The following is a 57,671-nucleotide window of genomic DNA, read 5'->3' as shown; positions in this document are numbered from 1 at the left end:
AACCCGTCGGCAATCGTCGTCACCGACCCGTCCCCGACGTCGACTCTGCCCAAAGTTCCGTCCGCGATTCCGAACAGTCCTGAGACTGCAGTGTTTCCGGTGGTGAAGTACACGGCGCTGTCTTGGGCAACCAGCCCACCCGGCCCGTTCACGTTGCTCACCAGAGTCTTTCGGCTTCCGTCCGGCGCCACGGTGAGCAGCGCTCCCGGGCCGACGGGAGCCGACTGCGACAACACCATCGACCCGGCCCTGTCGAATTCCAGGTTTTCGAGCATTCCCGCACCGGAGGTCACGAGCGTCGACCTCCACTCACCACAACCGTCGCCGGCCCCAGTGGACTCCGCTGCCGCCGGAGTGGACACTGCTACAGCACAACCCAGTACCAGCGCTGCGACAACACTGCCGGCGCGCAGCATCAGGCGTCCGTGTCGATGGTCAACGTGACCTTGGTGCCGGCTTTGAGGGTGCGCCCCACAGTGCAGACCTTGTCGACGGATCGTTCGATCAGCGTGATCAACCGCTGTTGGGCGTCGGCGTCGAGTTCACTGAGGTCGAGTTCGAGAACCTCGTCCAGTTGCGGGTACACCTCGTTCTCACGATCCGCGGTTCCCGACACTCGAATGGTCGCGTCGTAGTTGTCACCGAGACGGCGCGAAATCGGGAAGTCCGAACTCATTCCCGAGCAGGCTGCCAAAGCGATCTTGAGAAGTTCCCCCGGTGTGAAAACACCCGGTACCGATTCCGATCCGATGAGGACTTCGGCGCCCCGCGAACTCTTGCCGGTGTAGAGGCGGGTGCCGGTACGTTCGACCCAGAGTTCGGTGTGTGCCGGTGCGTTGTCAGCGATCTGTTCAGCCATGCCGCAATCTTGCCACCCTTCTGCAGTGGCGAGTGCGACGACCTACGCTACGTTTCGCCGCGACCTGGGTGCCGGTTGGCAGCGCGGGCAACTGAACGACGATCGATTCATGAACTTCTCACGCCGAATGGGCGCACCACACCGCGGGCACGGCAAATTTTCCTGCCCGTACGCCGAGAGTGAGCGATCGAAGTAGCCGGATTCGCCGTTCACGTTGACGTACAACGCGTCGAAGGACGTGCCGCCCTGCTCGAGCGCCTCACCCATGACACTGCGGGCCGCCGTCACGAGCTCACGCAGCTTGGGCTTTGTCAGGGTTTCGGCGATTCTGTTGCCGTGAACCTTTGCCCGCCACAATGATTCGTCGGCATAGATGTTTCCGATACCGGAGACGACGGTTTGATCGAGGAGTGCTCGTTTGATTTCGGTGTGCTTGCCGCGCAGAACGCTCACCACCGATTCGAGATCGAAAGCCTCGTCCATCGGGTCACGTGCGATGTGTGCGACCGACTCCGGCAACAGCGTCCCGTCCACCTCGACCAACGGCGAAATCGACCAGCCACCGAAGGTGCGCTGATCGACAAACCGAAGATCGGCTCCGGAATCGAGAGCCAGTCGGATACGAAGGTGCTTTTCCCAGTCCACAGTGGGCGGCTGAACGAGCATCTGACCGCTCATCCCGAGGTGAACCACTACACCGACACCGGCAGGTTCCAGAACCAGCCACAGGTATTTGCCGCGGCGCTCGGCCGAGGCGATGGTCTGTCCGGTCAACTGCCCGATCAGGTCGTCGGACCCGAGAACGTGGCGGCGAATAGCGCGGGGATGGAGAACTTCGACAGCCTCGATCGCCGCACCTACAGCGTGAGACTGTAGGCCGCGGCGAACGACTTCGACTTCGGGAAGTTCAGGCAAGAGAAGAACTCAGCCGGCAAGATCGACAGGAGCATCGGCTACAGCAGCGCCCTCGGAAGCCTTCTCCGACATCGCTTTCCATGCCGTACTTGCTGCCTTCTGCTCGGCTTCCTTCTTGGACCGACCGACACCGACACCCAAGGGATTGCCGCTGATAAGCACAGTGGCGGTGAATTCCTTGTCGTGATCGGGGCCGGTAGCCGTGATCTCGTACACGGGAACACCGGCACTGTGTTCTGCGGTCAACTCCTGCAGACTCGTCTTCCAGTCCAAACCGGCACCCAGAAGCGGAGCACGGGTCAGAAGGTCGTCGAACAGGTCGAGGACCACACGGCGCGCGGTATCGATTCCGTGCTGCAAGTGGATGGCACCAAGAATGGATTCCATACCGTCGGCGAGGATGGACGGCTTGTCACGGCCACCCGTCATTTCCTCGCCCTTGCCCAGAAGCAGATGCGCTCCGAGTCCACCTTCACCCAAAGTCCGCGCAACCTCGGCCAGAGCGTGCATGTTGACTACGCTCGCACGAATCTTGGCGAGGTCACCTTCGGACTTGGCCGGGTGTGACAGGTAAAGATTTTCGGTAACAGTGAGACCGAGAACGGAATCCCCGAGGAACTCGAGGCGCTCGTTTGTCGGCAGTCCACCGTTCTCGTATGCATACGAGCGGTGGGTGAGAGCCAGCGTCAAGAGGCCAGGCTCTATATCGACGCCGATAGCGGCGAGGAGCGTGTCGTGATTGCCCTCGCCGCCAACGGCTGAAACTGTATTGTCGCTCGTCATAGTCTTTCTCCGTGGAGAACTAGACAGCAGCGGTTACCTGGCGGCCCTTGTACGTACCGCAGGACGGGCACGCGATGTGGGGCAAGGTCTGCTCGCCACAGCCACGGTTGGGGCAGGTAACGAGGGTGGGCACAGTGGTCTTCCACTGGCTACGACGCGACCGCGTGTTGGATCGCGACATTTTGCGCTTGGGGACAGCCACTTCTACTTCTCCTCGGCTTCGGTGATCACAAGATTTTCACTGGTGTTTGATTCCACGCCAAATTTGGCCGCGAGACCAGCCCAGCGAGGATCAAGTATGTCATGCCCATGCCCAGATTCCGCAATCGCCAGGCGAATGCCACATTCTGAGCACAATCCCAGGCAATCGTCACTGCACAAAGGCTGGAGCGGAAGCGCCAGTCCGACTGCATCGACGATGACCGGTTCCAGATCGATTTCTTCGTCTTCGACCTGGTAGACCTCGCCCTCTTCGGTTGTCTCCTCGGTGACGCTGTCCGGGTAAGCGAACAACTCCGTGAGATAGACGTCCACAACGCTCGTGAACGGCTCGAGACACCGCGAGCACTCACCCGTAGTGGGTGCGTGCACGGTACCGGTGACGAGAACGCCCTCGGATACCGCTTCCATACGAAGATCGAGATCTATGTCCGAACCTGCTTCGATCGCGATGAGATCGAGACCGATGCGATTCGGCGACTGGATCGTTCTCTCGACAGTGCGCATCGACCCTGGACGCCGACCTAACTTGACGGTGTCCAGCAAGAATCCCGCATCAGTTGACTGATGCGATGAATGACGACGATGCGTTGACAAAGAGAACTCACCTAACTGTTGAAACTGGATGGGCAACCACCCCACAATACCCGACAGTGCACAGCAGGCCCAATCCGGTGAAGGACCCTATCGGCGACGCTCCTGGCGGCGATCGTCGTCGAGGTAGTCGGGCACACCCGAACCCGTCCGCAATTGCTGACGACCGCGCCCGACGGATCGAACAGTCCCGTTGAGGAACTCCTCGAACTCGGCAAGTTTGGTGTCGACGTACAGATCGCACTCCGAGCGCATTCGATCAGATTCCGCGTGCGCGGCGTCGATCACCCGAGCCGACTCGGCGCGCGCGGTCTGGACGACCTCGGTCTGGGAAACCAGACGTGCCTGCTCCTCGGCTCCGTCGGAAACCGAGCGGTCGTACGACGCCTTTCCTGCTTCGATCATGCGATCGGACTCGTCGCGCGCGCGAGCAGTGACGGCGTCGTACTCGCGTCGACCGTCGGTGACCGTGCGCTCGGCTTCCGCCTCGGCATCGGCGACCAACTGATCGGCGTGAGCGCTGGCCTCGGCGACCATGCGGTCCGCCTGAGCCTTGGCGTCGGACAGGATGCGATCGGCGTCGTCGCGGGCATTCTCGACCGTCGACGTTGCTTCCGCGTTGGCACTGCTGACGGTTTTGTCCGCCGTGGAACGCGCGTCCGAGACCAACTTGTCACGATGGTCGAGGACGTCCTGGGCGTCGTCCAGCTCACTCGGAATAGCGTCACGGACGTCGTCGAGCAGTTCGAGCACGTCGCCGCGTGGGACGACGCACCCGGCAGTCATCGGAACGCCTCGTGCCTCTTCGACAATCGCGACCAGTTCGTCAAGCGCCTCGAATACCCGGTACACAAGCAACCCCAATCTTCACCGGCCAACTATCGGCCCACATCGTCACCGATCCACCTGGATCTGCGCCCGTTCCTTGTCGACAAGTTTGCCGGAAGATCGGCCCACCAGGTGCGTCTGGGGGCGGTGTGTCGGGTATCAGCTGTTTTCGGCTGCCCGTTCAGCGATGCGGTCGAGCAATCGGGCATGCACTTTTGCGGGCAACATGTCAGCGACATCACCACCGAAGGTGGCAACTTCCTTGACCAGTGAGCTGGACAGGTAGCTGTAGGTGGGGTTGGTTGCGACGAACAACGTGTCGACACCGCTGAGCTTCTTGTTCATCTGCGCCATCTGCAGTTCGTAGTCGAAGTCGTTGGCGCCGCGCAGACCCTTGACGATCGCGGTGATCCCCTCTTGCTTCGCGTAGTCGACCAGAAGCCCGTGCCATGACGTCACTCGAACGTTGGGCAGGTGGCTCGTCGCGTCTTCGAGCATCTCGATACGCTCGTCGACGGTGAACATTCCGCGCTTGTTCTTGTTGATCATCACGGTGACCACGACCTCGTCGAATTGCGCAGCAACTCTTCCGATTACGTCGAGGTGACCATTGGTCACAGGGTCGAAGGATCCGGGGCAAACGGCGCCAGTCATGAGTCCAGACCGTAGCAGGTTGCGAGTTCGATCCTGGCCTCGCCGTACTTCTTCGCCTTGACGGGTTCGAACCCGTGCGGCCAGACGGTCTCCGGTGATCGGGACGACCGCTCGAGAACGACGATCGTGCCCTCCCCCACCCACTTGTTTGTCTGAAGGTGTTGGAGGATGGACACCACCGCGTCGTCGGTCACCGCGTACGGCGGGTCTGCGATGACGATGTCGTATTCACGAGCACTCGGACCGGAGACGACCGCAGCGACCGGCGCTGCCCGTAGGACCGCGCCAGGCAGCCCGACAACACCGATGTTGTCCTTGATCACTGCTGCTGCCTTTGCGTCGGACTCGACGAGCATCACGTGCTCCGCACCGCGGGAGAGTGCTTCGAGGCCAAGGGCTCCGGAACCGGCAAACAGGTCGAGGACAGCACAGCCGTCGAGGTCGATACGCGCTTCGAGCGCACTGAAAAGCGCCTCGCGGACACGGTCCGAGGTGGGCCGGGTTCCGCTCGGCGGGACTCGCAGGCGGCGACCGCCTGCGAGTCCCGAGATAATGCGTGTCACTCTGCGGCGCTCTCCCCGGTGGAGACGACAACGAGGAGGTCGCCGCCTTCGACTTGCTGGACTGCGCTGATCGCGATGCGGGAGACGATGCCGCCGCGCGGTGAGGTGATCGCCGCTTCCATCTTCATTGCTTCGATGGTGGCGACGGTGTCACCGGCCTCGATCTTCTGGCCTTCCTTCACCGCGAGCGTCACGACGCCCGCGAACGGTGCGGCCACGTGACCTGGGTTGTTCTTGTCGGCCTTCTCCGCCACGGGCACATCGCTGGCGATGGACCGGTCCCGGATGGAGACCGGACGCAACTGTCCGTTGAGAATGCACATCACGGTGCGGTAGCCGCGCTCGTCGGGTTCGGAGATCGCTTCGAGTCCGATGATCAACTGCACACCAGGTGTGAGTTCGACGCGATGTTCTTCACCGCGGCGCAGGCCGTAGAAGAACTGGTTCGCCGAGAGCCGCGAGGTGTCTCCGTACTTGTCGCGGTGCTCGAGGAATTCCTTGGTCGGGCCGGGGAACAGCAGACGGTTCAGCGCGCCCTGACGGTCCTTCGACGAGCCTTCGAGCAGCGCCTCGTCGGCGGCGGAGAGCGGCGTCTCCGGCTTCGCGGGGCCGCGGCCCTCGAGTGCCTTGCTGCGGAACGGTTCCGGCCAGCCGCCGGGCGGGGTGCCCAGTTCGCCGCGCAGGAAGCCGACAACCGAGTCGGGGATGTCGAACTTGGCCGGGTCGGCGGCAAATTCCTCCGACGGAACACCGGCACCGACGAGGTGCAGGGCGAGGTCGCCGACAACCTTCGACGACGGCGTCACCTTCACCAGATGCCCGAGCATGCGGTCGGCGTCGGCGTACTTGGCTTCGACTTCTTCGAAGCGGTCACCGAGGCCCAGTGCCACAGCCTGAGTGCGCAGGTTCGAGAGCTGACCGCCGGGGATCTCGTGCGTGTAGACGCGCCCGGTCGGAGACGGAAGCCCGGACTCGAACGGCGCGTACACCTTTCGCAGTGCCTCCCAGTACGGCTCGAGGTCGCACACGTTCTGCAGATTCAGTCCGGTGTCGAACTCCGAGTGCGCAGCAGCAGCCACGATGGCCGACAGCGCGGGCTGGCTGGTGGTGCCGGCCAGAGCCGCCGAAGCACCGTCGACGGCGTCTGCGCCCGCCTGCCAGGCGGCGAAGTACGTTGCCAACTGTCCACCGGGGGTGTCATGCGTGTGAACGTGCACCGGCAGATCGAAGTTGGAGCGCAACGCGGTCACGAGCTTGGTCGCGGCCGGGGCGCGGAGCAGTCCGGCCATGTCCTTGATCGCCAGGACGTGTGCGCCGGCATTGACGATTTCCTCGGCCAGCTTCAGGTAGTAGTCGAGGGTGTAGAGCGTTTCGTTCGGATCCGACAGGTCGCCGGTGTAGCTCAGCGCAACCTCGGCGAGGGCCGTACCGGTCTCGCGGACCGCGTCGATGGCCGGCCGCATCTGGTCGACATTGTTGAGCGCGTCGAAGATTCGGAAAATGTCGATACCGGTGTCGGTGGCTTCCTGCACGAAGGCGCGGGTGACCTTTTCCGGATACGGCGTGTAGCCCACCGTGTTTCGGCCACGCAGCAGCATCTGCAGGTTGATGTTCGGGATCGCTTCGCGCAGTGCGGCGAGCCGATACCACGGGTCCTCGTGCAGGAAGCGAAGTCCCACATCGTATGTCGCGCCGCCCCACGCTTCGATGGAGAGCAGCTCCGGCGTCAACCGGGCAACGTGACCGGCGACGTCGAGCAGACCGCTGGTGCGGACGCGGGTCGCCAACAGCGACTGGTGTGCGTCACGGAACGTGGTGTCGGTGACCGCAACAGCCTTCTGCTCACGCAGCGCCTTCGCGAATCCTTCCGGACCGAGTTCGAGCAACCGCTGGCGGCTACCGGCCGGCGGCGGAGTCGAGAGATCGATCTTGGGGAGCTTGTCCTGCGGGTACACCGCGGAAGGACGTTCGCCGTGCGGCTTGTTGACCGTGACGTCGGCGAGGTACGTGAGGATCTTGGTACCGCGGTCCGCCGAGGAGCGCTGCGTCAACAGATGGGGACGTTCCTCGATGAACGAGGTCGTGACCCGTCCGGCCTTGAAGTCCGGATCGTCGAGAACTGCTTGCAGGAACGGGATGTTCGTCGAGACGCCGCGGATACGGAACTCCGTGACCGCGCGACGCGCACGCGCCACGGCAGCCTCGAGGTCGCGTCCACGGCAGGTGAGCTTGACCAGCATCGAGTCGAAGTACGCGCCGACCTCGGCACCGAGAGTTGCGCCGCCGTCGAGGCGGATACCGGCACCACCCGGCGTGCGGTAGGCGGTGATCCGGCCCGTGTCGGGGCGGAACCCGTTGGCGGGGTCCTCGGTGGTGATGCGGCACTGCAGCGCCGCGCCGCGCAGCTTGATCGAGTCCTGCGTCAGACCCAAGTCGTCGAGGGTGGAACCGGACGCGATCAGGAGCTGCGACTGAACGAGGTCGACATCGGTGACCTCTTCGGTGACCGTGTGCTCCACCTGGATTCGCGGATTCATCTCGATGAAGACGTGATTGCCACGGGTGTCGAGAAGGAACTCCACCGTGCCGGCGCACGTGTAACCGATCTGCTTCGCGAAAGCCACGGCATCGGCGCAGATCTTGGCCCGCAACTCCTCCGACAGATTCGGGGCCGGGGCGAGTTCGATCACCTTCTGGTGGCGACGCTGCAACGAGCAGTCGCGCTCGAACAGGTGAATAACATTGCCGTGCTCGTCGGCGAGGATCTGGACTTCGATGTGGCGGGGATCGATGACAGCCTGCTCGAGGAACACCGTCGGATCACCGAAGGCGGATTCCGCTTCACGCGCCGCGGCTTCGATGGATTCCTTGAGCAGTGATCGCTCGGCTACGCGGCGCATACCGCGGCCACCACCACCGGCGACGGCTTTCACGAAGATCGGGAAGGTCATGTCCTCGGCCGCCGCGAGCAACTCGTCGATATCCGACGACGGCTCCGACGACGCCAGCACCGGCAGACCCGCAGCCTTCGCTGCGGCAATCGCCCGCGCCTTGTTACCGGTCAGCTCGAGGATCTCCGCGGACGGGCCGACGAACTTGATGCCCGCCTCCGCACACGCAGCCGACAGATCCGGATTCTCGGACAGGAACCCGTAACCGGGATAGATCGCGTCAGCGCCGGCATTTTGGGCCGCGGCCACGATCTCCTCCACCGACAGGTACGCCCGAACCGGGTGCCCCTTCTCCCCGATCTGATAACTCTCGTCAGACTTCAGGCGGTGGATCGAGTTCCGATCCTCGTACGGGAACACCGCGACAGTTCCAGCACCTAGTTCGTAGGCGGCGCGGAAGGCGCGGATCGCAATTTCGCCGCGGTTGGCGACGAGCACTTTGGAGAACATGGGGAAAAACTACCGCGAATTCCGTGTGTGCAGGCACGCGGCGTCCCACATCGTAGACTGAATCGAGAAACAAACCCGATGGTCCTGCCGCTATTCGTATTCAGTTTGCCGTCATACTTCTCACGATTTCTCGAGGTATTCGATCCGATCGGAGTCCAGGGCGGCGCTCACCATCGACGCAAGTGCGGGATGCTGGGCGAGCGTCGGGTCGCGTTCGACAACTCCGGTCGCGAAGTCTCGCGCGGATTCGAGAATGTCGCCGTGCGCGATGAGCGAGAGCAGCCGCAGATTGGACGTGGTGCCGGATTGGGCCGCTCCGAGGATGTCTCCCTCACGTCGTGTCGCGAGATCGAGTTGTGCCAGTTCGAAACCGTCATTGGTGGCGGCAACGGCAGAGAGCCGCTCGTACGCCGGTCCACCTGGGTTGCTGCCCGTCACCAGAATGCACAGCCCTTGGTGCTTTCCTCTGCCGACACGGCCACGCAGCTGATGGAGCTGACTGACGCCGAACCGCTCCGCGTCGACGATCACCATGACCGTCGCGTTCGGCACGTCCACACCGACCTCCACGACGGTGGTGCAGACGAGCACATCGATGTCGCCGACGTTGAACGCGCTCATGACCACGTCTTTCTCATCTGACGGCAGGCGACCGTGCAGGAGGCCGACGCGCAGCTCGGAAAGCGGACCGCTCGACAACTCCTCGAAGACGTCGACTGCCGACTTCGTTTCGGGTTGCTTCTCCTCGGTGAACTGGTCCTCGCCAGCAGCAGGCTCGCCGTCACCGATCCGGGAGCACACGACGTAGGCCTGACGCCCGTCTGCGACGTCCTCGCGAATTCGTGCCCACGCCCGATCCACCCAGGCGGGCTTCTGCTTTGCCGGCACAACGCTGCTCTTGATCGGGCTACGCCCACGAGGCAATTCGCGCAGGGTGGATACTTCCAGATCGCCGAGCACCGTCATGGCAATGGTGCGCGGAATGGGAGTAGCAGTCATGACCAGCAGGTGGGGGCTCAGGCCGTCGCGAGCACGCGAGCGGAGGTGATCTCGTTGCTCCACACCGAACCTGTGCTGCTCGTCGACCACAACCATGCCGAGCTTGAAGAACTCGACACTGTCCTGGATGAGCGCGTGGGTACCGATGACAATTCCCGCATCACCGGTCACCGCGTCGAGAAGCGCGGCACGTTTTGCGGCAACCGGAAGTGAACCGGTGAGCAAGGCGATACGAGTGGAGTGCTCGGCCGAGCCCAGCTCTCCCCCGGTTGCGAGCGGCCCCATCATCGCGCGCAGGGAGCGGGCATGCTGATTGGCCAGCACCTCGGTAGGCGCGAGCAGTGCACATTGATATCCCGCGTCAACCGCTTGCAGCATCGCCCGAAGCGCCACGATGGTCTTACCCGAGCCCACCTCACCTTGAAGGAGCCGGCTCATGGGGTGAGTCTGCGAGAGATCGGCCGCGATTTCCGCGGCGACGGCTTGCTGCCCTTCCGTCAGTGTGAACGGCAACATCTCCTCGAACTGCTCGGCGATACCGCCTGCGACAGGCACGCACGCCGGTGCCACCCGCTCGGAATTGTCGTGACGTCGCATCGCCAGAACCAACTGCAGAGACAGCGCCTCGTCGAACCGCAATCGCTCGCGGGAACGTTCGATGTCGTCCTTGGTATCGGGCAGGTGCACCGTCCTCAGTGCCTCGTCCAGCCCGACAAAATGATGTTCGGCGAGAGTCTCGGCCGGAAGTGGTTCGGGAACCGGATCAAGCTGGTCGAGAACTTGTCGGACGCACCGCATGATCGTCCAGCTCTCCACCTCGCGCGTCGCCGGATACAGCGGGATGAACTCACGCTCGAAAATCGAGTAGTCGAGTTCGGCCCCCGGCCCCGAACTGGCACGGGCCAGCCCCGCGAGATCGCCGGCCCCTTTGACGGCTTTCAAAGGAACCACCGAATCTTCTTCCCCGGCACGGGGTTCCGGAAGGATCAGATAACTGGGGTGCGTCAAACTCCACTTGTTCCGGAAGTACTTGACTGTGCCCGAGAACATCGCCCGTACGCCGGGCTTGATGGCGTGCTTCACCTTGTACGGGTTGAAGAAGGTGACGTCGACGGTCTGTGTGTCCGTCGTGAGCGAGACCTTGAGCATCTGCCCCGTCCGGGACTTCATATTCACCACGCTCGCGGACGCCACCCGCGCAATGATCGTGATGTGCTCGCCCTCCGGGGGCTCTTTGTCGGCAAGTTCCTTACCGGCCGACGCGTACCGGTGAGGATAGTGGCGCAGGAGATCCTCGACCGTGCGTATCTCGAAGGCCTCGGCCAACGCGTCCGCGGTCTTCTTTCCCAGAAGCCGATCCAAGTTGTCGGCGAGCGTTGCCATGTCAGATTCCTCGCAGATCGAAAAGCAGCAGATCGAAAAGCACAGCTATTCGTATATCAGTAGCCGCCGACACAAAAACTCCCGACACGATCACCCCGGAGACCGCTCACTCAACGCCCAGCTGAAACAGATCCCCCGGCTGACCGCCCTGATAGATCAGCACGTCGACGCCTGGGTAGGTGCTGATGACATGTGCTTCCATCCGCTCGGCCAAGCCGTCGGCGGCGTCGGCGCCCATGAGAAGTGTGACCAATTCGCCACCAGATCCCAGCGCAAGATCGATCAACCGCGCTGCCGACGCCTCGACGTCCGGTCCGATGACCACCACCTCGTGGCCCATCAATCCGATGGCGTCGCCCGGGTCGCAGGTTCCGACAAACGTCAGCGACCGTTCCACCGCGATCCGCAGAGACCCCCACCGAGTTGCCGCAGCCGACTCGGACATGGTGAACCCGTCGTCGGCGACGTTGCGACTTCCGTCGTGGACCGCGAGTGCCGCCAACCCCTGAACCATCGAGGACGTCGAGAGCAGAAGCACCTGATGCAGGGGATCTCGGGCCGCGGCACTGACCGCAACCAATTCCTGAGCGCTCAGCGCGCCGTTCGGCAGCACCAGCACCTCGGTGCGATCCATGGTGCGGATATGGCCGAGCAACTGTGCGCGGGTCACCGGCGCGTCGTCGCACCGCAGTACCGAGGCACCTTCACTCTCGAACAGTGCCGCGGCGCCGTCCCCCGCCACAACGGCGAGTACACCACGCGCATCGTGGCCCTGAAACTGCATCTCCTGACGGGCGACCAACTGATCACGTTCGTCGACGAGGAAACTGCTGATCCGAATCCCGTGCACGCGGCCGGCTTCGAGGCCGGCCTCGACTGCGGCGCCCGCATCACAGCAATGCACGTGAACCGACCAGCCACCGAATCCGTCACTGACGATCACTATCGAGTCGCCGAGCACCGCCAACCGGGTGCGGAGCGCCGCCATCAGATCCTCATCCGATTCGTCGACGAGGTACATCACCTCGAAGTCCTGCGCCGAATCGTCGCCACATTCGAGCGGACCCGATTTCCGGTCCCAGTCATGGTCGCGTCTGCTGACCTCCGCAATGAGACCGCGGCTTCGTCCGGCACCCAGTTCCGCCCGATCCGGTGAGTGCCCGGACACGGACTCGACCAGAGCGTCCAAAATCACCAGCAAGCCCAGTCCGCCCGCATCCACGACGCCCGCCGAGGCCAGCACGTCGAGTTGCTGCGGTGTCTTGACCAGGGCGCTCGCGGCCGCATCTGCCGCGGCGAGCGCAACAGACTGGAGGTCCACGCCGACGCACTGCGCCGCCGCTTCACCGGACGCTCGGAGAACGGTCACGATGGTGCCCTCGACCAAGTCCGTCACCGCGCGCGACGCAAGCTCGGTACCCGTCTGCAGCGCTTCCGCAAGATCGAGTCCGTTGATCCGCTCACCGCGCACCGTCTCGGCAATCCCACGAATCACCTGGGACAGGATGACGCCGGAATTGCCGCGGGCTCCTGCCACGGCGCCCCGCGCCAGCGCATTGGCGGTGCGGGTAGCGCTGGTGACGTCGCCGCCGAGCGCCTCGGCCGAATCGAGCGCGGCACGCATCGTGAACAGCAGATTTGTGCCGGTGTCGGAATCAGGGATGGGAAAGACGTTGAGGCTGTTGATCTCTCCGCGCCGCTCCTCGAGGCAATCGACCGAGCGTCGCGCCCACCGGCGCAGCAGGAGACCGTCGGCCGTCCCGTCCGTTCTCTGGTGGTGCGCGTCCCCCACTGGCAATTCCCCTCTGCGGAAACGTCCCCTCCTCGGGGACGGAAACGAATGCTGTCGAGGGTAGTCGGGCACACTCCGTAATCACCGGTTTGCAGGCCGGTTTGGTCAATCCACCGGTCAACAGTTACTGTTACACGGTTGCCTCGAACGGGCTACACCAAATATTGCTGCAAACAGTGCACTCCGGTGCATCGTCTACAACAGTGTTCTGTGTTGTCACGCTCGACTGCACCGTAAGCGGTCGGAGACCGATTCGGTATCGCAAGATCCACAGCGTATATTCGAATTGTCATTCTGGCCGTCCTACTGTGTAGGGTAACCACTTCAATATTCATTTCTAACAAGGAGTTCGCGACTATGGCTGCCGTCTGCGACGTATGCGCCAAGGGGCCCGGCTTCGGTAAGTCGGTCTCGCACTCGCACCGGCGTACCAATCGTCGCTGGAACCCGAACATTCAGTCTGTTCGTACCGAGGTTGCCCCGGGTAACACCCGTAAGGTCAACGTGTGCACCTCCTGCCTGAAGGCAGGCAAGGTCGCTCGGGGCTGATTGCCCGAGCACAACGATTGCAAGCCCTGCCCCCGTCACTTCGGTGTCGGGGGCAGAGCTGTTTTTGTCGTGCCTTTTGTTGTGCCTGTGCCGGGGTCCCTCCTGTGACGACCCGGACACCTGACCCGTAATGTGCGTGAGGTGACTTCCATCGATGACCTCAGCAAAGTAACGCTCGAAGAAGGCGTACTCCGCATCACCATTTCCACCGCCGCCAACGGCACCTCCCTCGACGACGAAGGGATGATCCAGGGTGCAGTAGCCCTGGAATCGTTCGGCGACGACATCGGCAGCATTCTCCTGGTCGGTGAAGGCCCCAACTTCTGTGCGGGCGGTAACGTCCGGGCCTTCGCGTCAGCGCCGGATCGCGGCGAGTACGTCGAAGGAGTTGCCCAGAATCTCCACACCTTCGTGCGTGCTCTGGATGCGGCATCGGTTCCCGTGGTCGCGGGAATTCACGGTTGGGCAGCGGGGGCCGGCATGAGCCTGGTCTGCCTTGCCGACATCGCCATCGGCGGCACCAGCACCAAACTTCGCCCTGCATACCCTTCCATCGGATTCACGCCGGACGGCGGGATGTCCTGGTCACTCCCCCGCATCGTCGGCGCCGGACGGGCTCGCGAAATCCTCCTGAGCGATTCCATTATCGGCGGCGACGAAGCTGTTCGCCTCGGCATCCTCACCCGCCTCGTCGGTGACGACGAGGTTCAGGAAGAGGCAGCCCGGCTCGCCCGCACGCTTGCACACGGACCGAGTTCGTCGTACGCCGGCATCAAGGCACTGTTGCGCTCGTCACGAACCAACACGCTCTCCGAGCAACTCGACGCCGAAGCTACGTCCATCAAGACTGCCGCCAACAGTCCCATCGGCCGGGAGGGCGTCGACGCGTTCGTCGAGAAGCGTCGTCCCGATTTTGTAGCTGCCAAGCAGCCTTGATTCAGCTCGCGTGACCGAACTGCTCGTCACCAGAGTGGTTCGGTCACGCTCGCGGTTGATCCCAGATCCCAGTCGACCGGCGTGGCCCCCATGTCCGTCAGAAGTTGGTTTGCCCGACTGAACGGACGTGAACCGAAGAACCCACGCGACGCCGAAAGTGGTGACGGGTGCGCAGATTCGATGATGGGGGTATCCCCTAGTAGCGGGGTCAGCGTCGCGGCGTCGCGACCCCACAGAATGGCAACCATCGGGGCAGATCGAGCCACCAGAGCGCGAATTGCCTGTTCGGTCACAGGTTCCCAACCCTTTTTCCGATGTGACGCCGCTGCCCCTGGCGCTACGGTCAGTACCCGATTGAGTAGCAACACACCTTGATTCGACCACGGTGTCAGGTCACCGTCATCGGGAATCGGCAAACCGAGATCTTGGTGATATTCCTTGTAGATGTTGACCAGACTGCGGGGAACGGGTCGAACATCAGGGGCAACCGAAAAGCTCAGACCCACCGCATGACCGGGGGTCGGATACGGATCCTGTCCGACGATAAGCACTTTGACGTCCTCGAACGGATTCGTGAACGCGCGCAGCACATTCTCGCGCGCAGGCAGAAACTCGCGGCCTGCTGCGATCTCGTTGTCGAGAAACTGCTGCATCAGAGCCATCTGCTCCGAAACCGGTTCCAGCGCTGTGGCCCAGCCGGATTCGATGTGGGCGTCCATCAGTCGAGCCTGCGTAGGGCGCCGCGGTAATGTGCAGCGTTGGCAGAGTAGTTCGCGACATTCGCTTCGAGATGACCGAGCGGAACTTCGTAGCCTTCGCGAATCTTGGCGGGCACCCCCAAAGCCATGCTGCGCGGTGGCACTACGAATCCGCGCGCGATCACGGCGCCGGCTCCGACTATCGACCCCGCCCCGATCACCGAACCGTTGAGCACGATCGACCCGGATGCGATCAAGCACCCGTCCTCGATCGTGGACCCCTCGATGTGAGCATTGTGTCCCACAACACATCCCGCGCCGATAATCGTGGGCTCGGTAACCGTGCAATGAATCACGGTGCCGTCCTGAATGTTCGATCCAACTCCCACCGAGATGGTTCCGTAGTCACCACGCAGTACGGCCTGTGGCCAGATCGACGTTCCCGCAGCGAGGCTCACGTTGCCGATCACCACGGCGTCCGGGTGTACATACGCGTCCGGATGAATATCCGGAACCTTGTCTCCTAGTGCATAAACAGCCATGAGGAGAACCTATACCGCGGTGGTGCCCGTGGCCGAAAAGCTGTGCCAGCCGCCGCCGGATTCACGCAGTTCTCCATCCACAACAACTCCGGCGCCGGCAACGACCTCCCCAATGACCGTCCACCCCGACGGCAGGTCTTCACCGGCTGCAAAGGTCGCGGCAAAACCGTGATCTTCGCCACCGGAGAGAATCCACTCCAGCGGATCGAGTTTCAGAGCGGCTGCGGCTTTCGGTACGTCGGCCGACGTCGGTACAGCACCCGAATCGATGCGGACCTGGACTCCTGACGCAGACGCGAGGTGGCGAAGATCAGCGACAACCCCGTCCGAGATGTCGGTCATGGAGTGAGCAGTATCGGCCGCTGCCCATGCGGACTCGTACGGCGGGACCGGAACACGATGGAGGGCGAGAAGATCCGGGAACGATCGATCGCCGGCGAGCAGCAGCGCCAAACCTGCTGCCGAACAACCGAACAATCCGGCGACGGCAACACGGTCACCCACCTGGGCGCCGGCCCGCGTGACTGCCCGCCGTCCACCCAAATCTCCGAGTACCGTCACCGAGACAACAATGTCCTGCGACTGCACCAGATCCCCGCCGACAATGCCCGCACCCAGATCCGTTGCGGCATCCCAGATTCCGGCGGAGATTTCGTCCATGACGTCGATCGGAGTCGACGGTGGGCAGCCCAATGACACGGTGAAGGCGCTCGGCCGCGCACCCATCGACACGATGTCGGCAGCATTCTGTGCCACCGCTTTACGTCCCACGTCGCGCGGCGGCGACCAGTCCAGCCGAAAATGCCTTCCCTCGACCAGCATGTCCGTGGAAATGACAACCCGGCCGTCGGGTGCGGTCACGATCGCCGCGTCGTCGCCGGGACCCAACTCCGTCGTCAGCGGTTGAATTCGACCGACAAGGGAGCGGGCAATCACGTCGAACTCCCCCACCTGCGCAACCGTGCGGGGCGATGAAGATGCCTGTTCGTTCGAGGTCGATCCTGATGACGAGATGAGCACTCCCTTTTTCTCAGCGCAGATCGGACCAAAAGCGTCCTGCGGTACCGTCAAAGCAGTGGCAATTCTACCGATGCGCACGCGAGCTCCCCAGCAACAACCGAACCCGGAACCGAACGAAGAACTGAGCATGTCTGAGAACACGTCCCCCGAGACGAACGACCATGGCGATAACGACCTCGACGAGGTCGAGCGTCGTAGCCCGGCATTGATTGCCACCGCCATCGCACTGCCAGTGGCCCTGATCGTCGGGTTGGTGATCGCCGCCGTGGTCGCCGGAAAGAACCCGACGCTCGAACCGGTGGCACTCGGCCCGGTTCCGGCACCCAACGCGGAGTCCGAGACGTGCGTTTCGCTGCTTGATGCTCTCCCCGAGGACATCGGCGACTTCACCAAGGCCGAACTTGTCGAACCCGCACCCGCCGGCGCCGCTGCGTGGCAGCGCAGCGAGGGTGAACCGATCGTCCTGCGCTGCGGACTCGACCGCCCCGCCGAATTCGATCAGGCCGCGGCACTTCAGGTAGTCAACGGCGTCCAGTGGTTCCAGATCTCGGGTACCGACATCGGCCTGGCGGCCAGCACCTGGTTTGCCGTCGACCGCGGCGAGTACATCGGGATCACCGTTCCCGACGGCACCGGCCCCACTCCGATTCAGGAAATCTCGGACACCATCTCTGCGACAATCCCGCAGCAGCCACTCGACCCGGCGCCGATCCCGGTTCCCTGATGTGACACGAGGGGCCGGTAATCCCGGCCCCTGTCCGTCAGCGCAACACGTCCGTCAGCGCAATCCGGTCCCGCGGGCGAGCGCAGTGTCGACCAACGTCGAAAGCAAAGTGCCGTAATCGATTCCGGTTGCTTTCCACATCTTCGGATACATCGAGATGGACGTGAATCCTGGCATCGTGTTGATCTCGTTGATCACCGGCCCGTCCTCGGTGACAAAGAAGTCCACGCGTGAGAGCCCCTGGCAATCGAGTGCGGTGAACGCGCGCACGGCCAACTCGCGAATCTGATCGCTGACAGCCGCGTCGACATGTGCGGGGACGTCGAATTCGCAGACGTCGTCGAGATACTTGGTGTCGAAGTCGTAGAACGCGTCCGAGTCGCCGTCGTCGGCGGGCATCCGGATCTCTGCGACCACACTCGCCTTGACGTCACCACTGGGGAATTCGAGCACACCGCATTCGACTTCCCGCCCGATGATCGCGCCCTCGATGATCACCTTCGGATCGTGCAGGCGAGCATGAGCGATCGCGCCCTCGAGGCCGTCCCACCCGGTGACTCGCGTGATGCCGATCGACGATCCACCGCGCGCCGGCTTCACGAAAACCGGAAGCCCCAACTGCTCCTTCTGCTCGTCGGTCAGTGTCGCCGTTCCCGGGCGCAGGACCACCTGCGTACCGACCGGCAACCCCTCGGCGGCAAGCAGTTTCTTGGTGAATTCCTTGTCCATACCGGCGGCGCTGGCCAGCACACCCGGACCGACGTAGGGAATTCCGGCCATCTCCAGGAGACCCTGGATGGTGCCGTCCTCGCCGTAAGCACCGTGCAGGACGGGAAATACGACGTCGACAGTTGCCAGGACAGAACCCACGTCGGTTCCGTCGAGCGCCAGCAGTGCACCGGAACGCGTCGGGTCAGCAGTCAGTGTCAGCGCCGTCCCGTCCTTGTCGACTGTGGGCAACTCGCGACCGTTGATGGCCAGCGATTCCGGATCGGTGGAACCGAGAACCCAGGCCCCGTCGGCGGTGATGCCGATCGGCACGACGTCGTAGCGTTCCGGATCGAGGTGCGCGAGGACGCTCCCGGCGGATACGCACGACACGGAATGTTCATTGCTCCGGCCACCGAAGATCACGGCTACCCGGGTGCGGCTGTTATTCACGCGTCAAACCGTACCGTCGAATCGACTTCGGCACGCGCTCGGGCCAGTGGATAATTTACCGACCGGACGTCAGTCCACCGAGGGCGCGCTGTATATCCGTCAACAAATCTTCGGTGTCCTCGATGCCGCACGAGATCCGGACAAACCCTTCGCTGACCTGATCTCCCCACCGAGCTCGCCGATCAGCTGTGGTGTGGATGCCACCGAAACTGGTCGCAGAAGTGACAAGTTCACTTGCCGAGACAAAGGAATGGAAAGCCGCCGCGGATTCCAATTCGATGCTCACCAGACCGCCGAACCTGTGCATCTGCTCCGACGCAACGACGTACGACGGATCCGTGTGCAGCCCCGGGTAACGGACGGACATGACAGCCGGGTGGCCGGACAACATGTCGGCGAGCGCCTGAGCATTGTCACAGTGTCGGCCGAATCGCAGGCCGGCCGTTCCGAGACTGCGATGCGCCAGCCATGTTTCGAATGGACCGAGCACCGTCCCGGACAGCAGACGCTCGCGCTCGACCTTCGCGGCTATGTCCGCGTCGGCCGTGGCGATGTAACCCATCAACAGATCGCTGTGCCCGCTCAGCGCTTTTGTTCCGCTGGCAACCACGACGTCCGCTCCCAGTTCGAGGGGACGTTGACCGAGCGGAGTCGGGGTCGTGTTGTCCACCACAAGGATTGCTCCGACGCGATGACACACCTGTGACAACGCCCGCAGATCGACAACGTCGAGCATCGGATTGGACGGCGTCTCCGCGACCACGACAATGCGTCCCGGCAACCCAGACAGCAACTCCGGGAAACTCGCATCACCCATGCCCGTCGTCGACACCTCGCGAACGCCGATGCCCAGTAGAGCCAGGGCTTCCTCCGCGTAACGACGCACCTGGTAATAGCCGTCCGACGGAACGACGACGGTATCGCCGGCCTGAAGCAGGCTGCGCAACGTCACCGTGACGGCCGACATTCCTGACCCTGTGACAACGACGTGATCTGCGCCTTCAAGCATGCCGAGCGCCGCCTCGAGGCCACGCCACCCCGGATTCGATGCCCGGGCATACGTGTCGCTCTCGCTCCCCTCGTCCTCCGAAAGCTGGTACGGCGCAGCGAATACCGGACCCAACTGCATGGGCTGACCAGGGCTGTGCACACTCCCGACGCTGCTCACGCACCGGGTGGAATCGCCGTAGCCGTCTGCTGACGTCATTCCGGCTTGGTCCGCCGGCCGAGCAGTTGGCCGATCGCCTCGCTGACCGCTATCCCCTCGTGGCAGACGCGGTGGACGGCATCGGTCAACGGCATTTCGACATCGTATCCGGCAGCGAGTGCGCGCACGGACGTGCACGATTTCACGCCCTCGGCAACCTGACCGTTGGTGGCCTGCTGCGCCGATTCCATGGAGCCGCCGCGCCCGAGGTGCTCACCGAACGTCCGGTTTCGTGACAGCTCCGACGTGCACGTCGCAACGAGATCGCCGACGCCGGCCAACCCCGAAAACGTGGATGCCTGGCCACCGAGCGCGACGCCCAGCCGGATCGTCTCGGCCAACCCACGCGTGATGATGCTGGCAACAGTGTTGTCGCCGAAACCGCTGCCTGCCGCCATGCCGCATGCCAACGCGATCACGTTCTTGCACGCGCCACCGATTTCACAGCCGATCACGTCGGAATTAGTGTACGGCCTGAAATATCCTGTGGCACAAGCATCTTGAAGCGCCAAGGCACGGGAAGAATCGGTGCAGGCGATGACCGTCGCCGCCGGTTGACGGCTCGCGATCTCGCGCGCGAGATTGGGTCCGGACAGCACGGCGACACGGCCGGGTTCGACGCCGGTAACCGATACGATCACCTGGCTCATCCGCATCAAGGTGCCGGTTTCGATGCCCTTGGCCAGACTCAACAGGGTGGCATTCGGACCTATCGAATCCTTCCACTGCTCGAGGTTCCCCCGCAGCGACTGCGACGGGACCGCCAGCACGACGAAGTCTGCTCCCTCCATCGCTTCCTCGTGACGATCCGTCGCACGAATCGACTCGGGCAGCGCGATACCGGGTAGGTAGTCACTGTTCTCGTGCGTCGCGTTGATCCTGTCGGCGACTTCCTTCCGGCGAGCCCACATCGTCACCTCGGTGCCGGCCTCGGCCATGACCTTCGCCAGCGCCGTTCCCCATGAGCCTGCACCCAATACTGCTGCCTTACTCACACAGTCACCTCGTCTACCCCTCGTGACGTTCGCCAAGACGCCGGTTGTGTTGCGACCCGGCAATGAAATCGCCTGCACAGACTATCGCCCGGACCGAACTCGAGTCGCCAGACGCCCCGGTGAGGCAGGCAGAGACAGACATGTCGGCAACCGACTGGCAAGATCGAAGGATGACCAGTGCGAGGCCGAGCGCAACCAGATCGGAACGTCCGCGCCCGATGCATGCCATTGTCGCGGTGAAGGACCTCCGATCCGCGAAGTCCAGGCTGGCCGCCGAACTCGACGTCGACGCCCGTGCCGATCTTGTTCTCGCGATGCTTCACGACACTCTCACCACGGTTACGGGTGTACCTGCCATCGACGGCGTCACCGTCGTGACTCCGGATCCGACAGTCGCCGCACTCGCGTACGCCGCGGGAGTAAACGTGTACGCCGATCCAGATTCGAGTAGGTCCACCGAGAATTCACTCAACTCTGCCCTCGACGCAGCGGCCACGCACATCCGCACCGAACATGGCACGGTGGATCTTGTTGTCATCCAAGCGGATCTTCCGTCGCTCCAACCAGACGAACTGCTCGAAGCCCTCGACGCCGCCCGCGCCGGTGGCCGTTCCATCGTCGTCGATCACCACGGAACCGGGACCGCGGCCCTGTTCTCGTGTGATCCCGATCTGCCGCTCGATCCACGATTCGGCCCCGAATCCGCGCGTGGCCACACGGATTCCGGCGCCAGGCGTCTCACCGGAGAGTGGCCGGGCCTTCGCACCGACGTCGACACCGCAACAGATCTCGACACCGCCCGCGCACTCGGCGTCGGACCGGCAACACTCGCGTCGCTGACACGCTTCCATCGCGCCACGTCCAAAACGCATTGACCTTTTTCGATCATCAATTGTCGAAGCGCGCAATTGTGGGGGATGATCGACAGGTGAGCAACGGCGAAGCACTCGAGCACCGCAAGTCCGCAAACAACGTAGAGACCACACCGCCAGAACTTGGCGACACCAACACCGCAAAAACCGGTGACGGGCAGCAGCCTTCGACACCGCAGCCTTCGGCGCGACCACCGGTCAGTGGATCGCCGACGCACATACCGAGTGCGCCGCCGGCAGCCACGAAGGCAATTCCCGCAGTCCTTCTCGGTGGCTTACCCGAAGACCGCTACCTCAACCGTGAACTCAGTTGGCTCGACTTCAACGCCCGCGTTCTCGCGTTGGCAGCCGACGAGTCACTCCCCCTCCTCGAACGCGCAAAGTTCCTCGCTATCTTCGCGTCCAACCTCGACGAGTTCTTCATGGTTCGTGTTGCCGGTCTCAAGCGCCGCGACGAAACCGGTCTGTCCGTCCGCTCTGCCGACGGACTCTCGCCGCGCGAACAGTTGGCTCTCATCGCGCAGCGGACACAGGAACTTGCCGACAAGCACGCACACGTCTTTCTCGATTCCGTTCGCCCTGCCCTAGCGGCAGAAGGAATCTCGATCGTTCGCTGGTCCGACCTCAGCGACGACGATCACGAACGCCTCTCGGTGCATTTCACCGAACAGGTGTTCCCCGTTCTGACTCCACTCGCCGTCGACCACGCGCACCCCTTCCCGTACATCAGCGGGCTGAGTCTCAACCTCGCAGTGACGGTGAAGGATTCCCTGACGGGCGGTGAGCACTTCGCCCGAGTGAAGGTTCCCGACAACGTCGGCCGCTTCGTTCGCGTCAAGAGCACCACCTCGTCGATCGACTCGTTCATCCCGTTGGAAGAGCTGATCTCGGCGCACCTCGATGTTCTGTTCCCCGGAATGGAAATCGTGGAGCACCACGCCTTCCGGATCACACGCAACGCCGACTTCGAGGTCGAGGAGGATCGCGACGAGGACCTCCTGCAGGCGCTGGAGCGTGAACTTGCCCGTCGTCGTTTCGGATCACCGGTCCGTCTCGAAGTTGCCGACGACATGACCGAACACATGCTCGACTTGTTGCTTCGTGAACTCGACGTCGACCCCGCCGACGTGATCGAGGTTTCCGGTCTGCTCGACTTGTCCTGCCTCTGGCAGGTTTACGCCGTCGACCGCCCGGCACTCAAGGACGCACCTTTCGTTCCGGCGACGCACCCGGCGTTCGGTGAACGCGAAACACCCAAGAGTGTGTTCTCCACTCTGCGCGACGGCGACGTACTCGTCCATCATCCGTACGACTCGTTCTCCACCAGTGTTCAGCGATTCATCGAACAGGCGGCCGCCGACCCGCAGGTTCTCGCGATCAAGCAAACCCTCTACCGAACGTCCGGTGATTCACCGATCGTCAACGCGCTCATCGACGCCGCTGAAGCCGGCAAGCAAGTTGTCGCTCTCGTCGAGATCAAGGCTCGCTTCGACGAGCAGGCCAACATCAAGTGGGCTCGCAAACTCGAACAGGCCGGCGTGCACGTCGTCTACGGCCTGGTCGGACTCAAGACTCATTGCAAGACATGCCTCGTGGTTCGGCGTGAAGGCTCGACTATCCGGAGGTACTGCCACATCGGTACCGGCAACTACAACCCCAAGACTGCGCGGTTGTACGAGGACGTCGGATTGTTCACAGCCGCACCGGAGGTCGGCGCCGACCTCACGGACCTCTTCAATTCGCTGACCGGCTACTCTCGCAAGACCAACTACCGCAACCTTCTGGTCGCGCCGTACGGTGTGCGCCGCGGAATCGTCGAACGTATCGAAGCCGAGATCGAGCACAAGCTGGCCGGGCGTGACGCTGCCATCCGCATGAAGGCGAATGCACTTGTCGACGAACAGGTTATCGACGCGCTGTACCGGGCATCCAAGGCCGGCGTGCCCGTGGAGATCGTGGTTCGCGGAATCTGCGCGCTCAAGCCGGGTGTACCGGGACTGAGCGACAACATCGAAGTACGTTCCATTCTCGGACGATTCCTCGAGCACTCACGCATGTTCCATTTCCGGGCCGCCGACGAATTCTGGATCGGCAGCGCAGACATGATGCACCGCAACCTCGATCGCCGAGTGGAGGTGATGGTTCAGGTTACGGATCCCAAGTTGGCGAAGCAGTTGGGCGACATCTTCGATTCCGCGCTCGACCCACGCACCCGTTGCTGGGTACTCCATCCCGACGGAAGTTGGGTCGCCTCCCCCGAACACGGCGAAGATGTACGCGAGCATCAACATGCGTTGATGCGCAGTCGCACATCCAGCGGATCCTGACGGTCGCTGCCATGGCTGACAAACCTGTCAAAGCGAATATCTTTGCCGCCGGCGCAGTGTTATGGCGAAAGGCTCCCGATAATCCGGAGGCCGTCGAAATCGCCGTTGTTCATCGCCCTAAATACGACGACTGGTCTTTTCCCAAAGGCAAACTCGACCCGGGTGAAACATTCCTGACGGCCGCTGTTCGTGAAGTGCAGGAAGAAACGTCGATCACCGGCCGCTTCGGACGTCACCTCGGTGGTGTCACCTATCCGGTTCCTGGGCACCGCAAACTCAAGCGCGTCGAGTATTGGGCCGCAGAAGCCGTCGACGGAGATTTTGGTCCGAACAGCGAAGTGGACGTTCTGCACTGGCTTCCGATCGACGAAGTCCCTGACCATCTCTCGTATCCGATGGATCGGATGATCCTGCGCCGCTTTGTCTCCGCACCACCCGATACCCGAACCGTGCTGCTGGTCCGTCACGCAAAAGCGGGAAGTCGCAAGCGGTACAAGGGCGACGACACACTTCGCCCCCTCGAAGCCAAAGGCAAGGAACAGGCCGCGGCCTTGGCGTCGCAGTTACGCATTTTCGGCGCGGACACCGTCTATTCCGCCGACCGAACTCGCTGCATCGAAACTGTGATGCCGCTCGCCGAGGCTCTCGGAGTGGAGATCGGGATCGAACCACTTCTGAGCGAAGAAGGATACGCGGAAGATCCAGAAGCTGCCCGTGCGCGGGTACTCGAGATTGCCTCTGCAGGCGGCACACCGGTCATCTGCAGCCAAGGAGGCGTCATTCCGGATCTGATGGCCTGGTGGAGCGAATCAGCGGGTTTAACACTGCCCTCAGCGCGCAACCGCAAGGGCAGCACCTGGGTTCTCTCGCTCGTAGGCGACCGACTGATCGCGGCTGATCATCTCGACAGCCCGCTCCCGAAAGTCGCCAATTAGAAAAGGGTACTGAAAACAACGCAAGAGGCGCGGCCCGCGATCGTCATCGCGGGCCGCGCCTCTTGCTTTTACTGCTTGCTTTCCAGCGTCAGGCTTTTCGCCCGAGCGCGACTACTTGGAAGCGCGCTTGGCCGGAGCCTTCTTGGCCGGAGCCTTCTTGGCGGCCGGAGCCTTCTTGGCGGGAGCCTTGGCGGCAACCGTCTTCTTGGCTGCGGTCTTGGCCGGAGCCTTCTTGGCGGGAGCCTTAGCGGCAACCGTCTTCTTGGCTGCGGTCTTGGCCGGAGCCTTCTTGGCGGGAGCCTTGGCGGCAACCGTCTTCTTGGCTGCGGTCTTGGCCGGAGCCTTCTTCGCCGGAGCCTTAGCGGCAACCGTCTTCTTGGCTGCGGTCTTGGCCGGAGCCTTCTTGGCTGCCGTCTTCTTGGCTGCTGCCTTCTTGGCTGCTGCCTTCTTGGCTGCTGCCTTGGTGGCCGGTGCTGCTACGCCGCGCTTGACTGCCGGGCCGCTGGCCGGAAGCTTCTGGCCGCCAGCGATAACCGCCTTGAACTGTGCGCCCGGACGGAAAGCCGGAACCGACGTCGGCTTGACCTTGACGGTCTCGCCCGTACGCGGGTTACGTGCGACACGTGCCGCACGACGACGCTGCTCGAAGACACCGAAGCCGGTGATGGTCACGCTCTCGCCACGGTGGACGGCGCGGACGATGGTGTCCACGACGTGCTCCACTGCATCGGTTGCTGTGCGCCTGTCCGAACCCAGCTTCTCAGTCAGAACATCGATGAGCTCTGCCTTGTTCATTGAAATTCCTCCGCAAATAATGGTCCACCGTAGGACCGACTGAGAACTACGGTAAACCTGATAACGGCAAGAGTCTATGTGCCACGCCAATTCTCAATCAACGTAGCCCCGAAATCGTGACCTATTTCTCTTCTTGCCCGCTATCCCCGATTTCCGTTCAGCCCTGGGAAATTTGGGCCGGGAGGGTAGTCGGTTTCCATGACGGCCTTGACTTTTCGAACTCGGAAATCGCCTCTACCTGGCGCAATGTCAGTCCGATGTCGTCGAGACCCTCGAGCAGACGCCACCTCGTGTAGTCGTCAATACTGAAGGGCACCACCGTTGTTCCGGCACTCACTGTCCGGTTCTCGAGGTCGACGGTCAATTCCAGTCCGGGCTGTTCTTCGAGCAACTTCCACAGCAGTTCGACGTCGCTCTGCTCCACCTGTGCGGCCAGCAGGCCCGCTTTTCCGGCGTTGCCGCGGAAGATATCTGCGAAGCGCGACGCGATCACAACGCGAAAACCGAAGTCGGATAGCGCCCAAACGGCATGCTCTCGCGACGAGCCTGTTCCGAAATCCGGACCGGCAACAAGGACGCTGCCCTTGTCGTACGGCGCGTGGTTGAGGATGAAGTTCGGATCGGTGCGCCAGCCGGCGAACAATCCGTCCTCGAACCCGGTGCGCGTCACGCGTTTCAGATAAACAGCCGGGATGATCTGGTCGGTGTCGACGTTCGAGCGCCGCAGCGGTACGCCGATTCCCTTGTGCGTGCTAAAGGATTCCATCAAAATTCTCCTCGAGTGTTAGGTACGTCAGACCAGATCGGACGGTGCCGACAACGTTCCACGGACGGCGGTGGCGGCAGCGACGAGCGGAGAAACCAGATGCGTCCGCCCGCCTTTGCCTTGACGGCCTTCGAAATTCCGGTTCGACGTCGAGGCCGAACGCTCACCAGGCGCCAACTGATCCGGGTTCATACCCAGGCACATCGAGCAGCCGGCCTGGCGCCACTCTGCTCCTGCGGCAACAAAGATGTCGCCAAGGCCTTCACTTTCGGCCTGCGCGCGCACCCGCATCGAACCGGGAACGATCAGCATCCGAACACCTTCTGCGACATGGCGACCCTCGAGAACGCCGGCGACCTCACGCAGATCTTCGATTCGACCGTTGGTGCAGGAACCGACGAAGACGGTGTCGACCGAGACCTCACGCAGCGGCATTCCGGCGTCGAGTCCCATGTAGGTGAGCGCCTTCTCGGCTGCCTGACGTTCGTTCTCTTCGACGATTTCTTCCGGATTCGGAACACGGTCACCGAGCGGCGCACCCTGTCCCGGGTTGGTTCCCCACGTGACAAAAGGCGTCAGAGCACTGGCGTCGATGTGGACTTCGTTGTCGAATTCCGCTCCGTCGTCGGTCTTCAGCAGTTCCCAAGCAGCCACTGCTGCATCCCAGTCCGCGCCGGTCGGCGCGTGCGGACGTCCCTTGATGAACTCGTACGTGATCTCGTCCGGGGCGATCATGCCGGCACGGGCACCGGCCTCGATCGACATGTTGCAGATGGTCATACGCGCTTCCATCGACAGTTTCCGGATCGCCTCGCCGCGGTACTCGAGGACATATCCTTGGCCACCGCCGGTGCCGATCTTGGCGATGACAGCAAGAATCAGATCCTTACTCGTGACGCCAGGCGGCAATTCACCGTCGACGGTGATCGCCATCGTCTTGAAGGGGCGCAACGACAATGTCTGCGTTGCCATCACATGCTCGACCTCGCTGGTGCCGATTCCCATTGCGAGAGCGCCGAAAGCGCCGTGGGTCGAGGTGTGCGAGTCGCCGCACACGACGGTGGTTCCCGGCTGCGTCAGTCCGAGCTGTGGGCCGACCACATGCACGATGCCCTGATCCAGATCGCCCATGCGGTGCAAGCGAACTCCGAACTCTTCACAATTTCGGCGCAGGGTGTCGACCTGTGTCTTGGAGACAGGATCGGCGATCGGCTTGTCGATGTCGATCGTCGGGACGTTGTGATCCTCGGTGGCGATCGTCAGATCGGGACGGCGCAACTTCCGTCCGGCCAATCGCAATCCGTCGAATGCCTGCGGGCTTGTCACTTCGTGGACGAGGTGGAGATCGATGTAGATCAGGTCGGGATTCTGTCCCTCGCCTTTCACTACAACGTGGTCGTCCCACACCTTCTCGGCGAGAGTGCGTGCTTTCTGTGCCATGTCTTCCACCTCTGTACGTAGCCTCGCGTCGACGAACTACGGGCTGGCCCGCCGCGCGTGAAATGTAAGTCCGACAGCCCAACAGTTCTCATGCTGCGCATCAAATTCTCGAAAGTGGATGCTGCTGACCTGTCGAAGATCATGCGCTACTATCCCACTATGCGAGAACTTGGTATCGACCTATGAGACAGCATAGCGGCATCGGCGTGCTGGACAAAGCAATGGGCGTGCTCCATGCAGTAGCCGAGGAACCGTGCAGCCTCTCCGAACTCTGTGCGCGCACAGGCCTGCCAAGGGCCACCGCACACCGCCTTGCCGTCGGCCTCGAGGTCCATCGACTTCTCGCCCGCGACTCCGACGGCCTGTGGTGTCCCGGCCCCGGCCTCGCCGAATTGGCTGCCACTGCCAATGATCCTCTGATCGCCGCGGCGGGGCTCATCCTCCCCCGCTTGCGTGAGATCACCGGAGAGAGCGTGCAGCTGTACCGACGCGAAGGTACGGCACGCGTCTGCGTCGCATCGATGGAACCGCCGACCGGCTTGCGTGACACCGTCCTGGTCGGCGCGCGCCTGCCGATGAATGCCGGCTCGGGTGCCAAGGTCCTTCTCGCATGGGCAGATCCGCAGACTCAGCGCGCGGTTCTGGCCGACGCGACCTTCGGAGAGCGCGTCCTTCTCGAAGTTCGCCGGCGGGGCTGGGCCCAGAGTGCGGCCGAGCGCGAGCCAGGAGTTGCCAGTGTGGCGGCACCGGTACGGGACAGCTCCGGCACTGTCGTGGCGGCGATTTCGGTATCCGGACCGATCGACCGGATGGGTAGGCGCCCCGGCGCACGGTGGGCAGCCGACCTTCTCGCGGCGGCAGAAGCGCTGCACAAGCGCCTGTAATCGAACACGTAATCATGTAATCCGTGCCACAGTAAGAACTTCAGGAGTACCCGCAGCCGAGGAGATCACTGCCGTCATGACCGGAAAACAACGCAGCCAGATCACGATGACGGAGTCCGAAATCTCGGACTTCGTCGAAAAGAGCCGTACTGCAACGATGGCCACGCTGAGCGGCGACGGCATGCCGCACCTCATCGCGATGTGGTTTGCGATCGTGGACGGCGAGATCTGGTTCGAGACCAAGGCCAAATCCCAGAAAGCCGTTAACCTACGACGCGACTCGCGGATGTCGGTCTTGATCGAGGACGGTCTCACGTACGACACTCTCCGCGGCGTCTCGATGGAGGGCGTCGGAGAAATAGTCGACGACCCCGACGCCTTGTTCGCGGTCGGCATCAGCGTCTGGGAGCGGTACACCGGGCCTTACTCCGACGATCTACGACCAGCAGTCGACGCCATGCTCCACAAACGCGTCGCGGTACGCTTCATCCCCGAGCGCACACGGTCCTGGGACCACCGCAAACTCGGAATGCCGGCGATGCCGTTGTCCGGGTCTACAGCTCCCGCTCCTGAAGGCGTAGCTTGACCACAGGCCCAAAATCCAAGGAGCACACAGATGAGCGAGCAGGACAGTACCAATCCGGAATCCGAAACGACGTCTGAATCGGAAACACCGGCGGAGGCCAACAAGCGCAAGTTCCGCGAAGCACTCGAGCGCAAGAACCACAGCAACGCCACTGCAGCCGATCATCGCGACGGTCAGTCGAAGGTCCACAGCACTCATGGTTCCGCTGATCACAAACGCGAATTCCGTCGCAAGAGCGGATAGGCACGCGGCCATCCCGAAGATGAGATGACAATCACCCCAGTCGATTTCGACTGGGGTGATTGTTTTGTGGCGCCACTGTTCACTGATTGAGCGCATAACAAGAAAGACCCTCCGATCAGATGATCGAAGGGTCTTTCTTTTGTAGCCCCGACGGGATTCGAACCCGCGCTACCGCCTTGAGAGGGCGGCGTCCTAGGCCGCTAGACGACGGGGCCAGGACACGCTTTAAGCATGTTCTATTTTTTCGCACTTCAAGAACTTCCCTTTCGGGCTGTTCTCTGGAAGCTCAGCAAGCTTAGCTTGTCTGAGTCCGGCTGCAAAATCGACCGGATTTTCGCTGGGGTACCAGGACTCGAACCTAGAATGGCGGTACCAGAAACCGCTGTGTTGCCAATTACACCATACCCCAAAGGTCTTGCTTGGCCTTGCTCGCTCCGCTTCGCTGTAATGCTTGGCGGCTCGTCTCCGGCCGAAAAGAAGATTACCAGTACCCCCGCCCCAAATACCAAATCGTATGGTCACGGGACGTTTTTACTTCATTTCCGGCCGGAGACAATCCTATTTAGGCGCTTACTGCTGCCCTACCGGCACGCAACCGGGCAAGAGAGACGTCGCGACCGAGCAATTCCATCGACTCGTACAGCGGAGGGCTGATGTGAGAGCCCGTAATCGCCACCCGGACCGGAGCGAAGGCCTTACGCGGCTTGAGCTCCAGATCCTCGATGAGCGCCTTCTTGAGGGCTTCCTCGATACTTGCCGCCGTCCACTCCGAGACGGCGTCGAGTGCAGCAAGAGACGCGTCCAGTACCGGACCCGCATCTTCCTTCAGGTTCTTGGCCGCAGCAGCAGGATCGAGAGCAAACGACGCCTCGTCGACGAACAGGAACTTCAGCAGATCCCACGCGTCGGACAGAACGACGATGCGGGTCTGCACGAGGTCGGCAGCAACAGTGAACGTCGCTTCGTCCACGTCGGCACTGATGTGGCCGTGCTCGACCAGGAACGACTTCAGACGGGCCGCGAAGTCAGCCGGCTCGAGCAAGCGAATGTGCTCGGCGTTGATCGCGTCGGCCTTCTTCTGGTCGAACCGTGCCGGATTGGAATTGACCTTGGAGATGTCGAACGCCGCAACCATCTCGTCGAGCGAGAACACGTCGTGGTCGTCCGCGATACTCCATCCGAGCAGAGCCAAGTAGTTCAACAGTCCCTCGGGGATGAACCCGCGGTCACGGTGAATGAACAGGTTGGACTCGGGGTCACGCTTGGAGAGCTTCTTGTTGCCCTGACCCATCACGAAGGGAAGGTGACCGAAGGACGGCGTGAAATCCGCAACACCGATCCGGATCATCGCCTCGTACAGAGCCAACTGCCTCGGAGTGGACGAGAGGAGGTCCTCACCGCGCAGAACGTGCGTGATCTTCATCAACGCATCGTCGACGGGATTGACCAGCGTGTAGAGAGGAATGCCGTTGCCGCGCGTCAACGCGAAGTCCGGCACCGTTCCGGCCTTGAACGTGGTCTCGCCGCGAACGAGGTCGTTCCACGTCAGGTCGTGATCAGGCATCCGAAGGCGAACTACCGGCTTACGTCCGTCTGCGATGTACGCCGCGCGCTGCTCGTCGGTGAGATCCCGATCGAAATTGTCGTAGCCGAGCTTCGGATCGCGTCCGGCTGCCTTGTGCCGCGCTTCCACCTCTTCGTTGGTCGAGTACGACTCGTAAGCCTCGCCCGCCGCAAGCAACTTTGCGACGACGTCGAGATGCAGATCACGACGCTCGGACTGGCGGTACGGCGCATGCGGTCCACCGACCTCGGGGCCCTCGTCCCATGTCAGACCCAGCCAGCGCAGGGCGTCGAGGATCGCCTGATAAGACTCTTCGCTGTCCCGTTGAGCATCGGTGTCTTCGATGCGGAACACGAAGGTTCCACCGTGATGTCGTGCGAACGCCCAGTTGAAAAGGGCGGTGCGCACCAAACCCACGTGCGGGGTTCCGGTGGGTGACGGACAGAAACGGACGCGTACTTCGCTGTTGGTCATGGCTCACTTGGCTCGGCGATGATGGATGGTCGTACTACAGATTAGTCCCGCCGACTCTTCGTTTTCCCTGAAAGTGGTGAGCGCGCCAACCGTCAGCGTCCGGGAAGCACGTTTATCCGGCTCATGTCGCCGTCGTAATACGCAAGAAGTCGCTTGTCCATGATCGAGCGCCACAACGGCGGGACCCACGCACAGACGATCATGACCGCGTATCCCGCCGGCAACTGCGGTGCGTCGGCGGCGCTGCGAAGGCTCTGGTAGCGCAAACGCGGATTGGCGTGATGATCACTGTGACGCTGCAATTGATAAAGGAACAAATTGCTCACGACATGGTCGCTGTTCCAACTGTCCTCCGGTGAGCAGCGAACGTATGTACCGTCGTCACGCTTGGCGCGGAGCAACCCGTAATGCTCGAGGTAGTTCGCCGTTTCCAGGAAGGTGAATCCGGCAATGGCCTGCACAACGAGCCACGGCGCGATCTCCCAGCCGAATACCGCGATGAGCGAGCCGAACAACACCACACTCATCGCCCATCCATTGAGGATGTTGTTCTTGTAACTCCAGGTGCTCACTCCCGCACGTTCGAGGCGAGCGCGCTCGATCTGCCACCCGGAGCGCAGCCCCCCGATAACGCTCCGCGGCAAGAAGAACCAGAAATTCTCGCGGTACCGCGAACTTGCGGGATCTTCGGGTGTTGCCACCCGCACGTGGTGACCGTGATTGTGTTCGACAAAGAAGTGGCCGTAGAAAGACTGCGCCAGTGCGATTTTGGCCAACCACTTTTCGAGCTTCTCACTCTTGTGGCCCATTTCGTGCGCCGCGTTGATACCAACGCCGGCAACGACTCCGACGGTCATCGCGAGCGCGAACTTCTCCCCCGACGCCATCGGCGAATTCACCCAGCACCAGCACGCAAACACGAGGCCGATGTATTGCAACGGCAGAAACAGGTACGTGCACCAGCGGTAGTAACGATCGGCCTGCAACTCCGGAATCTTCTCGTCCGGCGGACTGTTCCCGTCCTCACCGGCAAGCAGATCGACAAGCGGAATCACAATCACGATCAACCAGGCCCCGACAGCCCAGAACAGACCCAGCGTCAGCTTCTCCACCAGGAACCATGCCGCGAACGGACTGAGCGGCACCAGTAGACCTAGCGGCCACAGATATCGCTTCTTGTCGCGCCACTTCGGTGCTGCGGACTCACTCGGCCCGATCGACCGAGTGCGCCGGTACGCAGTAAAGGCGCCCATGTGCCACAGCCTCCATTTTCCGAAATCTCATTAATACCCCACTGGCATCACACCAGTTATCGACCAGAATACGGATGAACGTTACATTGGCAAACCCAGGGTTATCATCTATACGATTTGCCCTTTTAGTCGTATTTGTTCCTATTCTGGCGATAAACATGCAGGTAAAAATACACATTCAGGAACTTCTAATTACGCGTCCGTAACGCTGATTGGACGCAATTGTGATGATAACTACCTCATAACTATTTCACTCTTCTGCAAGGCGGGACAGACAGTTATCAAACCGACAAGAAATCGAAAAGGGGCCTCACCCGTACGGATGAGGCCCCTGATCGAACGTGATGGTCAGCGTTTTGCGATCACCGGGTTGGTGAGCGTGCCGATCCCGGACACCGTGACCGAGACGGAATCGCCGTCAACGATCGGACCGACCCCGGCCGGGGTGCCCGTGAGGATGACGTCGCCCGGGAGCAGAGTCATGACAGCCGAAATCCACTCGATGATCTTCGGAATGTCGTGCAGAAGGAAAGCAGTGCTGCTGTCCTGCTTGACTGCGCCGTTGACCTCGGTCTTGATGTCGACGTCCGACGGATCCAAAGCCGTTTCGATCCACGGACCGAGCGGGCAGAACGTGTCATGACCCTTTGCTCGGGTCCACTGACCGTCGTGGCGCTGGTGATCGCGCGCAGACACGTCATTGGCAACGGTGTATCCGAGAACAACACTCAGGGCCTTTGCGGCCGGAACGTCCTTGCACGGCTGCCCGATGACGATCGCGAGTTCACCCTCGAAATGCACTTCGGTTGAACTGGGCGGCAACACGATCGGCGCACCGGGGCCGACGATGGATGTGTTGGGCTTGAGGAAGATCACCGGATCTGCCGGCGCCTCGCCGCCCATCTCGGCAACATGATCCGCATAGTTCTTGCCGATGCAGATCACCTTGCTGGCAAGGATCGGCGCCAACAGGCGCACATCGGCTAGTGGCCAACTACGGCCGGTAAAGGTGGGGTTCCCGAACGGGTGCTCGGCAATTTCCTTGGCGACGAGGGCATCCTCTTCACCTTCGATACTGACAAACGCAACACCATCGGGACTGGCAATTCGACCAAGACGCATGTTGGCAAGTCTATCGGGATGCCGGAAACGACTGACGCGCGCAAGCCGTAAGGCTTACGCGCGTCAGAGCCGTGAGACGAATCTTACAGAGCGGCGGTGCTTACAGTGCTGCAGTAATGCGGTCGCCGATCTCGGTGGTGGAGATCGGGCCGTCGCCGCGGGTAGCCAGGTCAGCAGCGACCACAGCCTCGACGCGAGCGGCGTCGTCCTCGCGTCCGAGATGGCGAAGAAGCAGTGCGGCAGAGAGGATCGCGGCGGTGGGATCTGCGATTCCCTTGCCGGCGATGTCCGGGGCACTGCCGTGAACGGGCTCGAACATCGACGGGTTGGTACCGGACGCATCGATGTTTCCGCTTGCGGCCAAACCGATTCCGCCGGTCACCGCGCCGGCCAGGTCGGTGATGATGTCACCGAACAGGTTGTCCGTCACGATGACGTCGAAGCGCGACGGGTCGGTCACCATGTAGATGGTGGCAGCGTCGATGTGGCAGTACGCCGTCTCGACGTCCGGGAACTCCGCTCCGACGGTCTCGATCGCACGCGTCCAGATCGCTCCCGCGTTGGAAAGCACGTTGGTCTTGTGGATCAGCGTGAGGTGCTTGGAACGCGTCTGCGCCAACGCAAATGCGTAACGAACAACACGCTCGGCGCCGAACCACGTGTTGATCGACACCTCGGTCGCGATCTCGTGATCGGTGCCGACGCGGATGGCGCCACCGTTACCGGTGTACGGGCCCTCGGTGCCTTCACGAACCACCACGAAGTCGATCTCGGGCTGCGCCGCGAGCGGCGACGTGGCACCCGGGTACAGCTGCGCCGGACGGAGATTGACGTGATGATCGAGCTGGAAACGCATGTTCAGCAGCAAACCGCGCTCGAGGATGCCCGGCGCAACGATCCGCGGATCGCCGATGGCGCCCAACAGGATTGCGTCGTGCTGACGGATCTGGTCCAGCTCGTCTGCAGGCAGCAGTTCACCGGTGGCGTTGTAGCGACGGGCACCGAGATCGTATTCGGTGGTTTCCAGATCGGGGACCAACTTGCCGAGCACCTTGAGTGCTTCAGCTGTGACCTCGACACCGATTCCGTCACCGGGAATGACCGCAAGCTTCATTGAATCCTCATTCGGTAGAACTGTGCGCCTTCATCAACCGCAAGGGTTGACAAAGGCGCACAGTGAAAACAATCAGGAAAGGTCGACCTGGGCAACGCGGGCGTCGAGCTGCGAGACGATTGCCTCGACATCGGCGTCGGAGACAACCTTGTCGACGCGCAGGATCGCCGTTGCGCCTTCGCCTTCGGCGTCCTGGCTCAGTGCTGCGGCGAGGATGTCGATGCCGGAGTTACCGAGGACGGTACCGAGCACACCGAGAACACCCGGGCGATCGCCGTAGTGGACAACGATGTTGTGACCCTCGGCGCGCAGGTCGAAGCTGCGGCCGTTGATGCTGACGATCTTCTCGACCTGCTGCAGGCCGGTGAGTGCGCCCGTGACGGAGGTGACGGTGCCGTCGGCGGCAACTGCACGAACCTCGACTGCGCTGCGGTGAGCGAGTGCCTCGGAGTGCTTTTCGACGGACACGGTGACGCCGCGCTGCTCGGCGAGTGCCGGAGCGTTGACGAACGTGACAGCCTCGTCGCTGCTTGCGGAGAACACGCCGCGCAGAGCAGCGAGGCCGAGGATGTCGACGGTTTCAGCGGACAGCTCGCCGGAGGCGACAACCTGGACCGTCTGAACAGCTTCGGGAGACAGTGTCGCAGCAAGGAGACCGAGCTTGCGGACGAGCTCGAGCCACGGAGCAACTTCTTCGCCGACCGGGCCACCGGAGACGTTGACTGCCTCGGGGACGAAGTCGCCGGCCAGAGCCAGGAGAACGCTCTTGGCGACGTCAATGCCTGCACGGTCCTGAGCTTCGGACGTCGAAGCACCGAGGTGCGGGGTGACGACGACGTTCTCGAGGCCGAAGAGCTTGGAGTCGGTGCAAGGCTCGGTGTTGAACACATCGAGACCGGCGCCGCGAACCTTGCCGGAGACCAGAGCGTCGTACAGCGCATCTTCGTCGATCAGTCCACCGCGAGCGGCGTTGACGATGATGACGCCGTCCTTGGCGCGGGAGAGACGCTCGGCGTTGATCAGGCCGGCCGTTTCCTTGGTCTTGGGGAGGTGAACGGAGATGAAGTCCGCACGCTCGACGAGCTCGTCGATGGTGACCAGTTCGATGCCGAGCTGCGCTGCGCGAGCTGCGGGCAAGTAGGGGTCGTACGCGATGATGGTGGTTTCGAACGCGGCGAGACGCTGTGCGAACAGCTGGCCGATGCGGCCGAGGCCGACAACGCCGACGGTCTTGCCGAGGATCTCGACGCCGTTGAACTTGCTGCGCTTCCAGGTGCTTTCGCGCAGGGTCTTGTCTGCGGCGGGGATCTGGCGAGCCGTCGACATGAGCAGAGCAACTGCGTGCTCGGCTGCCGAGTGGATGTTGGAGGTCGGTGCATTGACGACCATCACGCCGCGCTCGGTGGCTGCGGGGATCTCGACATTGTCCAGGCCGACACCGGCGCGGCCGATGATCTTCAGCTTGGTGCCTGCGGCCAGAACCTCGGCGTCGACGGTGGTGGCGGAGCGAACAAGAATCGCGTCGGCATCGGGCACAGCTGCGAGCAGGGCAGCGCGGTCGGGTCCGTCGACCCACCGCACCTCCACACCGTCGCCGAGTGCCTCGACTGTGGACGGCGCGAGCTTGTCTGCGATCAGAACAACGGGGCGGCCAGGCTGGCTCACGTGCAAACTCCCTGATTAGGTGGGTGTGGGGGTGGTTTAACCCCCAGTAGTTTAGTGCGCGCCGTCTCGGCGTCCACAACTCGGTAGGCAATACCACATAGTGGACACTTTTGCGGGCGAATTCTCAATGAGAATTACGGCGGGCTTCAGTTGGCCCGACAAAGACCTCCGGCCCAATGCCACTCCGGTCCAAGATAATTGGACCGAAGCAGGCATCAGGCCGGAGTGAAGACAAGCTGAAACAGCTTAATTACGCCGTTTCGGTGATCGGACGATCGACCCAGCTCATCAGGTCGCGCAGCTTCTTGCCGGTGACCTCGATGGGGTGCTCGGCGTTAGCCTTGCGCAGGCCTTCGAGTTCGGTGTTGCCGTTCTCGACGTTGGCAACCAGACGACGGGTGAACTCGCCGGACTGGATGTCGGCCAGGATCGCCTTCATGCGCTCCTTGGTGCCTGCATCGATGACGCGCGGGCCGGACAGGTAGCCGCCGAACTCAGCGGTGTCGGACACCGAGTAGTTCATGCGGGCGATGCCGCCTTCGTACATGAGGTCGACGATGAGCTTGAGCTCGTGCAGAACCTCGAAGTACGCCATCTCGGGTGCGTAGCCGGCCTCGACCATGACCTCGAAACCGGTCTTGACCAGTTCCTCGGTGCCACCGCAGAGCACAGCCTGCTCGCCGAAGAGGTCCGTCTCGGTCTCTTCCTTGAACGTGGTCTTGATGACGCCTGCGCGCGTTCCGCCGATGCCCTTGGCGTAGGACAGAGCGAGAGCCTGGCCTTCACCCTTGGGGTCCTGGTCGATGGCGATGAGCGCGGGAACGCCCTTGCCGTCGACGAACTGACGACGCACCAGGTGGCCGGGGCCCTTGGGCGCAACCATGCCGACGGTGACGAACTCCGGAGCCTTGATCAGGTCGAAGTGAATGTTCAGGCCGTGACCGAAGAACAGCGCGTCGCCGTCCTTGAGGTTGGGCTCGATGTCATTGGTGAAAATGCTTGCCTGGGCGGTGTCCGGTGCGAGCACCATGATGACGTCGGCCCACTCGGAAACCTCTGCCGGCGTGCCGACCGTCAGGCCTGCTTCTTCAGCCTTGTCGCGGGACTTGGAGCCCTCCTTGAGGCCGATGCGGACCTCGACACCCGAGTCGCGCAAGCTCAGCGAATGGGCGTGGCCCTGGCTTCCGTAGCCGATCACAGCAACCTTGCGGCCCTGAATGATCGACAGATCGGCATCGTCGTCGTAGAACATCTCGACTGCCACAGTTCTCAACCTCTCCTTGGATTATTACGTGTCTAAAGTACTAGCGGGTGGCCGTGATCGACTTCGGCCCTCGACCGACTGCCACGACCCCGGACTGAACGATCTCCCGGATACCGTACGGATCAAGCATCCGCAGCAGTGCATCCAGCTTGGACCGGGTACCGGTCGCCTCGATGGTGACGGACTCCGGGGAGACGTCGATTACCTTGGCGCGGAACAGGTTCACCGTTTCGATGACCTGGGTGCGCACGCTTGCATCTGCGCGCACCTTGATGAGCACAAGCTCGCGAGCGACGGAAGCATCACCGTCTTGCTCGACGATCTTGATGACGTTGATCAGCTTGTTGAGCTGCTTCGTCACCTGCTCGAGGGGGAACTCGTCGACCGTGACGACGATGGTCATTCGAGAGATCTCGGGGATCTCGGTGCCGCCCACCGCGAGGGATTCGATGTTGAATCCTCGGCGGGAGAACAGGGCGGAGACGCGAGCGAGCACGCCTGGCTTGTCCTCGACGAGAACGCTGAGGGTGTGGGTGGTGCTCACTGCTGGTCCTCCCCTGTGCCCGCGGCGGGTCCGGCTTGCTCGCGTGACATGGCTTCATGGATGACGGCGGGCTCGGCTACTGCCTCGTCGTCGTCGAACAGCGGCCGGATACCCCGGGCCGCCATGATCTCGTCATTGCTGGTTCCAGCGGCGACCATCGGCCACACCTGTGCGTCGGCGGTGACGATGAAGTCGATCACGACAGGCTTGTCGTTGATGGACTGCGCCTCACGGATCGCAGCTTCGACGTCCTCTTCGCGCTCGACACGAATTCCGTGGCAGCCCAAGGCTTCTGCGAGCTTGACGAAGTCCGGGATGCGGATGGCGCCGTGCGTTCCCAGGTTGGTGTTGGAGTAGCGCTCTTCGTAGAAGAGTGTCTGCCACTGACGAACCATGCCGAGGTTGCCGTTGTTGATGAGGGCGACCTTGATCGGGATACCCTCGAGCGCGCAGGTGGCCAGTTCCTGATTGGTCATCTGGAAGCAGCCGTCACCGTCGATGGCCCACACCTCGGTGTCCGGCATGCCCATCTTTGCGCCCATGGCAGCGGGAACCGCGTAGCCCATGGTGCCGAGTCCACCCGAGTTGAGCCATGTGCGCGGCTTCTCGTAGCTGACGAACTGGGCTGCCCACATCTGGTGCTGGCCGACGCCGGCGCAGTAGATGGCGTCCGGTCCGGCGAGCTTGCCGACGGTCGAGATGACGAACTCGGGGCTCAGCTGACCGTCGGTGGGACGGTCGTAGCTCAGCGGGTATGTACGACGGATGTCGTTCAGGTACGCCCACCATTCGGTGAGTTCGAACGTGGTGCCCGTGGCCATGTCGGCACGGATGGCCTCGATGAGTTCGGTGATGACCTCTTTGCAGTCGCCCACGATCGGGACGTCGGCGTAACGGTTCTTGCCGATCTCGGCCGGGTCGATGTCGGCGTGGATGACCTTGGCATCGGGAGCAAAGGAATTCAGCTGACCGGTCACGCGGTCGTCGAAGCGGGCGCCGAGCGTGATCAGCAGGTCGCTGCGCTGCAGTGCTGCCACTGCGGCAACAGTGCCGTGCATGCCGGGCATGCCGCAGTTGAGATCGTGGCTGTCCGGGAACGCGCCGCGGGCCATCAGCGTGGTGACCACGGGAATGCCCGTCAGCTCGGCGAGTTCGAGCAGCTCGGCAGAGGATTCGGACTTGATGACGCCGCCACCGACGTAGAGGACAGGAGACTTGGCGTCGGCGATCAGGCGCGCAGCTTCGCGGACCTGCTTGCCGTGCGGCTTGGTGACCGGACGGTATCCGGGCAGGCGCATCTCCGGCGGCCACGAGAACGTGGTCTGAGCCTGGAGGATGTCCTTGGGGATATCGACCAGGACCGCGCCGGGGCGACCGCTCGATGCCAGGTAGAAAGCCTCGGCCATGATGCGCGGGATGTCGATACCGTCGGTGATCAGGAAGTTGTGCTTCGTGATCGGCATGGTGATACCGGAGATGTCGGCTTCCTGGAAGCCGTCGGTACCGATCAGCGAACGCGCGACCTGTCCGGTGATGGCCACGATCGGAACGGAGTCCATCTGAGCGTCGGCCAGCGGCGTGACCAGGTTGGTTGCACCGGGACCCGAGGTGGCCATACAGACGCCGACCTTGCCGGTGGCCTGCGCGTAACCCGTGGCGGCATGGCCGGCACCCTGCTCGTGGCGCACAAGTACGTGACGGACCTTGACCGAATCGAAGAGCGGGTCGTACACAGGCAGCACGGCACCGCCGGGGATGCCGAATACCGTGTCGACCTCGAGCTCTTCGAGGGCGCGAACGACAGACTGCGCGCCCGTTACCCGCTCCGGGGGGAGCTGGCGACGGGTAGCCGTCTGCGATGCGGCAGCCGCGGTAGTCGGGCTCGGTGTCCCTGACTTGCGCGGCGTGGGTTGAGGCCGTGCTGTTGGTGCGCTCACTGGGAAATCCTCTGATTTGGCTCCGGGCAACAAAAAACCCCCGTCAGCATCTGCTGAGCGAGGGTGGCGCGTCGTTATCTGGTGAGTTGAAAATTATCGACTCAGGCGACGACGCGCCGGTCGATTACGAGCAACTCATTCTGTTTCACGCACTCGACAGTAGAGGCGCTAGTCGCGAACGGCAAACTTGGTGAGTCAACCGTCCCAGAATCTGAGATACATCGGCTGCAATGCGAAGATGTAGAGGTGTCAACTTCGCAGCAGCCCGTGCCACCGGTTCAATCATCCCACACGCCGAAACCACTTCGGCACGTCATCCGCATTTCGCAGCTCGCCTACATGGCGTGCGCCTTCCTGCTCTTCGCGGTCAGCTTCCCGATCTTCGGCTGGCCCGCAGCATTCAGCTGGTTGCTGATCCTGCCGATCATCGCCGTCTACTTCGTCGCCCGAGTCCGCACCACCGTCAGCCCCGACGGCCTCGAGGTTCGTTCGATGTTCTCCAGCCGCACGCTGAGCTGGGACGAGGTCAAGGGCTTCCGTTTCCCGAAGCGCAGCTGGGCCCGCGCCGAACTGACCGACGGAACAGAGGTGACACTGCCAGCCGTCAGCTTTGTCCGGCTCCCCGAAATTGCGATCGCCAGCGGTGGTCGCATCACCGATCCCTACGCGGCAGCGGCAGACGCCTTCGACGCCGAAGAAGCGGAACGGGCCGAACAGTCCGCAAGCGGCAGCGCCCTTGAGCCCGAATCCGAATCCGAGCCGTCGAACGACCAGCCCGAATCAGAACAGAAGTAGCACGCGAGTAGCGTTGAATCGCCCTCGCTTCAATTCTTTTCGCCGCGTAAGCACACAGCCCTGTTGTTCGCGCAGCAGAAGTAGATCAGCAACGATCACATAAGGAACACGCCCATGCCCCCGTTGAGGTCACGCACCACCACCGTCGGACGTAATGCTGCCGGAGCCCGATCCCTGTGGCGCGCCACAGGAATGACGGATTCCGACTTCGGTAAGCCGATCGTCGCCGTAGCGAACTCGTACACCCAGTTCGTACCCGGCCACGTGCATCTCAAGAACGTGGGCGAGATCGTTGCCGAGGCCATTCGTGAGGCCGGCGGCGTCGCTCGTGAGTTCCACACCATCGCCGTCGACGACGGTATCGCCATGGGCCACGGCGGAATGCTCTACTCACTCCCGAGCCGCGAGATCATCGCCGACTCGGTCGAGTACATGGCAAACGCCCACACGGCCGACGCATTGGTGTGTATCTCCAACTGCGACAAGATCACTCCCGGCATGCTCAACGCCGCGATGCGTCTGAACATCCCGACGGTCTTCGTGTCCGGCGGACCGATGGAGGCCGGTAAGGCAGTGGTTGTCGGCGGCGTGGCCCAGGCCCCCACCGACCTCATCACCGCAATTTCCGCCTCCGCCAACGACGCCGTGTCGGAAGAAGGCCTCGACGAGGTCGAGCGCAGTGCGTGCCCGACATGTGGATCCTGCTCGGGCATGTTCACGGCCAACTCCATGAACTGCCTCACCGAGGCCCTCGGTCTCGCGTTGCCGGGCAACGGCTCCACGCTGGCAACCCACAAGGCACGTCACGCACTCTTCTCTCGCGCAGGCACCACCGTGGTCGAGGCTGCCCTGAAGTACTACCGCGACGGCGACGAGTCGGTTCTGCCGCGCAACATCGCGACCCCGGCAGCGTTCCGCAACGCGATGGCTCTCGACGTCGCCATGGGCGGTTCCACCAACACCGTCCTGCACACGCTGGCAGCGGCGCAAGAAGGCGAGGTCGACTTCGACCTCGACACCATCGACGCGATCAGCCGCAAGGTGCCGTGCCTGTCCAAGGTCTCCCCCAACTCGGACTACCACATGGAAGACGTCCATCGTGCCGGCGGAATCCCCGCGCTGCTCGGTGAGCTTCGCCGCGGCGGACTCCTCGAAACCGACGTCTCGACCGTGCATACCAAGAGCTTCGACCAGTGGCTCGACGACTGGGACATCCGCTCCGGCAAGGCAACAGACGAAGCGATCGAACTGTTCCATGCTGCTCCCGGCGGCGTGCGCACCATCGAACCGTTCTCGACGGACAACCGATGGTCTGCCCTCGACACCGATGCTGCCGGTGGCTGCATCCGCGACGTCGAGAACGCCTACACCGTGGAAGGCGGCCTGGTCGTCCTGCGCGGCAACATCGCCGTCGACGGCGCAATCCTCAAGACGGCCGGCATCGACGAGGAACTGTTCTCGTTCCAGGGCCCGGCTCTGGTCGTCGAGTCGCAGGAAGAAGCCGTCTCGGTGATCCTGCAGAAGAAGATCAAGGCCGGCGACGTCCTGGTCGTGCGTTACGAAGGACCAAAGGGCGGACCGGGCATGCAGGAAATGCTGCACCCCACCGCCTTCCTCAAGGGCGCAGGCCTCGGCAAGGAATGCGCGTTGATCACCGACGGCCGCTTCTCCGGTGGCACGTCCGGTCTGTCCATCGGCCACATCTCCCCCGAGGCTGCTGCCGGCGGAGTTATCGGCCTGGTGCAGAACGGCGATCAGGTTCGCATCGACGTCGCGTCCCGCACACTCGAGATCCTGGTCGACGACGACGTCCTCGCCGAGCGTCGCGCCAAGATGGAAGCCTCGGAGCGTCCGTGGCACCCCGTTGACCGTCAGCGCACCGTCACCACCGCCCTGCGCGCCTACGCTGCGCTGGCAACGTCGGCTGACAAGGGCGCGGTTCGGTACGTCCCGTAGATAGCAGAAGCTAGCGAAGATCCCCGGCAGCGTTGATAACGCGGCCGGGGATCTTCTGTTTCACCGCACTACGTGCAGGGGTAACTGCCTGCTCACAAGCGAACTCGTAAGCGTGGCCGGTATGCGCTCGAGCACTCCCCCGGCGAAAGCGTCGTAGAGCGGCAGCGATTCGAGATGCACGTAGCCGATGTGACAGTCACACATCGTTTTTGGACATTCTCGTGCGGTCAGTGTTTGTTCGAGGCTGCCGTCGTACAGATTCCCGATCACCTCGGGGACAAAATGGCACCGCCGAATAGTGCCGTCACCGTCGACGGAGATGACGGATTCTCCGGTTCTGCAAGCTTTTCCGACGCTCGGATGCGGGTTCCGGCTGTAGGGAAAAAGCGGGTCCAGTTCGGTCCAGACCTGCGCTTCATCGTCCGAATACACTCGCCCCTCGGCCGCATTCACCCACAGGTAGACATTCTCGGGTAGTTTCTGCCGCAGCTCACGGGCCAGATCGAGATGCTCCGGGAATCCGACGACCCCCACCGAATAGCGGATGCCACCGCCGTCGAGTTCCCGGCATTTCGCAACAAATTTCTCGAGCGAGATCTGCCCCGGATGAAATGTGCACCACAGCGCCAGCGTCGACGGGTCTGCGTCGGCAAGCCACGTGGTGCGAGCGCTGAGATTGGTTTGTATCGCAACCCGTTCGACGTGAGGCAACCAACTCAGTTCCGCGAGAGTGCGCCGATACCAGGACCGCACCAGTGCCTCACCCCACGGCGTGAACAGCACGGACAACCGTAGATCCGTCCGCTCGGCCACCCAAGCTGCAAACCGTTCCAATGATGCTCTGTCCGCGCGTAATTCGGCTGGCGGATCACGGCGTTTCGCGAACGGGCAGTACGGGCAGTCGTAATTACAACTCGCCAACGGACCGCGGTAGAGAATCGACAACGAGGAGTTCATTTGGCCTCGTACTCTGCCATGTCCCGGTGGACACTCGCTGAGAACAACGCCGGGCCGATCGCGTCGGAGTGCGCCAGACCTTCGGGCGAGAGTTTCAGTCGATCGGACTGTAGATCACCCGCCAACCACCCGGCCGCTTCGAAGGCCTTCAATTCCTCCGGAAAATCGTCGGTAGGTAGTGTTCCGAACCGCGCGAGATAGTCGGACACATCCATCCCTTCGGCCTGAAGCACCGACTGCACGAGATGCCTGCGACGCGTCTCATCGGGAGTCATGAATCGACCGACTTCCGCGTAGGCGAACTCGTCGGCCGGCCGGGCGATGAACGTGTCGATGATCCCGCGGATCTCCCGCATGTCCACCGCGTAATCGAACGAATAGTGAAGGTCAGCGGTGTACGAGCGTGCGCCGCACCCCAATCCGATCATGCCGTCGGTCTGGCACGCGTAGTCGGCCGCCCCGTCGATGACCGCGCCCTCGCGCTGGAACATACGCATCGAGACTTGCCGATACCCGGCCTGCTCTAGGTAGTCGCGGCCGAACCGATACAAGCGCAGACGCCGCTCGTCCCACTCGGCATCGGATTCCGTGACCGCTGTTTTCTTGCCCAAACCCGTGAGCGCTCGAACGTAGAGCGGATACAGATACAGCTCCTCCGGTTCCCACGCCAACGCCGCGTCGAGGGATTGCCGCCAGGTCTGCTCGGTCTGACCGTCGATGCCGTAGATGAGATCGATGTTGAGCACGGGAATTCGAGCGTCCCGGATCCGCCCGAGCGCGGCGTCGACATCGGCCCGCTTCTGCGGCCGCGCTGCCGCCCTCGCCTCGGAGTCGATGAAGCTCTGCACTCCCAGACTCAGGCGAGTAGTTCCGCGGGATGCCAGCACGGACATCCGGTCGGCGGTTACCGTCGACGGCGACGCCTCCACCGAGAACGGAACAGACGAAAGATCCGCGCCCATGCGGAGTTCCGCGATGTCGCACAATCTGTCGAGTTCGGAGGCATCGAGAAAGGTCGGGGTGCCGCCGCCGAAGGCCACGGCGTCGTAGTGAGTTCCGTCGCCGACAGCGTCCGACACAACACGTGCTTGGCGCTCGAGTGCGTCGAGGTATGCGGTGGTCATCTCACCCGGCGCGCCGATACGAGTGAACAAATTGCAGAATCCGCAGCGAACCTCGCAGAACGGAATATGTAGGTACAGCGACAGTGCGTCTTTCGGCTCTGACGCCCACAATTTCTGCAACGACGGGCGATGCTGTAGCGGCCGGTACGCCGTCTTGTGCGGATACGCATAAACGTAATTTTGGTACGGACGTACCGTAACTGCGAGACTCATTGCTGTGGCCCTTCCACGAAGAAATGTGCATAGGGAACTGTCCACACGCTGTCGTGACCCAGCCGGTGCCCGGTCCAACCGTCGTCGCCGTACGCTGTGCCGTGATCGGAACAGACGATGGCAAAGCACCGCCGCCGTGAACTCATGGCCTGCAGCAGTCGTGCGATATGGCGGTCGATGTATTCGAGTGCGGCAGCATGGGACTGGAGGGTGTCTCCCGACTCGGCGCTAGCACCTGCAAGGTGGAACCAATTGGGTTGATGCAGCGCAGCGGCATTGACGAACAGGAAAAGCTTCTGGTCCGGTTCGAGACCGGCCACCACCGTCTCGGCACACTCGACTTGCGCTGCGAAGGATTCCGGAGAGGTCACACCGAAGCGCGATTCCCAATAGCTCTCGTCGAACATCGAGGGCATCACCGAACCTAGGGGCGCGGCTTTGTTGAAGAACCCGACCCCGCCGATACACACAGTGCGGTAGCCGACCTGCCGCAGACCGTCCACCACATTGGGGCCCTCGAACACAAACGTTCCGTCGGCGGTGGATTCACTCCCGGCGAATCGAGCAGCGAACAATCGAGGGTGCGGACCCTGGCTGGCCGGGGTCGGGAGAAAGCCGGCAAAAATCGCCTGATGAGAGGCGTAGGTGAAACTTCCCGGGGCATGGCGCTTTTCCCACCGTCCCCCGGGGAGGTACGACGCGAGAGTGGGAATGCGCCCACTCGCGGCCAGTTCGCAGGCGACGTCGTAGCGGAGCGTGTCCAACGTGAGCAACAGGATGTCGTCCTGCCCGACGACCTCATTCATGTCGGGGTAGCTCGTGTCGACGTCGTTCATGTCGACGTCGTTCATGTCACGGTTGTTCACCGGGCATACTCCACGTTTTCCGATTTCTGTAGCGAATCTACTTGTGCTTGATACGTAGTCATTCCCTCGGCGGGGCTTCCGGGCAGACCGGTAAGCCCCGGCAGGAGATCTCCGAACGCATTGACCTCCCCCACCGTGAAGCGTCGCCACCCGACGCCGGGCAAGACGTCGATTCCGACATGGGGTGCCGCCGGAAAACACGCTGCTGCCCGCTCACTCAATTCCAGAAGCTGTGACCAGTTCTCACCTGCAACAGTCATCGCGTCGACGAGTGCACCGCGGGTACCGCCAAGATGCAGATTGGTAAGCGGAGAAGCGCTGGTCCGCACTACGGCATGGGTGGCAACACCCCCGACAACCACCACACGAACGTCGGCGGTGCGTCCGCCGAGCGATGCTTTGGGTATCCACACTTCGACATGAAGTCCGTCGGGCGCGAGCCGATCGACAATTGACGCGATGGCAGCCCTCGTTCGATATGTGCGCACTCGAAGTGAGTTGTGCAGCGCACCATCAGCACTCACTTCCACCGACGTGACGGCCCGGACCTGCCCGCGCGGACCCCATTGCAGCGCAATCACTCCCGACGCCGACGAGCCGTGAGCAAGCTTGACGAACACTCGTGGCATGTGTGCGTCGGCTGCTAGTTGCTCGAGTTCGGCGTAGCTTCGGGGCGCAGTCTCCAACGCCGCGGGGACCCGTACCCCGGCAGCGTCGAGGTGGCGATGGCAGCGCCGTTTGTCGAACATCATCGCGATCTCGTTCGCATCACCGAGAACCCGAGCACCGACGCGATCTGCTCGATCGGTAATCTCGCGAATCTCGGTAGTGAATCGTCGATACCACTTGCCGGTGCCCTCAACCCGTGTCGACTCGTCCGTACCGCGAAGGTATCGGTCCACCACGGAATCTTCTCCGGGCGAATCGATTCGAACGATCTCGCCAGCGTCGAAACCATAATCTCGACCGATAATCTCACGCCAACCCAGAACACGCGGAGTCGGCAATCCCGCTGCCGTGACCGCGTCGACAAACCCGGAAACTCGACGATTGCCCGTAACCCCGATAACTACGAACCGCGAATGGAAAGGCGGCGACGAGGGATTACTCGGAGACTGCAACATATCGACAGATCTCATCGTCGTACTCATCCGCGTCGGTCTGCTCGGACAGATCGACCCGAACTCCCAATTCGGCGCAATGCCGGGTCAATTCCGTGATCGCGGCATCACTGAGAAAATGGTAGTGCAGGTCGAGAAACTCGAGACCCTTGAAAGAACTGGTGCCGAGAAGCGCTTGGGCGCCGTCATCCGAGAGCGTGCCCATCGAAAGATCCACCGTGGTGAGCTGCCCGAGAATCGGGGCAGTAACAATCGCCTTGGCGATATCGTCCTGAATCTCGCTGTTACGCAGACCCAGGTGCCGCAACGACGGCAATTTCGTACCGCCGAGAATGACAGCCAGATCCTCGATGGTCGCGTCTCCCCCGTAATTGTCTGTCCCGAGCCACAGATCGAGAAACTCGAGCGCCGGGAAGTTACTAGAGGACACACCGTGGACAACTGCGGCGGGCAGTCCACCCGACTCGACGGTCAATCGACGTAGCGCACTATGACTGGTTTCTGGGAACTGCAATTCCGTGCCACCACGAATGCCGAACTCGACCAACTCCGGAAACGCGCCGAGTACAGGAGTGACGTCGGATTGCTGAATCCAGGAAATCTCCTGCTGCTCCTGTGTGATGTCCGCGAGAAATAGCGCCCGCAGCGACGTCAACCGGTGACGTTGCTCGACAACCAGTTCCACGATCGACGACGAGTTGACCTCGTACGACTCACCCCACTGGCCGATGATCAGAGCCTGCACCGCCGACAGGTCCACCTTCTCGACAAACCGTGCCCAGGCCTCGGAAAACTCTTCCGAGTCATCCGAATACGGTTCCACCGAGATGCGCCACGCCACAGCACCCGCAGCGGGCAGTGCTGAATCAGTCGCCCCCGCAGCTGGGAAGTCGAAAGCCGGAAGCCCGTGCAACGCGTCGAGATGGGCCTGGATCATCACGATCTCCTTCAAGTCGGGTACCGCGAGCGTCGCGGTTGATCGCTTATTGATAGCAAGACCGACCGACAGGTACTGAAATGACGCGACACGACGCGCGGAGAGACTGACCGGAATGCGCTGCTGCTGCGGACAATTCGGACGCATTAGTACGAAATGTGCGTGATCGAATTCACTTCCCGTAGTGTGCACGGAGCCAGCTGATCAAAACAGATATGTACGGGGGGTTGATGGCGAGTGAAGTGATCATTTTATTTAGTTCAGTGGCCGCGACTTGCGCACTGCGCTCACCAATGGTTCCCTCATCTAGTCGATGAGACCCACATCACATTCGACAACTGTCAGCCACCTCCCGTCCCCCACAAGGTCGCCGGGAATCAATCAAGGAGCAATACATGCCCGGAGTCGGCATATGGCGCACCAAATCCGTCGAGCAATCGATCGCGGACACCGACGAGCCTGAAACCAAGCTCAAAAAGGAACTGACCGCGAAGGACCTCACGGTCTTCGGCGTCGCCGTTGTCATCGGCGCAGGTATCTTCACCCTCACCGCCAGAACAGCCGGCAACGTAGCGGGCCCCTCGATCTCACTGGCCTTTGTTCTTGCAGCCATCGCGTGTGCACTTGCAGCCCTCTGTTACGCAGAGTTTGCCTCGACGGTCCCCGTCGCCGGCAGCGCGTACACGTTCTCGTATGCAACCTTCGGCGAATTCGCAGCCTGGATCATCGGCTGGGACCTGATCCTCGAATTTGCACTTGCCTCCGCCGTAGTCGGCAAGGGGTGGTCGCTCTATCTCGGCAATGTGATCGGGGCGAGCGGAAGCACCACAGCTCACATCGGATCCATCAGCTTCGACTGGGGCGCACTGCTCATCATCGGAGCGATCACACTTATTCTCGCGATCGGCACCAAGGTTTCGTCCCGAGTCTCTGCCGTCATCACCGCGATCAAGATCGCAGTTGTTCTCCTTGTCATCGTCGTCGGTGCGTTCTACATCAAGAAAGAGAACTACTCGCCCTTCATCCCGCCCGCCGAAGGCGCTGAGAGCACGGCTAGCGGAATTCACCAGACGCTGTTCTCCTGGCTGACCGGAGCCGGCGGAAGCAGTTACGGCGCATACGGTCTCCTTGCCGCTGCCAGCCTGGTCTTCTTTGCCTTCATCGGGTTCGACGTCGTCGCTACCACCGCCGAAGAGACGAAGAACCCCCAGAAGTCGCTGCCGCGCGGAATCTTCGGCTCGCTCGCGATCGTGACCGTCCTGTACGTCGCTGTCACCCTGGTTCTGACCGGCATGGTCAAGTACACCGAACTCAAGGACGGTAGCCCGCTCGTCGGCGACTCGAGTGCCACGCTCGCCACCGCCTTCGAAGCCAACGGAATCGGATGGGCACAAACTGCCATCAACTTCGGCGGCCTCGCCGGCCTGACCACTGTTGTCATGGTCATGATGCTCGGCCAGACCCGCGTCCTGTTTGCCATGTCACGTGACGGCCTGATGCCCAGGAAGCTTGCCAAGACCACCAGCAAGGGCATCCCGCTGCGCATCACGCTGATCGTCGGCGGCATCGTCGCAGTGCTCGCTGCCTTCTTCCCCATGGGAACTCTCGAAGAGATGGTCAACATCGGCACGCTGTTCGCCTTTGTGCTCGTCTGCGTCGGCGTGATCGTGCTTCGCCGCACCCGTCCCGATCTGCCGCGCGGATTCCGCGTGCCGTGGGTGCCGTTCGTTCCGATTCTCGCGGTTCTCGCCTGCGGTTGGCTCATGCTCAACCTGTCGGTCGAAACCTGGATTCGATTTGTGGTCTGGATGGCGATCGGCGTTGTCGTGTACTTCGCGTACGGTCACCGCAAATCGGTACTCGGTCGCAAGCTGAAGGACGGCACGGCGATCCCGGCCGCCAATGCCGCACCGGTGCTCGTCAAGGATTGATCAACCCAGATCGACAAACAGCAGCCGCCCGCCTTCCTTTTCGGAGAGGCGGGCGGCTGTTTTTCTACATCGGATCAGATGAGCGGGTTCGCCCCGTTCAGGAAAATCCACGTGCACACGCCGGCACCGATACCCAGAATCAGCACAACCAACGAACCGATGAAGGGCCGCTTCGCCCAGCCTCGGCGGCCGTCCAGCGCGATTCGCCCTGGTCCCGTGAGGATGATCACACCAGCGCAGATCCCCAAGAGCATCTCGTACTCGGTTCCGTTTGGCGCAAAGTACTCGAGACCTGGCTCAGCCAACTGACGAAGCGCCCATGCATTGATCATTACGGCCAGCACCGACGCCGCGGCAATCGGAGTCAACAGACCCAAAATCAGCAGTGCGCCACCAGCCACCTCGCCGACCGCACCCAAAATTGCCAACAACTTGGCCTGTTCGAATCCCGCTTCGGCCAACATCGTTTCGAAGCCGCCCAGCCCCGGGCCGTTCCACAAACCCGTCAGCTTCTGTAATCCGTGTACCAACGCGGTGCCGCCCACCGCCAACCGGAGCGCCAAAAGACCGAGATCCAGTGTTCCTCGGCTCGGCCGCGGATCTTCGGCCACCGGAATCGGGTCTGCGACCGCGACCGGATCGGCCGGCATCTCGTACGCGGTATCGCGTGTGAGCACCTCAGTCGGTTTATCAAGTAACCCCGGACGATATGCCGGGATTTGTTCGGTCACGGAATTTGCTTGCGCTGAACCGAAATCGAGATCGTCGTCGGTTCGCGGCAACGAATTGCGGGCATTCACCGGAGGAAACTGCTCCGTCGGTGAGTCGTAAGGACTGGACACTTTGCCCGTCGCCACGCCGGGTTCCGACAGTTCGCTGGGGTCTTTTCGCTCGTCAGTCACGTAGGAGAGCCTAAAGCGGTGACACGACGAGGTCGGGGAACCTACTCCGGCGTGGCGGCGCAGGGCATCGGTTACGTAACGTCTTCACCATGACTACGGGTGGACGCAACACGTCGCGCAGAACACGACGCGCCGCATCGGCAACCTTGGCACTCGCCTTCGCTGCGTCCATCCTTTCCGGTTGCGCCGACTTCGACGAATCGACGGCAAGCCCTTTCACTCCGGAACCGACCATCCAATCGAACGCGGAAGTTGCGCCGCAGAACCCGCAACCCTCGACAACTACCGCTCCGCCCGTAGCACCCAGCGGCCCCCTCGGCCCGTGTGTGGATGCCGACCCGGCGGTCATCGCAACGTGCCTCGACACCACCGGTGGACTGCTCACCCTGCCAGACGGAAACTCAGGTCTGGTTGCCGAACGCCGGACCGGCCGGATCCTGCAGGTCGCCCCCGGCCAAATCCCCGTCGAGGTCGCCAAGATCGACGTCGACGGAAGTGCTGACGGCGGACTACTCGATATTGCCCTGTCCCCTACCTTCGTCGAAGACAACCTGATCTACGCGTACGTCACGACGGGCTCAGACAATCGTGTGGTCCGCATTGCGCCGGGCGACACCGCAAAGGTAGTCCTCGGAGGAATTCCTCGGGGCGCCAACGGGAACCGAGGTTCCCTCGAGTTTGCCGCACCCGATCAACTCATGGTCCTGACCGGAGATGCCGGAAATCCAGCTGCTGCAAACGATCCCGCATCACTGGCCGGCAAGCTGCTTCGTGTTCGATCCCTCGCCCCCAATGCCACTCCCCCGCGCCCCGACGTTGTCCTGTCAGGTATCGGTAATGGCGGTGGCGTGTGCGTGGAACCCGGCATCGCGACGTGGGTCACCGATCGCACCGCACTGGAGGATCGCCTCCAACGGGTAGGTGCAGACGGTACCGTGACCGCTCCGGCTTGGACGTGGCCCGACCGCCCGGGAGTAGGCGGCTGCGTGGCAGTACAAGGCGTTGTTGCAGTGGCTTTGGGCGCGGGTAAAGCCGTGGCTTCACTGGCAACCGACCCCGGTACCGGCGCCATCACCACACCGCCGGGTGCTGTTGCCAAGGATACTTACGGTCAACTCGAAGGCCTGGCGTTGGGCGCGGACGGATTGCTGTGGGTCAGCACCGTCAACAAGTCGGCGGGCGAACCTGGCCCGAATGACGACAAGGTAGTGAAGATTCCCATGCCCAGCGGCGGCGGCGGAGTCGACTGATACTCGTCAAAAGCTAAGCCGCCCTGAAGTTTCCAGTCAGCATTCAGACTTTTCCGACTGATTTTCAGGAGCCCTCCCAATCGAACAGGATTTCGATTACGGTGGGGGAATGTTCGATCCAGGGGTGGGAAGTTTCGGTATCTCGGCACAGCTGAGTGGTACCGAAACTGATTGCGCCCTCGTTGATTTGATGGCCGAATTGCATTCGTGCGAGGCGATGTTGGTCGAGCGGAAACTGGCCGTGGTGGCGGAGTTCTTCACCCGCCGCAGCGCCGAGCATGTCGAGGGTGGCACGTGGACGTCGTCGGCGCACGAGCTCGCCGAATCCGAGGTCGGCGCGGTCTTGACGATGGGCCGTGCTGCGGCCGGGAAGCTCATCGGGTTGGGTTTTGCTTTGAAGACGCGGTTGCATCGCACGCGGGCCGCGATGGCCCGCGGTGAACTCGACTTCTACCGGGTCTCGTTGATCGAGTCGGCGACCGCGAATGTCAGTGACGAGCTGATCGACGAGGTCGAACGCTTGCTGCTCGAGCAGGTGTTGGCTCCACCGGTGGACGGTGGTATCGGGTTGACGGGTCGCCGGTTGACGGCGGCGATCGACCGGATCGTGGCCCGCGTCGATCCGGAAGGGATGCGGGAACGCCGCCGCCGCGCGCTCGCCGATCGATTTGTGTGGGTCAGTGCCGCCGAGGACGGCATGGCTCGCATCCTGGGCAGTATCCCGGCGGAGCAGGCCCGCGCGTTCGACGGCCGGTTGCGGGAATTGGCCATGTCGGTGTGCCGCCATGATTCCCGTACGTACGAGCAGCGCCGAGCCGATGCCTTGGGCGCGTTGGTGAGTGGTTCGACGGTGTTGGTATGCGACTGCGACCGCGCCGATTGCCCGCAGGACCGTAGTGGTTTGGTGATCATGCGCCGGCCGTTGGTACATGTCGTAGTACACGATTCCACCCTGAGCCCAGGATCGAACGAACCTGCACATCTCGACGGCTTTGGCGTCATCAGCGCCGAACATGCCCGCGACATCGCAAAAGACGCAGACGTTCGAGAAGTACGAGTACCGGAAACACCTGATCCCGCCTCGGCATCGGTGTACCGCCCCGGCGCGGCACTCGACACGTGGCTGCGGGTCAGCGAGGGAAGCTGCCAATGGCCGCACTGCGATGTCCCGGCCTGGAACTGCGACCTCGACCACAACGATCCGTTCAACCACACCGACCCCGCGAGCGGCGGGAAGACCGTTGCTTCGAACCTGAGCGCGTTCTGCCGCAACCATCACCGCCTCAAGCATTCCGGGAAGTGGCAGCTCGCCCCGAATCCGGACCGCAGCGTCACTCTGACTTCGCAGACCGGCCATTGCTACCGCACCAGAGCTGCCGGACTACTCGCCGGGATGCAGGAACCACCGCCACCGGAAGGCGGCACCAGACGACGGACACGACTGGAGAACAAAGCTGCCCGCATCCGAAGCGAACGCAAACACCGCCGCGTCAAGATTCAAACCGGGCGGCGAAGAATGCGGAACGCAAACGCCGCCAAACCTTCCCGATCTCCACACCCCGACAGCATGTGCCCCGAAAGCGCACACCTAGCAAACACATCGACTACGGCAACGACCCACCACCGTTCTGAACAGACTCACCGATCCCGTGACCGAACATGCGCTGACGCGTACCCTTTTGTTAGCGGGACTAATCACCACGCTGCCAGGGCCCGTTGACCAACCACGACAGCGCAGTCGGGACAAAGGAGTCGGAATGAAGGCAATCCAGTACACGAGAATCGGCGCTGAACCCGAACTCACGGAGATTCCCAAACCCGAACCTGGTCCAGGTGAAGTGCTCCTGGAAGTGACCGCAGCCGGCGTCTGCCACTCGGACGACTTCATCATGAGCCTGCCGGAAGAGCAGTACAGTTACGGCCTGCCGCTCACTCTCGGCCACGAAGGTGCCGGCCGTGTCGCAGCGGTTGGCGACGGCGTCGAAGGTCTCGACATCGGAACCAACGTCGTGGTCTACGGCCCGTGGGGCTGCGGAAATTGCTGGCACTGCTCACAGGGACTCGAAAACTACTGTTCTCGCGCAGAGGAACTCGGTATTCGCCCTCCCGGACTGGGCGCCCCCGGCGCGCTGGCCGAGTTCATGATCGTCGACTCTCCTCGCCACCTTGTCCCGATCGGTGACCTCGACCCGGTCAAGACAGTGCCGTTGACCGACGCAGGCTTGACGCCGTATCACGCGATCAAACGGTCTCTGCCAAAACTTCGCGGAGGCTCGTACGCCATTGTCATCGGAACCGGCGGCCTCGGCCACGTTGCCATTCAACTCCTCCGCCACCTCTCGGCGGCTACCGTTATCGCACTGGACGTGAGCGCGGACAAGCTCGAACTGGCAACCAAGGTGGGCGCTCACGAAGTTGTCCTGTCCGACAAGAACGCGGCCGAGAACGTCCGCAAGATCACCGGAAGTCAGGGCGCCGCACTGGTTCTCGACTTCGTCGGCTATCAGCCCACCATCGACACCGCGATGGCGGTTGCCGGCGTCGGATCGGACGTCACGATCGTCGGGATCGGCGACAGCCAGGCGCACGCCAAAGTTGGATTCTTCCAAAGTCCTTACGAGGCTTCGGTGACAGTTCCGTACTGGGGCGCCCGCAACGAGTTGATCGAATTGATCGACCTCGCGCACGCCGGCATTTTCGACATCGCGGTCGAGACCTTCAGTCTCGACAACGGAGCGGAAGCGTATCGACGCTTGGCCGCCGGAACGCTCAGCGGCCGCGCGGTTGTGGTCCCTGGCTTGTAGATCGACAGCGGTAAACCACTGATGCCCAGCCGAATTCGATTCGGCTGGGCATCAGTGCTCAGTACTGAGTGTGCGACAGACTAGCTGCACGCCTCCAGAACAAGTTCCTTCACCCGTGCCGCGTCAGCCTGGCCGCGGGTAGCCTTCATGACGTCGCCGACAATCTTTCCGGCGGCCTGCACCTTGCCGCTGCGGATCTTGTCTGCGATATCGGGGTTGGCAGCGAGTGCCTCGTCGACAGCAGCCTTGAGCTTGGTCTCGTCACGCTCGACAACCAATTCGGGATGTGCCGCCAGAACCTGCTCGGGATCACCCTCACCGTCGAGAACATGGTCCACGACCTGACGGGCGACCTTGTTGTTGAGCTTGCCGCTGTCGATGAGAGCAACAACCTGCGCGACCTGGGACGGCGTAATCGGCAGTGCGCCGAGTTCAACTCCGCGAGTGTTGGCCTGCTGTGACAGGTACGACAACCACCAGGATCGGGCGGCTTCTGGCGAAGCGCCGGCTTCGGTGGTGGCGATGACCAGGTCGATGGCACCGGCGTTGACGAGGTCGCGCATGACCTCGTCGGAGATCCCCCAGTCCTTCTGGATCCGCGCACGGCGGATCCAGGGCAGCTCGGGCAAGGTGGCGCGCAGTTCTTCGACCCACTCGGCGCTGGGGGCAACGGGTTCGAGGTCGGGTTCCGGGAAGTAGCGGTAGTCTTCCGCGGTTTCCTTACGTCGACCAGCGGAGGTGGTGCCGTCGGCTTCCTGGAAGTGACGCGTCTCCTGGATAACCTCGATACCGGCGTCGAGCACTGCCGCCTGACGACGCATCTCGTAGCGAACTGCGACCTCGACGCTCTTGAGGGAGTTGACGTTCTTGGTCTCGGTGCGGGTACCCAGTTCGGTGGAACCGATCGGCATCAGCGAGATGTTGGCGTCGCAGCGCATCGAACCCTGGTCCATGCGGACGTCGGAGACGTCGAGGGACTTCAGCAGATCACGAAGCGCCGTGACGTACGCGCGAGCGACCTCGGGGGCGCGCTCACCGGCACCGTGGATGGTCTTGGTGACGATCTCCACCAAGGGAACACCCGCACGGTTGTAGTCGAGCAGCGAATGGCTGGCACCGTGGATACGACCGGTAGCGCCACCCACGTGAAGGGACTTACCGGTGTCCTCTTCCATGTGGGCGCGCTCGATCTCGACGCGCCACGTAGTGCCGTCGTCGAGGACCACGTCGAGGTAGCCCTCGGTTGCGATCGGCTCGTCGTACTGGGAGATCTGGTAGTTCTTGGGCTGATCCGGGTAGAAGTAGTTCTTGCGCGCGAATCGACCCCACGGTGTGATGGAGCAGTTGAGCGCAAGACCGATCCGGATCGCGGATTCGACAGCAGCAGCGTTCACCACTGGCAATGAACCTGGCAGGCCCAGACAGACCGGGCAGACCTGGGTATTGGGTTCGGCACCGAACTCGGTGGGGCACGGGCAGAACATCTTGGTAGCGGTGCCGAGTTCTACGTGCACCTCCATACCCATCACAGGCTCGTACTTGGTCAGCACTTCGTCGTAATCGAGGATGTCGGGCGCATCGACAGCAGTCATGGTGACTAGTTTATGCGCCGTACGCTCAGCCGAAGAATGCGGCTGCCTCCTCGTAACGCTCCTTGGGCACGGTCTTGAGCTTGCGGGTTGCCTCGGCGAGAGGAACCAGGTCGATGGACGTACCGTGCAGGGCCACCATCTGGCCGAAATCACCACGATGAGCTGCGTCGGTGGCGTGGACGCCGAAGCGGGTGGCGAGGATCCGGTCGTGTGGTGTCGGGGTACCACCACGCTGGATATGGCCGAGAACGGTCGTACGGACTTCCTTGCCGATACGGCGCTCGATTTCGTTGCCCAACTGCTGCGCGACGCCGGTGAAGATCTTGTGTCCGAACTCGTCGATGCCGCCTTCACGCAAAGTCATGGAAGCGGGATCGGGCATCGCGCCTTCGGCGACAACGCAGATGAAGTGAGAATCACCACGCTGGAAACGCTTCTTGACCATGGCGCACACTTCGTCGACGTCGAACGGCTGCTCCGGAACCAACGTCAGATGAGCACCGGACGCCAATCCGGCCTGCAGTGCGATCCAGCCGGCATGTCGACCCATGACCTCGACCAGCATGACGCGCTGGTGCGATTCCGCTGTGGTGTGGAGGCGGTCGATCGCGTCGGT

General features: G+C 62.4%; 52 protein-coding genes and 2 tRNA genes (2 of these 54 only partly in view). 15 read left to right on the top strand and 39 right to left on the bottom strand.

The features are described from left to right. From CJ178_RS01600 to CJ178_RS01545, 12 genes are all read right to left on the bottom strand, one after another. Positions 1-416: the beginning of an SMP-30/gluconolactonase/LRE family protein gene (locus CJ178_RS01600; RefSeq protein WP_033236560.1), read on the bottom strand. 508 nt of this gene lie to the left of the window's left edge; the window shows 416 of its 924 coding nt (coding positions 1-416); the start codon lies at positions 414-416; its stop codon lies off the left edge, out of view. Beyond that, positions 416-859 (bottom strand): OsmC family protein, encoded by a 444-nt coding sequence (locus CJ178_RS01595; protein ID WP_033236561.1) that lies wholly within the window; start codon positions 857-859, stop codon positions 416-418. The genes CJ178_RS01600 and CJ178_RS01595 overlap by 1 nt, the downstream gene beginning before the upstream one ends. 42 nt (positions 860-901) lie before the next feature. Beyond that, the gene (mutM, locus tag CJ178_RS01590; RefSeq protein ID WP_033236562.1) at positions 902-1,774 is read right to left on the bottom strand and encodes a bifunctional DNA-formamidopyrimidine glycosylase/DNA-(apurinic or apyrimidinic site) lyase; all 873 of its coding nucleotides are present in this window, start codon (positions 1,772-1,774) and stop codon (positions 902-904) included. A gap of 9 nt (positions 1,775-1,783) precedes the next feature. Continuing rightward, positions 1,784-2,557 carry a ribonuclease III gene (gene rnc, locus CJ178_RS01585; protein ID WP_033236563.1) on the bottom strand — a complete coding sequence of 258 codons (774 nt, stop codon included), beginning with the start codon at positions 2,555-2,557 and terminating at the stop codon, positions 1,784-1,786. A gap of 19 nt (positions 2,558-2,576) precedes the next feature. Continuing rightward, positions 2,577-2,759, bottom strand: coding sequence for a 50S ribosomal protein L32 (gene rpmF / locus CJ178_RS01580; protein ID WP_007729318.1), 183 nt, complete (start codon positions 2,757-2,759; stop codon positions 2,577-2,579). A gap of 2 nt (positions 2,760-2,761) precedes the next feature. Further along, on the bottom strand, positions 2,762-3,322 hold the full coding sequence (locus tag CJ178_RS01575) for a YceD family protein (protein ID WP_033236564.1): 561 nt from the start codon (positions 3,320-3,322) through the stop codon (positions 2,762-2,764). Between the two features lie 138 nt (positions 3,323-3,460). After that, on the bottom strand, positions 3,461-4,222 hold the full coding sequence (locus CJ178_RS01570; RefSeq protein WP_033236565.1) for a DivIVA domain-containing protein: 762 nt from the start codon (positions 4,220-4,222) through the stop codon (positions 3,461-3,463). Positions 4,223-4,357: 135 nt separating this feature from the next. Beyond that, positions 4,358-4,852: a pantetheine-phosphate adenylyltransferase gene (gene coaD / locus CJ178_RS01565; RefSeq protein ID WP_033236566.1), complete on the bottom strand. Its 495-nt coding sequence runs from the start codon at positions 4,850-4,852 to the stop codon at positions 4,358-4,360. Then, positions 4,849-5,415 carry a 16S rRNA (guanine(966)-N(2))-methyltransferase RsmD gene (gene rsmD, locus CJ178_RS01560; RefSeq protein ID WP_033236567.1) on the bottom strand — a complete coding sequence of 189 codons (567 nt, stop codon included), beginning with the start codon at positions 5,413-5,415 and terminating at the stop codon, positions 4,849-4,851. The genes coaD and rsmD overlap by 4 nt, the downstream gene beginning before the upstream one ends. Next, positions 5,412-8,816, bottom strand: coding sequence for a pyruvate carboxylase (locus CJ178_RS01555; RefSeq protein WP_045067179.1), 3,405 nt, complete (start codon positions 8,814-8,816; stop codon positions 5,412-5,414). Before CJ178_RS01555 ends, rsmD begins: the two co-directional genes overlap by 4 nt. 120 nt (positions 8,817-8,936) lie before the next feature. Further along, on the bottom strand, positions 8,937-11,198 hold the full coding sequence (gene recG, locus CJ178_RS01550) for an ATP-dependent DNA helicase RecG (RefSeq protein WP_095885958.1): 2,262 nt from the start codon (positions 11,196-11,198) through the stop codon (positions 8,937-8,939). 106 nt (positions 11,199-11,304) lie between these two features. Then, the gene (locus CJ178_RS01545) at positions 11,305-12,990 is read right to left on the bottom strand and encodes a DAK2 domain-containing protein (protein ID WP_257012972.1); all 1,686 of its coding nucleotides are present in this window, start codon (positions 12,988-12,990) and stop codon (positions 11,305-11,307) included. A gap of 357 nt (positions 12,991-13,347) precedes the next feature. Here CJ178_RS01545 and rpmB point away from each other — a divergent pair, with 357 nt between their 5' ends. Together rpmB and CJ178_RS01535 are read left to right on the top strand one after the other, a co-directional pair. Then, entirely contained in the window at positions 13,348-13,539 is a 192-nt protein-coding gene (gene rpmB / locus CJ178_RS01540; protein ID WP_003942669.1) for a 50S ribosomal protein L28, read from the top strand. A gap of 141 nt (positions 13,540-13,680) precedes the next feature. After that, positions 13,681-14,475 carry an enoyl-CoA hydratase-related protein gene (locus CJ178_RS01535; protein ID WP_045067925.1) on the top strand — a complete coding sequence of 265 codons (795 nt, stop codon included), beginning with the start codon at positions 13,681-13,683 and terminating at the stop codon, positions 14,473-14,475. 26 nt (positions 14,476-14,501) lie between these two features. Here the strand turns inward: CJ178_RS01535 and CJ178_RS01530 are convergent, their stop codons facing one another. Genes CJ178_RS01530 through CJ178_RS01520 form a run of 3 tightly spaced genes read right to left on the bottom strand, consistent with a single transcriptional unit; the run spans position 14,502 to position 16,735 of the window. Continuing rightward, positions 14,502-15,194, bottom strand: a complete 693-nt coding sequence (locus CJ178_RS01530) for a uracil-DNA glycosylase (protein ID WP_095885956.1) — start codon at positions 15,192-15,194, stop codon at positions 14,502-14,504. Then, complete coding sequence (locus CJ178_RS01525; RefSeq protein WP_033236571.1) at positions 15,194-15,715, bottom strand: gamma carbonic anhydrase family protein; 522 nt, start codon at positions 15,713-15,715, stop codon at positions 15,194-15,196. Before CJ178_RS01525 ends, CJ178_RS01530 begins: the two co-directional genes overlap by 1 nt. Positions 15,716-15,724: 9 nt before the next feature. Further along, positions 15,725-16,735, bottom strand: coding sequence for a thiamine-phosphate kinase (locus tag CJ178_RS01520; RefSeq protein ID WP_257013334.1), 1,011 nt, complete (start codon positions 16,733-16,735; stop codon positions 15,725-15,727). A gap of 127 nt (positions 16,736-16,862) precedes the next feature. Between CJ178_RS01520 and CJ178_RS01515 the strand changes: the two genes are divergently transcribed. Then, entirely contained in the window at positions 16,863-17,459 is a 597-nt protein-coding gene (locus tag CJ178_RS01515) for a DUF3515 domain-containing protein (RefSeq protein WP_045067923.1), read from the top strand. A 54-nt stretch (positions 17,460-17,513) separates the two neighbouring features. On the opposite strand, the gene CJ178_RS01510 is transcribed toward CJ178_RS01515, so the two are convergent. Genes CJ178_RS01510 through CJ178_RS01500 form a run of 3 tightly spaced genes read right to left on the bottom strand, consistent with a single transcriptional unit; the run spans position 17,514 to position 20,822 of the window. Continuing rightward, complete coding sequence (locus CJ178_RS01510) at positions 17,514-18,620, bottom strand: D-alanine--D-alanine ligase family protein (RefSeq protein WP_095885955.1); 1,107 nt, start codon at positions 18,618-18,620, stop codon at positions 17,514-17,516. A gap of 55 nt (positions 18,621-18,675) precedes the next feature. Then, positions 18,676-19,827, bottom strand: coding sequence for a cystathionine gamma-lyase (locus CJ178_RS01505; RefSeq protein WP_095885954.1), 1,152 nt, complete (start codon positions 19,825-19,827; stop codon positions 18,676-18,678). Beyond that, positions 19,824-20,822 carry an NAD(P)H-dependent glycerol-3-phosphate dehydrogenase gene (locus CJ178_RS01500; protein WP_033236574.1) on the bottom strand — a complete coding sequence of 333 codons (999 nt, stop codon included), beginning with the start codon at positions 20,820-20,822 and terminating at the stop codon, positions 19,824-19,826. Before CJ178_RS01500 ends, CJ178_RS01505 begins: the two co-directional genes overlap by 4 nt. Positions 20,823-20,992: 170 nt before the next feature. On the opposite strand from CJ178_RS01500, the gene cofC reads away from it, so the two are divergent. The 3 genes from cofC (at position 20,993) to CJ178_RS01480 (ending at position 24,956) form a co-directional block, all read left to right on the top strand. Further along, complete coding sequence (gene cofC, locus CJ178_RS01490) at positions 20,993-21,697, top strand: 2-phospho-L-lactate guanylyltransferase (protein WP_033236612.1); 705 nt, start codon at positions 20,993-20,995, stop codon at positions 21,695-21,697. A gap of 215 nt (positions 21,698-21,912) precedes the next feature. Next, positions 21,913-24,021, top strand: coding sequence for an RNA degradosome polyphosphate kinase (locus CJ178_RS01485; protein ID WP_230590374.1), 2,109 nt, complete (start codon positions 21,913-21,915; stop codon positions 24,019-24,021). 11 nt (positions 24,022-24,032) lie between these two features. Further along, entirely contained in the window at positions 24,033-24,956 is a 924-nt protein-coding gene (locus tag CJ178_RS01480) for an NUDIX hydrolase (protein WP_095885953.1), read from the top strand. A 111-nt stretch (positions 24,957-25,067) separates the two neighbouring features. Here the strand turns inward: CJ178_RS01480 and CJ178_RS01475 are convergent, their stop codons facing one another. The 3 genes from CJ178_RS01475 to leuC form a co-directional block, all read right to left on the bottom strand. Beyond that, positions 25,068-25,751 carry an HU family DNA-binding protein gene (locus CJ178_RS01475; protein WP_033236577.1) on the bottom strand — a complete coding sequence of 228 codons (684 nt, stop codon included), beginning with the start codon at positions 25,749-25,751 and terminating at the stop codon, positions 25,068-25,070. Between the two features lie 157 nt (positions 25,752-25,908). Next, positions 25,909-26,517: a 3-isopropylmalate dehydratase small subunit gene (leuD, locus tag CJ178_RS01470; RefSeq protein ID WP_033236578.1), complete on the bottom strand. Its 609-nt coding sequence runs from the start codon at positions 26,515-26,517 to the stop codon at positions 25,909-25,911. Between the two features lie 27 nt (positions 26,518-26,544). Beyond that, on the bottom strand, positions 26,545-27,957 hold the full coding sequence (leuC, locus tag CJ178_RS01465) for a 3-isopropylmalate dehydratase large subunit (protein ID WP_033236579.1): 1,413 nt from the start codon (positions 27,955-27,957) through the stop codon (positions 26,545-26,547). Positions 27,958-28,139: 182 nt separating this feature from the next. On the opposite strand from leuC, the gene CJ178_RS01460 reads away from it, so the two are divergent. The 3 genes from CJ178_RS01460 to CJ178_RS01450 all read left to right on the top strand — a co-directional run bounded on the left by CJ178_RS01460 (position 28,140) and on the right by CJ178_RS01450 (position 29,670). After that, positions 28,140-28,841, top strand: coding sequence for an IclR family transcriptional regulator (locus CJ178_RS01460; protein WP_033236580.1), 702 nt, complete (start codon positions 28,140-28,142; stop codon positions 28,839-28,841). 76 nt (positions 28,842-28,917) lie between these two features. Next, positions 28,918-29,427 carry a pyridoxamine 5'-phosphate oxidase family protein gene (locus CJ178_RS01455; RefSeq protein WP_033236581.1) on the top strand — a complete coding sequence of 170 codons (510 nt, stop codon included), beginning with the start codon at positions 28,918-28,920 and terminating at the stop codon, positions 29,425-29,427. Positions 29,428-29,457: 30 nt separating this feature from the next. Next, a complete protein-coding gene (locus tag CJ178_RS01450) occupies positions 29,458-29,670 on the top strand; it encodes a DUF5302 domain-containing protein (protein WP_033236582.1) in 213 nt (70 codons plus the stop codon). A gap of 142 nt (positions 29,671-29,812) precedes the next feature. Here the strand turns inward: CJ178_RS01450 and CJ178_RS01445 are convergent. The 10 genes from CJ178_RS01445 to CJ178_RS01400 all read right to left on the bottom strand — a co-directional run bounded on the left by CJ178_RS01445 (position 29,813) and on the right by CJ178_RS01400 (position 40,607). Continuing rightward, positions 29,813-29,885 (bottom strand) — tRNA-Glu (locus tag CJ178_RS01445). A gap of 122 nt (positions 29,886-30,007) precedes the next feature. After that, positions 30,008-30,079: transfer RNA gene (locus tag CJ178_RS01440), tRNA-Gln, on the bottom strand. Positions 30,080-30,232: 153 nt separating this feature from the next. Beyond that, entirely contained in the window at positions 30,233-31,708 is a 1,476-nt protein-coding gene (gltX, locus tag CJ178_RS01435; RefSeq protein WP_033236583.1) for a glutamate--tRNA ligase, read from the bottom strand. Positions 31,709-31,800: 92 nt separating this feature from the next. Then, complete coding sequence (locus tag CJ178_RS01430) at positions 31,801-32,961, bottom strand: alkane 1-monooxygenase (RefSeq protein WP_045067164.1); 1,161 nt, start codon at positions 32,959-32,961, stop codon at positions 31,801-31,803. Between the two features lie 348 nt (positions 32,962-33,309). Next, positions 33,310-34,083 carry a fumarylacetoacetate hydrolase family protein gene (locus CJ178_RS01425; protein ID WP_033236584.1) on the bottom strand — a complete coding sequence of 258 codons (774 nt, stop codon included), beginning with the start codon at positions 34,081-34,083 and terminating at the stop codon, positions 33,310-33,312. A 100-nt stretch (positions 34,084-34,183) separates the two neighbouring features. Further along, a complete protein-coding gene (locus CJ178_RS01420) occupies positions 34,184-35,197 on the bottom strand; it encodes a 3-isopropylmalate dehydrogenase (protein ID WP_033236585.1) in 1,014 nt (337 codons plus the stop codon). A 72-nt stretch (positions 35,198-35,269) separates the two neighbouring features. Then, positions 35,270-36,862 (bottom strand): phosphoglycerate dehydrogenase, encoded by a 1,593-nt coding sequence (gene serA, locus CJ178_RS01415; protein WP_033236586.1) that lies wholly within the window; start codon positions 36,860-36,862, stop codon positions 35,270-35,272. A 250-nt stretch (positions 36,863-37,112) separates the two neighbouring features. Then, positions 37,113-38,114, bottom strand: a complete 1,002-nt coding sequence (ilvC, locus tag CJ178_RS01410) for a ketol-acid reductoisomerase (RefSeq protein ID WP_172937779.1) — start codon at positions 38,112-38,114, stop codon at positions 37,113-37,115. A gap of 52 nt (positions 38,115-38,166) precedes the next feature. Next, the gene (gene ilvN, locus CJ178_RS01405; protein ID WP_033236588.1) at positions 38,167-38,670 is read right to left on the bottom strand and encodes an acetolactate synthase small subunit; all 504 of its coding nucleotides are present in this window, start codon (positions 38,668-38,670) and stop codon (positions 38,167-38,169) included. After that, positions 38,667-40,607 carry an acetolactate synthase large subunit gene (locus CJ178_RS01400; protein WP_033236589.1) on the bottom strand — a complete coding sequence of 647 codons (1,941 nt, stop codon included), beginning with the start codon at positions 40,605-40,607 and terminating at the stop codon, positions 38,667-38,669. Before CJ178_RS01400 ends, ilvN begins: the two co-directional genes overlap by 4 nt. Before the next feature lie 267 nt (positions 40,608-40,874). Here CJ178_RS01400 and CJ178_RS01395 point away from each other — a divergent pair, with 267 nt between their 5' ends. Both CJ178_RS01395 and ilvD read left to right on the top strand, forming a co-directional pair. Further along, positions 40,875-41,402: a PH domain-containing protein gene (locus CJ178_RS01395; RefSeq protein WP_033236614.1), complete on the top strand. Its 528-nt coding sequence runs from the start codon at positions 40,875-40,877 to the stop codon at positions 41,400-41,402. Positions 41,403-41,516: 114 nt separating this feature from the next. Continuing rightward, complete coding sequence (gene ilvD / locus CJ178_RS01390) at positions 41,517-43,358, top strand: dihydroxy-acid dehydratase (RefSeq protein WP_033236590.1); 1,842 nt, start codon at positions 41,517-41,519, stop codon at positions 43,356-43,358. Positions 43,359-43,418: 60 nt separating this feature from the next. Here the strand turns inward: ilvD and CJ178_RS01385 are convergent, their stop codons facing one another. The 5 genes from CJ178_RS01385 to CJ178_RS01365 are packed head-to-tail and all read right to left on the bottom strand — an operon-like array spanning position 43,419 to position 48,576. Next, positions 43,419-44,315 (bottom strand): STM4011 family radical SAM protein, encoded by an 897-nt coding sequence (locus CJ178_RS01385; RefSeq protein ID WP_033236591.1) that lies wholly within the window; start codon positions 44,313-44,315, stop codon positions 43,419-43,421. After that, positions 44,312-45,652 carry an STM4012 family radical SAM protein gene (locus CJ178_RS01380; protein WP_033236592.1) on the bottom strand — a complete coding sequence of 447 codons (1,341 nt, stop codon included), beginning with the start codon at positions 45,650-45,652 and terminating at the stop codon, positions 44,312-44,314. The genes CJ178_RS01385 and CJ178_RS01380 overlap by 4 nt, the downstream gene beginning before the upstream one ends. Continuing rightward, positions 45,649-46,518, bottom strand: a complete 870-nt coding sequence (locus CJ178_RS01375) for an STM4013/SEN3800 family hydrolase (RefSeq protein WP_230590369.1) — start codon at positions 46,516-46,518, stop codon at positions 45,649-45,651. Before CJ178_RS01375 ends, CJ178_RS01380 begins: the two co-directional genes overlap by 4 nt. Next, positions 46,515-47,657: an STM4014 family protein gene (locus CJ178_RS01370; protein WP_257012964.1), complete on the bottom strand. Its 1,143-nt coding sequence runs from the start codon at positions 47,655-47,657 to the stop codon at positions 46,515-46,517. The genes CJ178_RS01375 and CJ178_RS01370 overlap by 4 nt, the downstream gene beginning before the upstream one ends. Beyond that, positions 47,623-48,576 (bottom strand): STM4015 family protein, encoded by a 954-nt coding sequence (locus CJ178_RS01365; RefSeq protein WP_174557351.1) that lies wholly within the window; start codon positions 48,574-48,576, stop codon positions 47,623-47,625. The genes CJ178_RS01370 and CJ178_RS01365 overlap by 35 nt, the downstream gene beginning before the upstream one ends. Positions 48,577-48,971: 395 nt before the next feature. On the opposite strand from CJ178_RS01365, the gene CJ178_RS01360 reads away from it, so the two are divergent. Continuing rightward, positions 48,972-50,507: an amino acid permease gene (locus tag CJ178_RS01360; protein WP_092808555.1), complete on the top strand. Its 1,536-nt coding sequence runs from the start codon at positions 48,972-48,974 to the stop codon at positions 50,505-50,507. A gap of 74 nt (positions 50,508-50,581) precedes the next feature. Here CJ178_RS01360 and CJ178_RS01355 read toward each other — a convergent pair whose 3' ends face one another. After that, positions 50,582-51,409, bottom strand: coding sequence for a DoxX family protein (locus tag CJ178_RS01355; protein WP_033236595.1), 828 nt, complete (start codon positions 51,407-51,409; stop codon positions 50,582-50,584). 89 nt (positions 51,410-51,498) lie between these two features. On the opposite strand from CJ178_RS01355, the gene CJ178_RS01350 reads away from it, so the two are divergent. The 3 genes from CJ178_RS01350 (at position 51,499) to CJ178_RS01340 (ending at position 55,463) form a co-directional block, all read left to right on the top strand. Further along, positions 51,499-52,659 (top strand): PQQ-dependent sugar dehydrogenase, encoded by a 1,161-nt coding sequence (locus CJ178_RS01350; protein WP_033236596.1) that lies wholly within the window; start codon positions 51,499-51,501, stop codon positions 52,657-52,659. 109 nt (positions 52,660-52,768) lie between these two features. Continuing rightward, complete coding sequence (locus CJ178_RS01345) at positions 52,769-54,379, top strand: HNH endonuclease signature motif containing protein (RefSeq protein WP_257012960.1); 1,611 nt, start codon at positions 52,769-52,771, stop codon at positions 54,377-54,379. Between the two features lie 37 nt (positions 54,380-54,416). After that, complete coding sequence (locus CJ178_RS01340) at positions 54,417-55,463, top strand: NAD(P)-dependent alcohol dehydrogenase (RefSeq protein WP_033233154.1); 1,047 nt, start codon at positions 54,417-54,419, stop codon at positions 55,461-55,463. An 80-nt stretch (positions 55,464-55,543) separates the two neighbouring features. On the opposite strand, the gene gatB is transcribed toward CJ178_RS01340, so the two are convergent. Next, positions 55,544-57,055 (bottom strand): Asp-tRNA(Asn)/Glu-tRNA(Gln) amidotransferase subunit GatB, encoded by a 1,512-nt coding sequence (gene gatB / locus CJ178_RS01335; protein WP_092808609.1) that lies wholly within the window; start codon positions 57,053-57,055, stop codon positions 55,544-55,546. Positions 57,056-57,080: 25 nt separating this feature from the next. Beyond that, on the bottom strand, positions 57,081-57,671 hold the 3' portion of the coding sequence (locus CJ178_RS01330) for an ATP-dependent 6-phosphofructokinase (protein WP_033233152.1). 441 nt of this gene lie beyond the right edge of the window; only the last 591 of its 1,032 coding nucleotides appear in the window; the start codon falls outside the window, past its right edge; the stop codon is at positions 57,081-57,083.

This window comes from Rhodococcus sp. ACPA4 (genome assembly GCF_002300185.1).
GTDB lineage: Bacteria > Actinomycetota > Actinomycetes > Mycobacteriales > Mycobacteriaceae > Rhodococcus_F > Rhodococcus_F globerula.
Note: the sequence above shows the minus strand (reverse complement) of the source record. Positions and strands in the feature narration are given on the sequence as shown.

Excerpts from the sequence above, each read along its gene's own strand:
- ilvD (WP_033236590.1), top strand. The coding sequence starts at position 41,517 with ATGCCCCCGTTGAGGTCACGCACCACCACCGTCGGACGTAATGCTGCC.
- CJ178_RS01365 (WP_174557351.1), bottom strand. The coding sequence starts at position 48,576 with ATGATCCAGGCCCATCTCGACGCGTTGCACGGGCTTCCGGCTTTCGAC.
- coaD (WP_033236566.1), bottom strand. The coding sequence starts at position 4,852 with ATGACTGGCGCCGTTTGCCCCGGATCCTTCGACCCTGTGACCAATGGT.
- CJ178_RS01420 (WP_033236585.1), bottom strand. The coding sequence starts at position 35,197 with ATGAAGCTTGCGGTCATTCCCGGTGACGGAATCGGTGTCGAGGTCACA.
- gltX (WP_033236583.1), bottom strand. The coding sequence starts at position 31,708 with ATGACCAACAGCGAAGTACGCGTCCGTTTCTGTCCGTCACCCACCGGA.
- CJ178_RS01595 (WP_033236561.1), bottom strand. The coding sequence starts at position 859 with ATGGCTGAACAGATCGCTGACAACGCACCGGCACACACCGAACTCTGG.
- gatB (WP_092808609.1), bottom strand. The coding sequence starts at position 57,055 with ATGACTGCTGTCGATGCGCCCGACATCCTCGATTACGACGAAGTGCTG.
- CJ178_RS01350 (WP_033236596.1), top strand. The coding sequence starts at position 51,499 with ATGACTACGGGTGGACGCAACACGTCGCGCAGAACACGACGCGCCGCA.
- rnc (WP_033236563.1), bottom strand. The coding sequence starts at position 2,557 with ATGACGAGCGACAATACAGTTTCAGCCGTTGGCGGCGAGGGCAATCAC.
- CJ178_RS01525 (WP_033236571.1), bottom strand. The coding sequence starts at position 15,715 with ATGGCTGTTTATGCACTAGGAGACAAGGTTCCGGATATTCATCCGGAC.
- CJ178_RS01505 (WP_095885954.1), bottom strand. The coding sequence starts at position 19,827 with ATGACGTCAGCAGACGGCTACGGCGATTCCACCCGGTGCGTGAGCAGC.
- CJ178_RS01430 (WP_045067164.1), bottom strand. The coding sequence starts at position 32,961 with ATGGGCGCCTTTACTGCGTACCGGCGCACTCGGTCGATCGGGCCGAGT.
- CJ178_RS01345 (WP_257012960.1), top strand. The coding sequence starts at position 52,769 with ATGTTCGATCCAGGGGTGGGAAGTTTCGGTATCTCGGCACAGCTGAGT.
- CJ178_RS01380 (WP_033236592.1), bottom strand. The coding sequence starts at position 45,652 with ATGAGTCTCGCAGTTACGGTACGTCCGTACCAAAATTACGTTTATGCG.
- CJ178_RS01475 (WP_033236577.1), bottom strand. The coding sequence starts at position 25,751 with ATGAACAAGGCAGAGCTCATCGATGTTCTGACTGAGAAGCTGGGTTCG.
- leuD (WP_033236578.1), bottom strand. The coding sequence starts at position 26,517 with ATGGAATCCTTTAGCACGCACAAGGGAATCGGCGTACCGCTGCGGCGC.
- CJ178_RS01450 (WP_033236582.1), top strand. The coding sequence starts at position 29,458 with ATGAGCGAGCAGGACAGTACCAATCCGGAATCCGAAACGACGTCTGAA.
- leuC (WP_033236579.1), bottom strand. The coding sequence starts at position 27,957 with ATGGCACAGAAAGCACGCACTCTCGCCGAGAAGGTGTGGGACGACCAC.
- recG (WP_095885958.1), bottom strand. The coding sequence starts at position 11,198 with ATGGCAACGCTCGCCGACAACTTGGATCGGCTTCTGGGAAAGAAGACC.
- CJ178_RS01555 (WP_045067179.1), bottom strand. The coding sequence starts at position 8,816 with ATGTTCTCCAAAGTGCTCGTCGCCAACCGCGGCGAAATTGCGATCCGC.
- CJ178_RS01340 (WP_033233154.1), top strand. The coding sequence starts at position 54,417 with ATGAAGGCAATCCAGTACACGAGAATCGGCGCTGAACCCGAACTCACG.
- CJ178_RS01515 (WP_045067923.1), top strand. The coding sequence starts at position 16,863 with ATGTCTGAGAACACGTCCCCCGAGACGAACGACCATGGCGATAACGAC.
- CJ178_RS01385 (WP_033236591.1), bottom strand. The coding sequence starts at position 44,315 with ATGAACTCCTCGTTGTCGATTCTCTACCGCGGTCCGTTGGCGAGTTGT.
- rpmB (WP_003942669.1), top strand. The coding sequence starts at position 13,348 with ATGGCTGCCGTCTGCGACGTATGCGCCAAGGGGCCCGGCTTCGGTAAG.
- cofC (WP_033236612.1), top strand. The coding sequence starts at position 20,993 with ATGACCAGTGCGAGGCCGAGCGCAACCAGATCGGAACGTCCGCGCCCG.
- CJ178_RS01460 (WP_033236580.1), top strand. The coding sequence starts at position 28,140 with ATGAGACAGCATAGCGGCATCGGCGTGCTGGACAAAGCAATGGGCGTG.
- CJ178_RS01530 (WP_095885956.1), bottom strand. The coding sequence starts at position 15,194 with ATGGACGCCCACATCGAATCCGGCTGGGCCACAGCGCTGGAACCGGTT.
- CJ178_RS01360 (WP_092808555.1), top strand. The coding sequence starts at position 48,972 with ATGCCCGGAGTCGGCATATGGCGCACCAAATCCGTCGAGCAATCGATC.
- CJ178_RS01425 (WP_033236584.1), bottom strand. The coding sequence starts at position 34,083 with ATGCGTCTTGGTCGAATTGCCAGTCCCGATGGTGTTGCGTTTGTCAGT.
- CJ178_RS01370 (WP_257012964.1), bottom strand. The coding sequence starts at position 47,657 with ATGAGATCTGTCGATATGTTGCAGTCTCCGAGTAATCCCTCGTCGCCG.
- CJ178_RS01455 (WP_033236581.1), top strand. The coding sequence starts at position 28,918 with ATGACCGGAAAACAACGCAGCCAGATCACGATGACGGAGTCCGAAATC.
- CJ178_RS01480 (WP_095885953.1), top strand. The coding sequence starts at position 24,033 with ATGGCTGACAAACCTGTCAAAGCGAATATCTTTGCCGCCGGCGCAGTG.
- ilvC (WP_172937779.1), bottom strand. The coding sequence starts at position 38,114 with ATGTTCTACGACGACGATGCCGATCTGTCGATCATTCAGGGCCGCAAG.